We start from the raw sequence: 57671 nt of genomic DNA on the forward strand, positions 1-57671 counted from the left end.
CTGGAGCAGGATGTCGCCCATGTCGAGTTCGGCGTCCATGCGGTGCGCGGTGACGCCGACCTGCTTCTCGCCGTTGATGAGCGCCCAGATCAGCGGGGAGAAGCCGGCGTAGGAAGGCAGCAGCGAGTCATGGACGTTGAGCGTGCCGTGCGGTGGCAGGTCGAAGATCTCCGGGGGCAGCCAGGTACGCCAGTTGTTGGCCACGATGATGTCCGGCTCGGCCTCCTTGAGCGCGCGCAGCAGCTCGTCGTCGCCCGGCCGGTTGCGCAACAGCACGGGCACACCGTGCTGTTCGGCGAGGTCGGCGACCGAGTCGCTCCAGATCCTCTCGTACGCGTGGTCGCTCTTGGGGTGGGTGACGACGAGGACCACGTCGTGGTCGGAGGCGAGCAGAGCCCGCAGCGTCCGGTGCCCCCACGTCTGATAGCCGAACATGACGACCCGCATATAGGCCTCCTCAGGCATTGCTAGGTAAGGCTAACCTTATCTAGCATGTGCCTGCTTGGGGGAGGCAGTGTTCCAACTTTGGGAACGCCGCGTCCCCCCTTCATGGGAGGCGATGAAGCGGTGACGACACTGCAGAGCGAGCCGGATGACGTCCACGACCTTCTGGGCATCGGCTTCGGACCGTCCAACCTCGCACTGGCGATCGCGCTGCAGGAGCACGGCGCGACGTCGGACCGTGGGGGCGGGATCCGGGCGCTGTTCCTCGAGAAGCAACCTCGATTCGGCTGGCATCGCGGCATGCTCATCGACGACGCGACCATGCAGGTGTCCTTCCTCAAGGACCTGGTCACGATGCGCGACCCCACCAGCGACTTCAGCTTCCTGTGCTACCTGCGGGAGCGCGGCAGGCTGGTCGACTTCCTCAACCAGAAGACGCTCTTCCCGCTGCGCATCGAGTTCCACGACTACTTCGAGTGGGCGGCGAGCCGGGTCGCGCCGCTGGTCGAGTACCGCGCGGAGGTCGTCTCCGTACGGCCCGTCACCGAGGACGGCGAGGTCCGCTGGTTCGACGTCACCACCCGCGACCCGGCCGCCCCGGAGCGGCTGACGGTCCGCCGGGCCCGCAACGTCTGCGTGGCCACCGGCCTGGAGCCGCATCTGCCGCCCGGCGCCGAGCGGTCCGGACGGGTGTGGCACAACAGCGAGTTGCTGCCCCGGGTGGAGCGGCTCGTGGCCTCCGGGACGCCCGTACGCCGTGCCGTCGTGCTCGGGGCCGGGCAGAGCGCCGCCGAGGCCGTGGACTACCTCCACCGCACGTTCCCCGACGCCGAGATCTGCTCCGTGTTCGCCAAGTACGGCTACACCCCGGCCGACGACAGCCCGTTCGCCAACCGGATCTTCGACCCCGAGGCCGTCGACCTGTACTACGGCGCGCCGCGCGAGGTGAAGCAGTCGCTGTTCGAGTACCACCGCAGCACCAACTACTCCGTGGTGGACATGGAGTTGATCGAGGCCCTGTCCCGGACGATGTACCAGGAGAAGGTCCAGGGCAGGCAGCGGCTGCGGATGATGAACGTCTCCCGCATCCGCGAGGTGGAGGCCGGCGCGGACGACGTCAGGGTGACGGTGGAGTTCCTGCCGACCGGCGAACGGGAGGTCGTCTCCTCGGACGTGCTCGTGTACGCGACGGGCTACCAGCCGCAGGGCATCGGCGACAACCTCGGCGAACTGGCCAAGCTGTGTGTGCGCGACGAGGAGGACACCCTCGAGGTCGGCCGCGACCACCGCGTGGTGACCACTTCGAACGTCACCGCCGGCATCTACCTCCAGGGCGGCACCGAGCACACCCACGGCCTCACCTCCACCCTGCTGTCCACCACCGCCGTCCGGGCCGGGGAGATCCTCACCTCCCTGCTGGCCCGCCACGGCGCGGACACCTTGAGCGCGGACCGCGTGCCGGGCTAGGTCCGCACGCGCAGGGGCCGGGGTGTGCGGGACGGCTGCCGTCCCGCACACCCCGGCCCGTCGGCGCGGGGCGGCCGTGACGCTACCGGCGGCTGCGCACGAGGAGATGGAGGAAGTACGGCGTCCCGATCACCGCGGTCATCAGTCCGGCGCCGAGCTGGGCCGGTGCGATCACGGTCCTGCCGATCAGATCGGCGGTGCAGACCAGGACGGCGCCGAGGAGCATGGCGACCGGCACCACCCGCACGTGCTGCCGGCCCACCAGGGCACGGGCCGCGTGCGGCGCGACGAGGCCCACGAAGCCGATGGTGCCCGCGGCGGCCACCGCGGTGGCGCTCAGCAGGACGCTCACCACGAGGAAGCCCAGGCGCCCCCGTGCGACGTCGAGTCCGAGGAGCCGCGGCGTGTCCTCGTCGAGCGACACCAGGTCGAGTTCCGTACGCCGCGTCACCGCCACCGCCGTACCGACGGCGAGCACCAGGGCGAGCGGCACCACGTCGGGCAGTGTCCGGCCGTAGGTGGAGCCCGACAGCCAGGTCAGCGCCTTGGTCGCGTTGAACGGGTCGGTGAGGATGATGAGCATGCTGATCAGGGCACTTGCCCCGGTCGCGACGCCGAACCCGACGAGGACGAGCCGGTTCTGCTGGAACCCGCCCCGGGCCGCGAGCCCGAAGACGAGGACCGAGCTGACGGCCGCGCCCGCGAACGCGGCGCCCGCCACGCCCCACGACCCGGCCACGGGCACGGTCGTCACGAAGAGCACCGCACCGAGCGCCGCGCCGCCGGAGACTCCGAGGACCCCCGGCTCGGCCAGCGGGTTGCGGGTCACGGACTGCACCAGCGTCCCCGCCAGGGCCAGCGCCGCGCCCGCGAGGACCGCGGCGGCGACCCGGGGCACCCGGGTGTCGAGGACGAAGCTCACGGTCCGGCCGGCCCTGCCCTGGGCCCAGTTGACGACGTCGCCCAGCAGCAGCTTGCTGTCGCCGAGCAGCACGGCGGCGATCGCCACACCGACGAGCACGGCCACGAGCACGGCGGTGGTCGTGAGGAAGACGGCCCGGCTCCTGATGCGCAGCCGGTCGGGCGCGGCGGCGGCCGCGCCGTCGCGGACCCGGGTGGCCATCACGACCAGGAACACGGCGCCGACCAGGCTGGTCACGACGCCGGTCGGCACGGCGACCGCCAGGTCCGCCGGTACGACGGCGCGCAGCAGCACGTCCGAGCAGAGCACCAGCAGCGCGCCGACGAGCCCCGCGAGCGGCAGGGCCGCGCGGGTGCGGTGGAAGCCGCGGAACCTGCGGGCGAGGGGGCGGACGAGCGCGGGGGCGCACAGGCCCACGAAGCCGATCGGCCCGGCGAGCGTGACGGCGGCGGTGGAGAGCAGCGCCGTGAACACGACGACGGTGACCCGGGTGGTGCGGACCCGCACGCCCAGACCGCGCGCGGCGTCGTCGCCGAGCGCCATGGCGTCGACGCGCCGGGCGACGAGCAGCAACCCGACGAGACCGGCGACGCCGACGGGCGCCGTCTGGAGCACGCCGTCGAAGCCGTTCTGGGCGATGCTGCCCTGGTTCCACCGGTAGAGGCCCTCGGTCTGCTGCGGGAACAGCAGGAGCAGCCCCTCGGTGACGGCGGTGAGGCCGAGCATGAGGGCGCTGCCGGCCAGCACGAGCCGGACGGTCCCCGTGCCCGGACCGGACAGCCCGAGGACGACGGCCGCGGCGGCGAGGCCACCGGCGAACGCGACGCCGGTGGAGGCGAACAGCGGCAGCGAGACACCCGTGACGGCGGCCACCCCGAGCGCCAGGTAGGAGCCCGCGTTGACGGCGAGCGTGTCGGGGGACGCGAGGACGTTGCGGCTGACGGCCTGGAGGGCGGCGCCCGCCGTCCCGAGCAGCACCCCGACGACGAGTCCGGCGGTCATCCGGGGCAGCCGGGAGGCGATGACGACGGACGAGTCGCCCGGGTCGGCCCGGCCGGTGAGCGCCTTCCACACCTCGGGCGCGCCGACCGCGGCCGTGCCCTGCGTGATGTCCACCAGCGCGAGGACGACGACCAGCAGGACCAGCGTGGCCGTCACCGCGGCGGCGCCGCTCCGGGACGTGGCGGGCGTCGGGCGGGTGGTGGGAGCGGTTGCGGTGACGGCCACGGTGTTACTTCGCCAGGGCTTCGACGACCGCGTCGACGTACTGCCCCATCGACTCGGGGCCGCCGAACATCCAGATGCCGTCGGGCAGCCGGTGCACGTCGCCCTTCTTCACGAACGGCAGCGAGGTCCACACCTTGTCCTTGGCCAGCGCGCCGGCGAACGGGGTGCTGTTCTTGTCGCCCTCGCTGCCGATGTAGGCGAACTGCACGTCACCGAGTGCGGTGAGGCCCTCGACGTCGGTCGAGCCGAGCCCGTAGTCCTTGTCGCCCTCGACCTTCCAGGCGTTCTTCAGGCCGATCTTCTCGTTGACCGCGCCGATGAGCGAACCGCCGGTGTACGGGCGGATCGAGACCTGGTTGGAGACGACGTACCCGTCGGCGAAGGCGTAGTCGGCGCCCGCGAGTCCGGCGTCGGCGAGGGCCTTCCTGCCCTCGGCGAGCTTCGCGTCGAACTGCTCCTTGAGCTCGTCCGCCTTCGCGGTGGTGCCGGTGGCCCGGGCGATGAGGTCCAGGTTCTCCGTCATCTGCCCGATGGGGTCGGACCCGTCGGCGGAGCGGAGCTCCAGGACCGGGGCGACCTCGCGCAGCTGCTTCACGGCGGCCGGCGGCAGGTCGGTGGTGGCGACGATGAGGTCCGGGGAGAGCGAGGCGATGGTGTCCATGCTCGGCTCGCCGCGCGTGCCGATGTCCTTGGGCTCGTTCTTCAGCGCGACCGCGGTGTCCCAGGTCTTGTAGCCCTTGACGTCGGCCACGCCGACGGGGTCGACGCCCAGCGATATCAGGTTCTCGACCACGTTCCACTCGGTGCCGACGACCTTCTTGGCCGGACCGTCGAGTTCCACCTTCGCGCCGTTGGCGTCGGTGAGGGTGATGCGCTCGCCGGTCTTCTTCGCGGCGTCGTCGGCGGCGGGCTCGGTGGTTCCGCAGGCGGTCATGGTGAGCGCCGCGGCGGTGGTGACCGCCGCGGTCAGCAGGAGGCGTCTCATGAGGTGGTGCTGAGCCTTTCGCTTCGCGTGTGGTGTCGGCCGATGGCGCGGGTGCGCAGCCGGCCGGTGAGGGGGTCGGTCTCGACCTCGATACGGATGCCGTACGTGTCGGTGAGCCGCTGTGCCGTCAGGACGTCCTCGGGCAGGCCGTCGGCGATGATCCGGCCCTCGTGGAGCAGCACGATCCGGTTGGCCACGGCCGCGGCCTGGTCGAGGTCGTGCAGGACGGCGCCGACCGCGATCCCGTGGTCGTCCGCCAGGTCGCGGACGAGGTCGAGGAGTTCGATCTGGTACCGCAGGTCCAGATAGGTGGTGGGCTCGTCGAGGAGCAGGACACCGGTCTCCTGGGCCAGGCAGCCGGCGAGCCAGACGCGCTGGAGCTGGCCGCCGGAGAGGTGCTCCGCGCCCCGGTCGGCGAGTTCCGCGACGCCGGTGAGGGCGAGCGCGCGGTCCACCGCCGCCCGGCCGTCCGCGTCGCCCCGGCCCCAGCGGCCCCGGTAGGGGTAGCGGCCGAACTCGACGACGTCGCGGACGGTCAGACCGCTGGGCGTGGGCCGACCCTGTGTCAGCAGGGCGACACGGCGCGAGAACTCACGCGGGGCCAGCGCCAGCCCGTCGGTCTCGCCGTCGATGACGAGCGCGGCGGTCCTCGGGCGTTGCAGCCGCGCGAGGGTGCGCAGCAGCGTCGACTTGCCGCTGCCGTTGGGCCCGACCAGCACGGTCACCTCGCCCGGCCGCAGCCGCAGGGCGGCACCGTGGACGACGTCGACGCCGTCGTAGGCCACGGTGACATCCGTGGCCGACAGCTCATGACCGCGTGGACGCACGGTCCCGGAGGTCTCTTCAGCAGCTCGCACGTTGCGAAGGTTAGCCTAACCTAAGCTCGCTTTGAAGCGGGGGGTGGCCGTCGCGCAAGACGAAGATCCGCCGGATCAGACGACCGTGACCGGATGACGCACCACGGCGTCGAAGAGATAGCCCTGCGTGTTGGGCACGGCGACGTCGGGCTGGCGGCGGCCGTGGGTGTCGGTGGCGCGGGCCAGCAACTGGGTGGCGCCCGGCCGCTCGGGCGTCCAGGCCACGGACCAGCGCGTCCAGGTGCCGGCCCGGGGACGGTCGTGCAGCCGGGCCCGCCGCCAGCTCGCCCCGCCGTCGGTGCTGACGTCGACCCGCGCGACGGCGCCCGCGCCCGACCAGGACCTGCCGTGCAGCACCTGACCCTCCCCCACCGCGAAGGTGGCGCCGCCCGCCAGCTCGAAGGCGCTCTTGACCGTCTGCCGGGTCAGCGGCGCGCTGCCCTGCGCGGGGTGGGCGGGCCCGAACAGCCGGTAGAACGTGGTGTTCCAGGGCGAGAGGAGCGGCTGCGCGGACACCTCGATGTCGCCCACCCATTTGACCGACGAGATCCCCACCCACGAGGGCACCAGCACCCGCACCGGATACCCGTGGTCGTACGGCAACGGCTCGCCGTTCATCTCGTACGCCAGCAGGACGTCGTCGAGCGCCTTGGCCAGCGGCAGCGGACGGCGCACCCGGCCCAGGTTCTCGCCCCCGCTGACGTACTCGGCGTCCAGGCCACGGGGCTGGACGTCCACGGCGCGGGAGGAGAGCCCGGCCCTGCGCAGCACATGGCCCAGCGGCACCCCGCGCCAGCGGGCGACACCGACCGCGCCCAGCGTCCAGGCGGTACCGGTGACCGTCTCGCCCTGCTGGGTCGCGTAGTGGGAACGGCCGTTCCCGGCGCACTCGACGAACGCGGTACGGGTGACGGCGGGCAGGGCCCGCAGGTCGTCGTACCCGAACTCCACCGCTCCGTCCTCGCCGGGTGCGCCCCGCAGCCCGCTCCCCCACAGCCGCAGCCGCCAGTCGCGGGCCTCCAGGACGGGGGTGGCGGTGTGGTTGCGCACGAAGAACAGTTCGTTGGGGGTGTGGTGGCCGGTGCCGCGCAGGGCCTCCCAGCGGGTCTCGGCGTTGGTGCCGCGCTGGATGAACCACTCGGGCGGCAGCGGCTTGACGATCGGTGCGGCGGCGGCGGCGCGGGCCGGGCCGGGCGCCGGGAGCGCCGTCGCGGCGGCGGTGGCGGCGAGCAGGCTGAGCAGACGGCGTCTGCTGACCCCGTCCGCCCGGGCGTCACCGGCGAGCCACTGGCGCAGCCTGTGCCGGTCGTAGGCGGTTTCGCCGGTGCGGCCGGCGGGGCGGGGTGACGGCGTGACGGATGCGGTCATGGCGGCTCCTCGACGTCGTGCGGAACTCGGGGGTGGCGGGCGGGGACGGCGTCCGGGACGCCGCCGCCGTACCGCGAAGTGACGGAGTGTCAGTGCAGGTGAGGGAGAGAACCCGGCCCGGGACAGGGCCACCGCAGGGAAGGCCGGCCGGGGGCCCGAAGCCGGGTCAGGCGCGACACGCCGCGGACCACACGCGGCCGAAGTCGATGTGGGCGCGCGAGACCAGAAACGGCTCGTGATGCATGCGGCCCAATTGAGCAGCAGCTCCCGCTCCTCGTCAAGCCTGTGCCCGGCGGCCGCCCGGCGCGTCGGAACCCCCTTCCCCACTTTCCCTATCGAATTACTAGGAAAGTATTGACGGGGCACCGCGGGGGCGCGCAGGATGCGGTACATGTCCCGTACACAGCAGCGACTCGTTCGCCGTCGGCATGTCGACTTCGGTCACGTCGTCAGCGCCGCCTGCTGTCGCGCGTAAGGCACGCGGCCCCCACCTCCGCCCGCGCCTCTCCACCCCTTCCCCCAGCCGGCCGGACGGCCGGGGATCTGCCCCGCCGCACCCGACGGCGCCGCACACTTACCGAGGGACGACCGCCATGACCACGGCACTCCCGGCCCAGGCCGGCCCGCACGATCCCGCCCACCCCGACACGCGCAGACTGCGCCTGGTGGGCGACCGCATGGCGCGCGGCGGCGCCGGGGCACCCGCCTCCCCGCCGCTCGTCGGCTACCTGGTGCTCGTACCCGAAGGCACCGACCCCGCCGAGCTGTTCGTCAAGGACAGGCCGCGGCCCGCGATCCTGCCGGTCCCCACCACGGGCCCGGCGCCCGCCCGGGGCACCGGGGACGACGTCGTCCGGATCGACCCGGAGCGGCACCTCGCCGAGGTGGACGGCCGCGAACTCGACCTGACGTACCTGGAGTTCGCGCTGCTCGCGCATCTCGTCCGCCATCCCCACCAGGTGCACGCGCGCGACCGGCTGGTGGCCGCCGTGTGGGGCTACGACCACATCGGCGACGGCCGCACCGTGGACGTCCACATCGCCCGCCTGCGCCGCAAGCTGGGCGAGGCGCACCGCCACCGGATCGTCACCGTACGGCGCGTGGGCTACAAGTACGTGCCCGGCCGGCAGGACGGCCTCCACTCCCCCTCCTGCGACCGGTTCTGAGGAGTCGACCGCCATGGGCCTTGCCACCGCGCCGCCGGAACCCGAGGCACCCTCGGAACCCGCGTCCGCAGCCGAACGGAACGGACCCGGACGCGCGCACTGGCTGCGTGTGGCCCGCGAGGCGGCCGACGACCTGGCCACCGACGCGGTGGCCAGGGAGCAGGCGGGCAAGACGCCCTTCGACGAGGTGTCCCGGCTGCGCGAGGCCGGGCTGCTGACCCTCCTGGCACCCGCCGGGTCCGCGGGAGGCGGCGCGGACTGGACCACGGCCTACGCCGTCGTCCGGGAGATCGCCGCGGCGGACGGCGCGATCGCCCAACTGCTCGGCTGTCACTACTTCCTGTCGTGGAGCGCCCGGTTCTTCGCGGACCCGGCCGTCGCCGCGCGGATCGAGCGACGCTCCGCGGCGCGGCAGTGGTGCTGGGGCGGCGGGCTGGCCCCCCGGGATCCCTGTCCCACGCTGGCCAGGACGGCCCACGGATCGGTGCTCGACGGTCGGCAGAGCTTCGTCACGGGCGTCGCCGTGGCCGACCGGCTCGTGGTGCGGGCCGTGCGGGCCGGCTCCGGCGAGCCGGTCGCCGTCGTCGTGGATCCCGGCCGCCGGGGGGTGCGGATCGAAGCCGACGCGGACTCCTTCGGGCTGCGGCTCGCGGGCGGCGGCAGCGTGGAGTTCGACTCCGTACCGGTCGCGGCCGACGACGTGCTCGGCTCGCTCTCGGCGGACGAGGACGACCTGTCTCCCGCGGCCGCGCTGGCGTCCCCGGTGGGGCGTCTCGTCTCCGTCCAGTTGCTGCTGGGGACGGCGGAGGGAGTGCTCGCCGAGGTCCGCGAGTACAGCAGGACCGCTCCCCCCTGGCAGTACGCCCGGCCCGCCGGCACCCCCCACGACCCGCAGGCACTCACCACCTTCGGGGAACTCACGGTCCTCACCCGCTCCGCCGCCGCGCTCACCGATCAGGCCGTGGCGGCCCTGGACGGCGGGCTGGCGCGCGGCGAGGACCTCGCCTACGACGCGTACGCGGAGATCTCCGTCCTGGCGGCGATGGCCGAGGCGGCCGCCGCGACGGCCGCGCGGGAGTGCACCACCCGCGCCCTCGACGTCGTCGGCGCCCGCGCGGTCTCGGCACGGCTGGGCCTCGACCGGTTCTGGCGCAACGCCCGTACCCACACCCTGTACGAGCCCGGCGCCCACCGGCTGCGCGAGGTCGGGGACTACTTCCTCGACGGCGCCCACCCGCGCTTCGTCCTGCCGGCCTGATCTCGGATCACATCTCGAAATGCGAGATGACTACGTCCAGCATACGATCACACTCTTGGGGAGAGCGAGACTTTCTGCCACGATCCCTAGCAGTCAGGTAGGAAAACTAGGGATCCCGGGGGTGGCCATGCGCGCGTACGACCGATGCGACCGTGCCGGCCGGTTGCTCCCCCTGCTGACCTCGCGCCGGCACATCGACCTCGGCCGCACCTCCAGCGCCATCTGTCGGCCCGTCTGAGGCCGTCCGCACGGACGCCACCGGACCGGCAGCGCCCCTCGCGCCCGCCGGCGCCCGCCTCCGCCCGCCGGTGCCTTCGCCCCGAACGGCCGCCGTGCGCCGGGTCGTCGCGCGCTCCCGCGCCGGCCGCACCCACCCACACCCCCCGCACCTCCTTGATCAGCCCTTTCCTCGAAAGGACACCTCCGTGTCTGCCGCAAGACCGTTCACCACCCTGCGCACCCTCGCCGCCGTAGCGGCGCTCCCCCTCCTGCTGACCGCCTGCGGCTACGGTGCCGAGTCCACCGACGACGGCAAGCGGACGGAGGTGGCGGCGGACGCCGAGAAGCTGTCCGCCGACGAGGTACGGATCGGCTACTTCCCCAACCTCACGCACGCCACCGCCCTGGTGGGGGTCGAGGAAGGCCTGATCCAGAAGGAACTCGGCGGCACCCGGATCAAGGCGTCGACCTTCAACGCCGGCCCCTCCGAGATCGAGGCGCTGAACTCCGGCTCCATAGACATCGGCTGGATCGGCCCCTCCCCCTCCATCAACGGCTACACCAAGTCGGGCGGCAAGAACCTGCGCATCATCAGCGGTTCCGCCTCCGGGGGCGTGAAGCTCGTCGTCGACCCGGACAAGATCAAGTCCCTCGACGACCTCAAGGGCAAGAAGATCGCCACCCCGCAGCTCGGCAACACCCAGGACGTCGCGTTCCTCAACTGGATCGCGGAGCAGGGCTGGAAGGTCGACGCGCAGAGCGGCAGCGGCGACGTATCCGTGGTGCGCACGGACAACAAGATCACCCCGGACGCCTACAGGTCCGGCTCCGTGGACGGCGCCTGGGTGCCCGAGCCGACCGCGTCCAAGCTGGTCTCCGAGGGCGCGAAGGTGCTGCTCGACGAGTCCGACCTGTGGCCCGACAAGAAGTTCGTGATCACGAACATCATCGTGTCGCAGAAGTTCCTGAAGGAGCACCCCGACGTCGTCGAGGCCGTGCTGCGCGGTTCCGTGAGGACCAACGAGTGGATCAACGCCAACTCCCAGGAGGCGAAGGCCTCCGCCAACGCGGCGCTCAAGAGGCTGTCCGGCAAGGAACTGCCCGCCGAGGTCGTCGACCCGGCGTGGAAGTCCATCACCTTCCTCGACGACCCGCTCGCCGCCACCCTCGACGCCCAGGCCGAACACGCCGTCAAGGCAGGCCTGCTGGAGGAGCCCCGGCTGCAGGGCATCTACGACCTCACCCCGCTCAACGAGGTCCTCAGGGCCGAGGGCAAGGACGAGGTCGACGACGCCGGTCTCGGCGTGAAGTGACGTCCGACCGGACCCGATGAGTTCCCAGGAGGTGACGACCATGGCCACCACGCTCGCCAAGGCCGCAGAGGACGCCCCGCGCACGACGTACGCCGCGCGTGTCGAGCACGTCTCGAAGTCCTTTCCCGCGCCGGGCACGCCCGGCGGGCGGCAGCTCGTCCTCGACGACATCACCCTCGATGTCGCGCCGGGTGAGTTCGTCACCCTCCTGGGGGCCTCCGGCTGCGGCAAGTCGACGCTGCTCAACCTGGTCGCGGGGCTGGACCTGCCGTCCTCCGGCTCGATCGGCACGGACGGCCGGCCCGCCCTCATGTTCCAGGAACACGCGCTGTTCCCGTGGCTGACGGCCGGGAAGAACATCGAACTCGCGCTGAAACTGCGCGGGGTCGCGGCCCCGCGGCGCCGCGTCGAGGCCGAGCGGCTGCTGGAGGTCGTCCGGCTGCCGGGCGCGTTCCGCAAGCGGGTGCACGAACTGTCGGGCGGCATGCGCCAGCGCGTCGCTCTGGCGCGCGCGCTGGCCCAGGACTCCCGGCTGCTGCTGATGGACGAACCGTTCGCCGCGCTGGACGCGATCACCCGGGACGTGCTGCACGACGAGCTGACCCGCGTCTGGCACGAGACGGGGGTCTCCGTCCTGTTCGTGACGCACAACGTGCGCGAGGCGGTACGGCTGGCACAGCGCGTCGTGCTCCTGTCCTCCCGCCCGGGACGGATCGCGCGGGAATGGACGGTCGGCGTTCCGCAGCCCCGCCGCATCGAGGACGCCGCGGTCGCCGAACTGTCCGCCGAGATCACCGAGGAACTGCGTGAGGAGATCCGCCGCCATGGCCGGCACTGACCACGTCGTGGGCACCGAGCCCGACGTCCGCGAGGACGGCCCCCGGACCGCCGGGGCGCCGCGGGACCCGCACGACCTGGCCGGAGTGGAGGCCGGGCTCGACGCGCTGGACTCGGTGCAGGTCGGCCGCACCCCGTTGCGGGAGACCCTGACACGCAAGGTGCTGCCCCCGGTCACCGCCGTCGTACTGGTACTGGTGGTCTGGCAGTTGCTGGTGTGGGCCGAGGTCGCCCCCGACTACAAGCTGGCCTCGCCATCCGACGTGTGGGGCGAGGTGCGCGACGCCTGGCTCCAGGGCACCCTGCTCGACTACATCTGGACCAGCGTCTCGCGCGGTCTGCTCGGCTTCCTGCTGGCGCTCGCCATCGGCACCCCGCTCGGCCTGCTGGTCGCCCGCGTGCGGTTCGTGCGGGCGGCCGTCGGCCCGATCCTGTCCGGACTGCAGTCGCTGCCGTCGGTGGCCTGGGTGCCGCCCGCGGTGATCTGGCTCGGCCTGAACGACTCGATGATGTACGCCGTGATCCTGCTCGGCGCGGTCCCCTCGGTCGCCAACGGCCTGGTCGCGGGGATCGACCAGATCCCGCCGCTGTTCCTGCGCGCCGGGCGGACACTGGGCGCGACGGGACTGCGCGAGGCCCGGCACATCGTGATGCCGGCCGCGCTGCCCGGCTACCTCGCCGGCCTCAAGCAGGGCTGGGCGTTCGCCTGGCGGTCCCTGATGGCCGCCGAGATCATCGCCTCCTCCCCCGACCTGGGCGTGGGACTCGGCCAGTTGCTGGAGAACGGCCGCAACACCAGCTCCATGTCCATGGTCTTCCTCGCCATCCTGCTCATCCTGATCGTCGGTATCGCCATCGACCTGCTGATCTTCAGTCCGCTGGAGCGGCGGGTGCTGCGCGACCGCGGCCTCCTGGTCACCCGCTGAGGGGGCCCCGGCGGCCGCCCGGGCGCCCGGTCGGCGAGACTGTCCGCTGTGAACGACCACCGCCCGGTCCACCGGGACCCCGCTCCGGAGCAGTACGGGCGCCTGCGGGTGCGGACCGCCGACCTCACCCCGGCCGCCTGGCTCACCGGATGCTCGGCCGGCTTCGGTGAGCCCGGCGGCCTCGGCACCGTGACCGGCGTGACGGGGCCCGGGTTCCCCGCCTACGTCCGGGTGCTGCACCCGGCCGGCCTGGACGAGCGGCCGGTGCGCTGGGAGACGGTGGCCGCCGCGCACGGACGCACGGTCACGCCGACGGCCCGCTGGCACGAACTGGTCGGGATGGACGACCTGTACCAGAACGCCGCCGAGTACGGCCTGCCCGGCGTCTGGGACGAACATCCGGCGGAGGGCCCGACGCCGCTCCCCGTCGCCGACGCCCTGATCCCGGTGCTGGAACGGCACACCCGGACACCGGAGGAGTGCTGGTTCGGGCTCTGGCACGGCTACGGGCGCCTGGACTTCGACCGGTTCCCCGTCTTCGCGACCCCCGGCCGTGACGAGGTCCTGCTCACCGGCGCGCTCGCCGACGCCGTGTCCCCCGCCGAGGTGGACGAGTTCGCCGAGCTGCCCGACCTGTGGTGGCCGCGGGACCGCGCCTGGTGTGTCGGCGGTGACGTGGACCTGGTCAGCACCTACGTCGGCGGGTCCCCCGAACTGATCGCCGACCTGCTGGCGGCCCCTGACCTGGAGACACACCCCGTGGCGGCGGGCGACCCGGTCGGCTGACGAGCGGAACGGCCGGTGCCGAGGGAGTTGTTGGGGTTGGGGCCGCCGACCGAGGGGAATGGTCCGGCGTAACCGGTGATCGGGTCGCTCGTCCAGGGCCGGCCGCCGGCCGAGGACAAGGTTCATCTGCACGCGGAGCGCAGGACGGCGACCCGCGGAACCCCCGAGGAGGCGACGGTCATGAAGCGTATCCAGGAGGAGAAGCGTCCACGGCCGCCGCGCCGCCCCTCGGGTCTCGACCTGAGAACACCTTCGGGGCGCACGCTGCCCTACTGAAGTCCCCTCAACTGTCCCAGGACCAGTCCGCCACCTCCGGCAGGTCGGTGCCGTGCAGGCGGATCCAGTCGTGGTGCCGCAGCCGGGCGTCCTCCATGCGCTGGCGCACGGCGGCCGCGCGCACCCCGAGGCCGGGAACGCGGTCGACGACGTCCATCACCAGGCGGTACCGGTCGAGGTCGTTGCGGACGACCATGTCGAACGGCGTGGTGGTGGTGCCGATCTCCTTGTAGCCCCGCACGTGCAGGTTCGCGTGTCCGTTGCGCCGGTAGGCCAGGCGGTGGATCAGCCACGGGTAGCCGTGGTACGCGAAGACGACCGGCTTGTCCCGGGTGAACAGGCCGTCGTACTCGAAGTCGTTCATGCCGTGCGGGTGTTCCTCGCGGGGCAGCAGGCGCGCGATGTCGACGACGTTCACGACGCGGACGGCGAGCCGGGGCAGCTGGTGGCGCAGGAGCTGGGCGGCGGCCAGCACCTCCTGGGTGGGGACGTCGCCCGCGCAGGCCAGCACCACGTCGGGCTCCCGGTCGCCGTCCTCGGTGCCGGCCCAGTCCCAGATGCCCGCGCCGCGGGCGCAGTGCACCCGGGCCTCGTCCATGGACAGCCAGTCGTAACAGGGCTGCTTGCCCGCGACGATCACGTTCACGTAGTCACGGCTGCGCAGTGCGTGGTCCGCCACGGAGAGCAGGGTGTTGGCGTCCGGCGGCAGGTAGACCCGTACGGCCTCGGGGCTCTTGTTCAGGATGTGGTCGACGAAGCCGGGGTCCTGGTGGGAGAAGCCGTTGTGGTCCTGCCGCCACACATGGGAGGTGAGGAGGTAGTTGAGGGAGGCGATGGGCGCGCGCCAGGGCAGACGGCGGGTCACGCGCAGCCATTTGATGTGCTGGTTGACCATCGAGTCGACGATGTGCGCGAAGGCCTCGTAGCAGGAGAACAGCCCGTGACGGCCGGTGAGCAGGTAGCCCTCCAGCCAGCCCTGGCAGGTGTGTTCGGACAGGATCTCCATCACCCGGCCGTGGCGGTCGAGGTGTTCGTCCACGTCCAGGGTCGCCGCCTGCCACGCCTTCCCGCTCGCGGCGTAGACGGCGTCCAGGCGGTTCGAGGCGGTCTCGTCGGGTCCCACGAGGCGGAAGTCGCGTCGGTCCGCGCTCTCCCGCATCACGTGTTCGAGGAACCCGCCCAGCACGCGGGTGGGTTCGTGCACGGTCGCGCCTGGCTTGTCGACCGGGACGGCGTACCGCTCCAGTGGCGGCAGGGGCAGTTCGCGCAGCAGGAGGCCACCGTTGGCGTGCGGGGTGGCGCCGAGCCGGCGCGAGCCCGCCGGGACGCAGTCGAGGACCCGCGGCCGGGGAGCGCCCCGCTCGTCGAAGAGTTCCTCCGGGCGGTACGAGCGCAGCCACGCCTCCAGCGCGCCCAGGTGCGCGGGATTGGTGCGCACGCCTGCCAGCGGGACCTGGTGGGAGCGCCAGGTGCCCTCCACCGGCAGGCCGTCGACCTCCGCCGGTCCCGTCCACCCCTTCGGTGTGCGCAGCACGATCACGGGCCAGCGGGGGCGTTCGCGGGCCCCGTCGTCGCGGGCGGCGCGCTGGAGGGCGGCGATACGGTCCAGCGCGGTGTCCATGGCTTGCGCCATGGCCCGGTGCACGGCCTGCGGGTCGTCGCCGGTGACGTGGAGGGGGTCGTGGCCGTAGCCCTTCAGCAGCTCGTCCAGTTCGCCCTCCGGCAGCCGGGCCAGGACGGCCGGGTTGGCGATCTTGTATCCGTTGAGGTGGAGGATCGGCAGCACGGCACCGTCGTGGACGGGGTCGAGGAACTTGTTGGAGTGCCAGGACGCCGCGAGCGGTCCGGTCTCCGCCTCGCCGTCGCCGATGACGCAGGTTACGAGGAGACCGGGGTTGTCCAGTGCGGCGCCGTAGGCGTGCGACAGGGAGTAGCCCAGCTCACCGCCCTCGTGGATGGAGCCCGGGGTCTCCGGGGCGACATGGCTGGGCACGCCGCCCGGGAACGAGAACTGCCGGAACAGCCTCGCCATGCCCGCGCCGTCCCGGGTGATGTCCGGGTACGTCTCCGTGTACGAGCCCTCCAGCCAGCTGTTGGCGAGGACGGCGGGCCCGCCGTGCCCGGGCCCCCAGACGCACAGGGCGTCGAGCCCCCGCGCCTTGATCACCCGGTTGAGGTGGGTGTGCACCAGGTTCAGGCCCGGTGAGGTCCCCCAGTGGCCGAGGAGCCGGGGCTTGATGTGCTCCGGGCGCAGCGGCTCGGTGAGCAGGGGGTTGGCCATCAGGTAGATCTGGCCGACGGAGAGGTAGTTCGCGGCACGCCAGTGGGCGTCCAGTGCCTGGAGTTCCTCGTCGGTGAGGTCGGCGGTCGAGCGTCGCGTGTCGACGGACATGGACGGTCCTTCCCGTTCGGGCGGAGGCGGACGGTTCGGGCGGGTGCTCTCTCCCACTCCGCCCGGCGACGGGTACCCCGGCGGCGCCGGTCGCGCCACCCGTTGACGGGCCGCCGGGTCAGGGGCGGCTGAGGAGGATGCCGGCCGCGCCGCCCTCACCGGCGGAGACGGCGCCCTGCGGTTCGTTCGCGGAGAACGGCGGCCTGTCCTGCCGGCACGTCGTTCCCTCCGGCGGCAGGGTGCCGTCGACGAGGTAGCGGCTCTCGTGCGCCTGCACGCAACTGCTGGGGTTGACCAGTGCCGTGTGCCCGTATCCCTCGTGGGTGAGCAGGCGGGCGTCGGCCAGTTCCCTGGCCATGGCCCGCGCGCCCGAGAAGGGGGTCGCGGGGTCGTTCGTGGTGCCGACGACCAGGACGGGATGGGCCGTCCGTCTGTCCCACGGGCCGCGATAGCTGTCCTGCGCGACGCCCGGCCAGGTGGCACAGGCCACCGTGGCCCACGTCCAGTAGCGTCCGGCGTCACCCGCCCTGGCGGCACTGGCCTCCTCCATGGCCGGATAGGCCCCCGGATCGCGAGGGTTGGGGCTGTCGCCGCACATGACCGCGACGGCCTGCTCCTCGCCCAGGTACGGACTCGGGTCCGGGACGGCGAGCTCGGGCGGCAACGCGGGCTGCCGCGGGACACGGCCCTGCCACAGGTCCTGCAGCCGGCCGGCGAGTTCCGACCAGCCCGGCAGGACGGAGTAGAGGCCGCTCACCGCGTCGCCGACCGTGCGGCCGTAGCCGTACGCGCCGACGGGATCCGTCTTCAGCCGCGACAGCAGCGCGTCGAACTTCTCCCGTGTCTCCTGCGGGCTGCCGGCGGAGAAGGGGCAGCGGGCGCTCGTGGCGGCCCCGCACAGGCGGAGAAACTCGTCGAGGACCGCCGCGGCACCGCGGTCCGATCCCAGACGCAGCATGGTGGCGAGCCGCGCTGCGGCCTCGGAGGCGTCGTTCGTCCAGGCACGGGGGTCCCAGTTGCTGTCCAGGACCATGGCGCGGACCGTGTCGGGGAAGAGGTTGGCGTAGGTGGCGCCCAGATAGGTGCCGTAGGAGATGCCGAGGTAGGTGAGCCGCGCATCGCCCACCGCCTTGCGGAGCAGTTCGAGGTCGCGGGCGGTGTCGGTGGTCGACACATGGCGCAGCAGCTCCGGGTCACGTTGCCGGCAGCGTTCGCCGAGTTCCCGGTACGCGGTGATCCAGGCGGCGCGTTCCTTCTCGCCCACCGGGACACCGGTCGTCTTGGTCGTCGTCCACTTCTCGGCCTCCGCGGTGCTCGGGAAGCAGTTGACCGCGGTGCTGCTGCCGATGCCCCTCGGGTCCCAGCTGACGATGTCGAACCGCTCCCGCACCTCGCGCGGGAAGAACGCGTAGTTCTGGGGCATCTGCACGGTGCCGGGACCGCCGGGGCCTCCCGGGTTGAAGAACAGGGTGCCGATACGCCGCCCCGGGCCCGTCGCCTTCCGCTTGACGACCGCCAGGTCGATGGAGCGTCCCGTCGGGTCGCCGTGGTCCAGCGGCACCTGCGCGGTCGCGCAGTCGTACGGGCTGCCCTTGACGCAGGGGCTCCAGTCCAGCTTGGGGGCGGACGCCGAGGGTGCCCGGGTGCCGTCGGCGGTGGCGAGGCCCGGAACGGCCGGCGCCGTCGCGCAGATGACCACCGCGGCGACCGCGGCACAGGCCCGGCGGCGGCCCGTGGGTGCGGATATGTGCATGCGTTGTCCATTCACGGGTGGGCGCCCGACGCCGCCCATGCGCTGGGCGCCGGCACGCGTGCACGTCAACACCACCGTGGTGCGGCGAGGCGCGCGAGCCGGCCGCCGCCGAATGGCGGAGCCCCCGCCCCGTCCCGTGTCACGCGGCGGGGACCCGTGCCCCCGACCGGGCCGTGCGGGCGACCCGCGCGCGGCGGACCGGCGTCGCGGGGGCCGGCGCGCGCGGCACCTTCACCGTCTGGCGCCGAAGTTCTGCGTCCACCACGGTCCGCCGGAGCCCTCGTGGATGCCGACGCCGATGTCCTTGAAGGAGCAGTTGAGGATGTTGGCGCGGTGGCCGGGGCTGTTCATCCAGGAGTCCATGACGGCCTGGGGGGTCTGCTGGCCCCGGGCTATGTTCTCCCCGTACGTGGACCAGTCGTAGCCCGCGGCGGTGGTGCGCTGCCCGGGGTCGGCGCCGTCGGGGTTGGTGTGGTCGAAGAAGTCACGGGCGGCCATGTCCTGCGAGTGTCCCTGGGCCGCCTGGTTCAGCTGCCCGTCCTCCGAGAGCGGACCGCAACCGGCCGCCGACCTCTCCTCGTTGACGAGCGCGACCACCTGCGCGACGGCGCCCGTCGGGGCCGGCTGGGTCTGCGGCGGGGCGCTGGGCGCGCTGCGGGTCGGCGTGGCGGGCGGCCGGGGCGCGGGCACCGTCTTCCTGGTGGGCGACGGGGTGCTGGAGGGGGTCGCCTTCTTCGACGGCGAGGCGGACGGCGACGCGGACCTGGAGGCCGACGGCGAGGCGGTCGGGGTGCCGGGGGTCGAGAGGTCGACCGCGGGGAGCGCGGTGGTCCGGGCGGCGGAGGCCTCCTCGGTGGCGGTGTCGGGGTCCGGGTCGAAGTACCAGAGGCCGCCGCCCGTGACGCAGGCCGCGACGACGGCGACTCCCGCGGCCCGGCGCCGGACGCGCCGGCGCCGACGGGCCTCGCTGCGGGACGCCGCCCGGCCCTGCGGCGCCCGGCGCCCGGCCGCGGGGCCCGATCCGTCCCGGCCCGCGGACGGGCCCGGCCGGGACGCCGAGCCCACCATGGCCATGCCACCGGAGGCGCCGAGCACCCGGTCCAGCAGCGCGGGCGTCGCGGCGACAAGCGCCAGGCCGGCCAGCAGCCCCTCGGCGGGCATCAGCCCGCTCCACAGCCCCGAGCAGCGTGCGCAGCCGCGGGCGTGCCGGGCCGTACGCTTGCGCCACAGCGCCGAGGGGCGGCCGTCCCAGGAGGCCAGCAGCCCGCTCAGTTCCTCGCATCGCGGACGCGCGTCGAGCGCCCGCACGACCACCCGGGCCGCCTCCAGCTGCGCCTTCATCCGCTGCACCCGGACAGCCGTGTGCTCGGGCGAGAGTTCCAGTGCCTCGGCGACCTCGGACCGCGTCAGCTCACCGGCGCACTCCAGCCACCACAGCGACAGCAGTCCCCGGTCGTCTGGCTCCAGCCAGCGGGTCGCGCGGGCGGTCTCCTGGCGTTGCCCCGACAACTGGAGCCGGACCATGGTCAGGTCGACGAAGTCGGCGCCGGGGTCGGCGAGGTCCTGCGCCTCCTCTACGGTGGCGGGCGCCGACCGGCGGTCGTGCCAGTACGCGCGGACCTGATTCATCGCGATGGCCACGAGCCAGGAGCGGAAGTTCTCGGGAGCGCGCAGGGAGTCCAGCGAGTCGAGGGCACGGAGCATCGTGTCCTGCACGACGTCGTCGACGTCGACGGAACCGTTCAGCGCCCGGCCGACGACGTTGTAGACCAGCGGCAGGAACGCGCTGACCAGAGCGTCCTGGGCCTGGGGGTCGCCATCGGCGGCGGCGGTCACCAGTGCCGCCGTCTCCCTCGTGCGCTCTGTACTCATCAAAGTCTTCCTGTCCTCGACGCCGAACGGTCCTGTCCGATACATGGGAGATCGATCCCGGGCCCCGGGATAACAGTTCTTCGGACGCGTGTTCCCGAGAGCCTTCACGGGATCGTCTCCGCGGCGCAATGGGAGCCGTCACAGTCGCGGCCCGCGCGGCTTTTTCCTGCCGGCGCGGATGGGATCAAGTCCCGACTTGTCGCGCCATGCGCCCCCCGTGCCCGGACGACTGGCCGCCGACCGAGCCCGGCAAGGACGACGCGAGCAGCCCGTCGGTCCCCGCCGCGCCGGCTCCACAGGCGCCGCCGGCTCCGCCTTTTCCGAAGGACGACGTGGTCGTCGAGTGAGCGAACACCGCACACCGAATGCCTCGCCCGAGCCAAGTCGCGGGCGAGGCATTCGAGGAGTGCGGGGTCGGCTCAACCCTGGTTGCCCGATTCGGGGTTGGGGTTGGGGGCGGGCTGCTGCTCCTGCTCCGGCTGCTGTTCCTGGTCCTGGTCCTGGTCCTGCTCGGGCTGCTGCTCTTCTTGGGGCGGCTGCTGCTCTTCCTGAGGCGGCTGTTCCTCTTGGGGCTGTTGCTCTTCCTGGGGCTTTTGCTCCTCTTCCGGAGGCTTCTGTTCCTCCTCCGGAGGCTTCTGCTCCTCCTCCTGCGGCTTCTGCTCGTGCTGCTGATCCTGCGGGGGCTTATGTTCTTCCTTGGGTTTCTGCTCCTCCTGCGGCTTCTCCTCTTCCTGAGGCTTGTGCTCAGGCTTCTCCTCCTTGGGCTTCTCTTCCTTGGGCTTCTCCTCCTTGGGCTTCTCCTCCTTGGGCTTCTCCTCCTTGGGCTTCTCCTCCTTGGGCTTCTCCTCCTTGGGGTTCTCCTCCTTGGGCTTCTCCGGTTTCGGCTCCGGCTTCTCCTGCTCCGGCTTCTGCTGATCCGGTTTCTCTTCAGGCTTGTTGGGCTCGTCGGGCTTCGTTCCGGGATCGTCGGGCCTGTGTTCGGGCGAGTCGTAATCGGGCTTGGGCTCGGACTCCTCCTCCGGCTTCGGCTCGAACTCCCCGCCACCCGGCTCGTCCTGCGGCGACTGCTGGTCCGGCGACTCCTTGGCCGGAGGCTCCGGCGGCAGGGGCCAATGCCGGGCAGGCGCAGTGGTCCTCCGGTCGGTGTCGCCGTCGTCACCCGAGTCGCGGCGGATCCAACTCCGTTCCTGCGTATCGAGGATGACGAATTCCTTGACCTCCGCGGCCGAGCGGTTGACGACCACGACGTTCTGCGGCCGGTACCCGGCCCACGGGGTCCCCTTCTGCTGCGGCGCGGTCTTGTGCGGCACCGCGCGCGTCAGCGGATTGCCGCAGGCACAACGCACCTTCGGCTCGCCGCGGTTGTCGACGAGGACGGCCGTCCCGGCCTGCAGCACCGCCTGGAAGCGGGTTGCCTCGCCGTCCCGGTAGCCGTGATTGGTGACACGGGTGTCGGACCGCAGCACCACCGGCGTCAGCGCGCGCAGATAGCCGGCGACGCCGGGCTCCCTGAGGGCCAGAACCGACGCGAACGCCTTGTTCTTGCCGCGGTCGGAATGCAGATGACGGATCTGCTTCTCGACGTCGCAACTGGCGGTGTTGAGCGTCCCGCCGTAGAGCCCCGGTTCCGATCCGGCCACGCTGCGAAGGGAGTTGTCCTTGGCCGGGGCCGTGCCGGGCGCGGCGGACGGCAGTGAGGAAGTCGACTTCGCGGTCGACGGGGTGTAGGGGTCCGGACCGGTCGAACTCGTGGGCTGGAGGATGACCTCGCCGGCCTGCGCCGGTTCCGTGCCGGGGCGGATGAGGACGACGGCGACGCCCACGGCCGCCGCCACGACGGTGACCGCCATGATCCGTGGCACGGACCGCCGCCAGGGTCTCGCCCCTCCCCCACCGGATCGCCGCTCGGGCCGGTCCCCGTCCTCACCGGAGCCGCCCGGACCACTCGCTCCGCCGGGACCGCGTGGCGGACCACTCGGACCGGACGGCGGGCCACCCGGCCCTCGGCCGCCGGGCGGAGGCGGTGGCGGCGGTGGCGGATGTCCCGCCGACTGGCTGGAGGGACGGCCGGTGAGGGGCCCGGAGGGCGGGCCCGTGGGGCGTTCTGGCTGCGATCCGGTGCTCACGGCTTCACCTCCCGCCGGGCGTGGGAGTCGCGCAGGGAAGGGTCCCGTCGACGATCCGGTCGATGATCCGGGACGCTTCTTGTGAAAGTGTGCTGTGATCTCATTGTGCGCTCCGGCGCCACCAGGCCCAAGCTCAACAGCCCGGCTCGCCCGCCGGAAATCCTCCGGCACCGCCCACCAGGGCTCCCCCGGCACCGCCCGTCAGTTGTCCCCCGGCCAGTCCACGATCCGCGTCCGCTCGGGCGTCCCACCGGAGGGCCGCGACGGCGCCGGGGTCTCGTCCGCGGACGGGGCGGAGGAGACCGCCCAGGTGTCGGTCTGCCCACCGTCGCAGTACATCCACCGCTCCTCTTCGACGTCGTAGAGCCACGCCGCCTCCCCGGCGATGACCACTCCCGCCCGCAGCCCCTCGGTCCGCTCCCGGAAGGTCTCGCCGTCGGCCCTCCCTGCCGCAAGCTCGTCCGTGGCCTGTCCGTAGCGTTCGAGCGCGTCCATGACCCGGGCGAGCAGCCGACGCAGGTCCGCCGAGCGGGTCGGTGGCGCCGCGGACACCGGCGGGGCCTGGGGCACCGGTACCAGCAGCCGGCCGTCGACCCAGGCCGACCAGCCGTTGAAGCAGACGATGCGCCCCCAGTCGCCGCGTCGTTCGACGAGTTGGACGGGCAGCAGCGCGTCGAGCGGCACGGTCGGCCGCGAGACGTCGGGAGCCTCCCAGGCGGCCAGCCCCTCGCTGGGGATGACGTGGGTCGGAAGGAAGTCGGCGTCGGGCGTGGCCACGTCTTCCACCATGTCTGAATTTTAACTTTCGGCCCGTTTCCTCGCCTACCGGTCGTCCCGCCCCGCACGACCCACCGTCCCCCGCGCCGTCGCCCTCCCCCTCGCCCTCGCCCTCACGGCGGCACTGCGTTGGTGCTCGCGGCCCCGCTAAATCATGCTTGTCAGTGGAGTCCTCTGCCGTGAGGCGTCCCCGTGAGGGACCACGGAAGAGGAGCTGACGAGGGCGAGATGAGCGGCGATGGAACGATTTCCCGTCCCTCCCGGTGAGCGGCCGCAGGACCCGGACCGCTCCCGTGAGCCGGCCGGAACGGCGACGGCCACCATCAACGCGCAGGGCATCGTGATCGGCTGGAGCGACAGCGCTCGCCGGCTGCTCGGCTACGCGACCTCGGAGGTGATCGGGCAGCCCGCCACCCGCCTGCTCGCCGAGTCCGTCACCGGTGCGCCCACGACACGGCGTACCCCGTCGGGCCAGGAGCGCTGGAACGGCACCGTGGCGCTGCGGCACCGCGACGGGCACCGGCTGGACGTCGGACTGCTCGCCCACCGCTGGACCCCCACCGACGAGGATGCCGAGTGGCTCGTGGTGACGCCCGTGCCGGGCGGCCCCGGCGCGCCCTGGAGCGAACCGGTGGAGCAATGGGCGTTCACCCAGTCCGCCTGTCTCACGGCCATCTTCGGCACGGATCTGCGCCTGCTGCGGGCGAACGCCGGCATGGAGCGCGCGCTCCGTCTCCCGGAGGCCGCGATGCGCGGGCTGCGGCTCCCGGACATCGCGCCGGATCCCGCGAGTGACGAGACCGAGCGCGGGATGCGTCATGTCCTGGAGACGGGTGAGCCCCAGCACGTGGGCGCCTTCGCCCGCCGTGCGGGAAAGGACGGCGACGACGGCTGGGGGGCCTCGCTGACCCCGCTGCGGGATCCCGACGGCCGGGTGCGAGCCGTGTGCCTGGCGGCGCACGACCTGACCGGAGCGGAGCGCGCCCGGCAGCAGCCTTCGCCGCCCGCCGACCGGGACCTTCTCGTCGGGACCAGCCTGAACAGCGCCCGCACCGCGCAGGAGTTGTCCGAGGCCGCGGTCCCCCGGCTCGCCGACTTCGTGGCCGTCGACCTGCTCGATCCGCCCCCGAGCGGCGACGAGCCGTACTCCGTCCCCGTGGCGGAGCCGGTCACCCTGTGCCGTACCGCCGTGCGGTCGGTCCTCGAAGGCGGCCCGGAGTCGCCCGTCGGGATCGGCGGGACGATTGTCTGTCCGCCGTTGTCGCCGCCCGTCGAGTGCCTGGCCGCGGGCCGCGGGGCCGTGCATGCCGCGAACGCCCCTGCCGTCGCTGACTGGGTGGCCGAGGATCCCGGGGCCGCCTGGATCCGTGAGCACGGCGTCCACTCGCTCATGACGGTGCCGCTGCGTGCCGGGGGAACGACCGTCGGTCTGGCCGTCCTCGGCCGGCACCGGCGTCCGGAGCCCTTCGGCCCCGAGGACCTGCGCCTCACCGAACGGCTCGCTACGAGGGCCGCCGTGAGCATCCAGAACGCGCGCCGCCACAGCCGGGAACGCACCAACACCATGACGCTGCAGCGCAGTCTGCTGCCGCAGTCCCTCCCGGCCCAGTCGGCACTGGAGATCGCCTCCCGCTACCTGCCGGCCAGCACCGAGTCGGGCGTCGGCGGCGACTGGTTCGACGTGATCCCGCTCTCCGGCGCGCGCGTGGCCCTGGTCGTCGGCGACGTCGTCGGCCACGGCATGCGCGCCGCCGCCACCATGGGCCGGCTGCGCACGGCGGTGCGCACCCTGGCCGACGTCGATCTCCCGCCCGACGAGCTGCTCACCCATCTCGACGACCTGATCATCCATCTCTCCGCCGACGAGGCCGGCGCGGAGGGCACCGGGGACGCCGCCGGGGGCATCGGCACCACCTGCCTGTACGTGGTCTACGACCCCGTCTCCCGCCACTGCACCATCGCCCGGGCCGGCCATCCCCCGCCCGCCGCGGTCTCCCCGGACGGTGCCGTGTACCTGCTCGACGTCCCGGCGGGCCCGCCGTTGGGGCTGGGCGGCCTGCCCTTCGAGAGCGTGGAGACCGAGCTGGCCGAGGGGAGCGTCCTCGCCCTGTACACCGACGGCCTGCTGCAGATCCGCGACCACGACGTCGACGACGCCCTGGACCGGATGTTCGCGGCCCTCGCCCGTCCCGCCGCCACCCTGGAGACGGTCTGCGACCGGCTGCTGACGGGGCTGCTGACGCACCGGCCCGAGGACGACGTCGCCCTGCTCGTCGCCCGTACCCGGGTCCTCCACGGTGACCGGGTGGCCGTGTGGGAACTGCCGCCCGACCCGTCCCTCGTCGCCGAGGCCCGTCGGCGCACCACCGACCAGTTGGCGGCCTGGGGGCTGGAGGAGGCGAGCTTCGTCACCGAGCTCATGGTCAGCGAGCTGGTCACCAACGCCATACGCTACGGCCGGCCGCCCATCCAGCTGCGACTGATCCATGAGAACACCACGCTGATCTGCGAGGTCTCCGACTCGAGCAGCACCGCCCCGCATCTGCGGCGGGCCCGGACCTTCGACGAGGGAGGGCGTGGGCTGCTGCTGGTCGCCCAGCTCGCCGACCGCTGGGGCACCCGGCACGCGCCCGTGGGCAAGACCATCTGGGCCGAGCAGTCCCTCGCCGGTTCGTGAGGCGTGCCTCCGCGCCGAATTCCTGTCCCTGTGACGCGCCTGTGACAGTCCACGGACGCCGTCATGAAGTGGCGGGGTCAGGCTTTTCGGTACGAGGACAAAAACGACATACCGGCATATGTCACCCGCTTCCGAGGTCGCGAGCAGGGATGGCCGAGCCGACCCATCGGAGTGAATCCCATGAGCCTCACCATCGCCACGCCGCTCGTCGAAGCCCCCGCCCCCGCGCTGGCCCCGCGCGAGCAGGAGACGTTGCGGCACATCGCCGCCGGACGCACCTATCTGCAGACGGCTCGCCACATGGGACTCTCCAAGCACACGGTCGACGCCTATCTGCGCCGCATCCGGGCCAAGCTCGGCATCAACAGCACGGCGGAACTGACCCGTCTCGCCATCTCGCTCGGACTGTGACGACGCGGCGCCACCCGCACCTGGCAATCCGGTACCGCCTCGGCCTACGCCCACCCGGGCGGGCCCCGGAAGACCGGCCGGGCCCACTCCGGCGGCTCCGGGGGCGGCTCCAGGTCGCCCGCCGAGGCGGCCGAATCGGCACCCGTGAGGGACGGCGCGTGAGCGCCGAGGACGGCGCCGCCGCCGGCGGCGTCACGCAACGCGGCGACGAATTCCAGGCAGGAGCCGTAGCGGTCCTCCGGGACCTTCGACAGGGCCCTGGCCAGGACATCGGCGGCAGCGGGCGCGATTCCCGGCCGCCGCTCGGTCAGACGGGGCGGCCGGTCGTACTGGTGGGCCCAGAGCAGCGCCACGTCCTCCTCCCGCTCGAAGGGCGGACCACCGGCGAGGGTCTCGTACACGACGCAGGCGAGGCTGTAGAGGTCGCACCGCCCGTCGACCGGCCGGCCGGAGATCTGCTCCGGCGCCATGTAGTCGAGCGTGCCGACGAACTCGCCCGCGGCGGTGAACCCGCTCAGCGAGAGCGACTTCTTCGTCAGTCCGAAGTCCGTGAGGTAGATGTACTCGGGGTGGTCGCTGTCGGTGCCCGCGGCGACCAGGATGTTGCCGGGCTTGACGTCCCGGTGCACCAGGTCGTGCGCATGGGCCGCGTCGAGGGCGGACGCCACCTGGACCGCGATCCGCAGGGCGGTCGCGACGGGGAGCGCGCCCTCCCGGTCCAGCAGGGCCCGCAGATCCTGGCCGCAGACGTACCGCATCGCGATGTACAGGATCCCGTCCGTCTCACCGGCCTCGAAGATCGGCACGATGTGGGGGTGGTCGATCGCCGCGGCCACCCGGGACTCGTGGGCGAAGCGGCGCCGGAAGGTGTCGTCGCGGGCCCGCTCCGGGGCGATCAGCTTGAGCGCGACCGTGCGGTCCAGCCGCAGGTCCCTGGCCCGGTAGACCACGGCCATGCCGCCGCGGCCGATCACGTCCTCGATCCGGTATCCCGCGATCTGCTGCCCGACCAGGCCGGACGGCCGACCCGTGTACAGGCTCATGTCCCTCGCCGCCGGGTCCGTCGACGCCCGCTCACCGGGCCGGCTCCCTGAGGGATCCGCACCGCCGCGGCAGGCCGCTCGTCCATACCTGCGATTCTATCCGCCGGACCCTTCGGCGGGCCCGGCCGCGAGGTGCGGCCGCCTCGGGTCAATTCGCAACGGGCTATTCTCGTTTGACGATCAACCTTTCCCTTGCGTTTTTGGAGCCCGCCGTGCCCGCCTCCCTCGCCACATTGCTCGAAGACCACCCGATCGTCGCCAGCGTGCCCGACGAGGCCAAGTTGAAGGCGGTACTGGAATCCGACTGCCAGGTGGTCTTTCTTCTGTACGGGTCGATTCTCGACCTGACCGAGACGGTCGCCACACTCAAGGCGGCGGGGAAGATCGTGCTGGTCAATGTGGACCTGCTGGAGGGATTCGGCGGAAAGGACATCGTGGTGCGTTACGTGAAGGAACGCACCGAGGCGGACGGCGTGCTCAGCTCCAAGGCGTTCATGGTGCGGGCGGCCCGGGAACTGGGGCTCTACGCCGTACACCGCTTCTTCCTGATCGACTCGATCTCGTACCGGAACCTGGCGAAACAGGTCGCGATGTCCAAGGCCGACAGTGTGGAGATCCTGCCGGGCTGCATGCCGCGGGTCATCGGATGGGTGGTCGCGGACATCGACGTCCCGCTGATCGCCGGCGGCCTGGTCTGCGACCGTGACGACGTGATCGCCGCCCTGGGCGCGGGCGCGGCGGCCGTCGCGTCGTCGAACGAGGACGTCTGGCGGATGTGACCGCGGACACATCGTCAGCCATTGACCGGAGCGACGCCCGGAACGTAGCTTGGGCGGCGCTCGACACAAAACTTCATATCGGCCGCGGCCATGCGTCGCGGTAGTTACTAGAGACGAGAGAACAGTAACTCCCTTTCCACAGGGTGTTTGCTGTTCTCTTTTTTTTGTCCCCATCTTTCGTTGTGCTCGAAATCACCACAAGGGAGTGGTCATGGCGGAGGGAACCGGCCGGTCGCGGCGGTGGATCGCTTTTCTGATCCTGTCGACGACCGGCGGCATCATCTACCAGGTGGCGTACATCCGGTTCGTCTTCCTGGGGCCCACGGCCAAGGCACTGGAACTGTCGGCCCAGGACTACGGAAACATCGTCTCCGTGTTCGGTGTCGTGGCGATGGTGATGTACTTCTTCGGCGGCTGGTTCGCCGACAAATTCTCGCCGCGACTGCTGATCACCCTCGCCCTCGCGGGCACCGGAGTCGCCGATGTCTACCTGGCGACGGCGCCGGGTTATTCGGGCACCCTCCTCGTCCACATCGCCTTCGCGGTCCTCGGAATGGGCCTTTACTGGCCCGCTCTGGTGAAGGCGATCGGCATGCTGGGCGACGCCTCCGAACAGGGCCGGCTCTTCGGCTTCCTGGAGGGCGTGCGCGGCATCACCTCCACACTCGTCGGCCTGGTGGGCACCGCGATCGTCGCCATGGCCGTCGTCCCCGCCCACGGCGTCCTGTGGCTGATCCGCATCTACGGCATCCTCTGCTTCGCCCTCGCCGCGGCCGTCTGGTTCTGCGTGAAGGAGGACAGGGAGAAGCTGTCCGCCCTCGGTTCCTCCGCCGTCACCCTGCGCCAGCTGCTGCGCGCGGCGAAGAACAAGTACACGTGGCTGATCGGCTCCACGGTCATGCTGATGTACTGCTTCTACACCACGCTCGGCTACTTCTCGCCCCTGCTGGAGCACCAGTACGGACTGGCCGCCGGGGTCATCGGGGTGATCGGCGTCGTGCGCACCTACGTGTTCCAATTCGTCGCCGGGCCGACCGGCGGTGTCCTGGTCGACAAGGTCACCAGGTCCTCGCCGAAGTTCCTGCGCTGGATGTTCGCCGGCTGCGCGGTGATCGCCGCGGCCTTCCTGCTGATGCCGCGCACCAGCGCGCTGATGTGGGTCGCGCTCGCCCTGATGTTCACGCTCTGCCTGTTCGTGTTCGCCGCCCGCGGCGTCTACTGGGCGACGGTCGGCGAGGTGGAGATCCCCGAGAACGAACGCGGCGGTGTGATCGGTCTCGCCTCCGGGCTCGCCTACCTCCCCGACGCCTTCCTCCCGGCGCTGGTCGCCTGGTGGATCGGTGACCCGACCGCCGAGCCGGCCGTTCCCGAGCGCGGCGGCGGCTACACCACCCTCTTCGCCGTCCTGCTCGCCACCGCCGTACTGGGCCTGGTCGTCACGACGGTCACGCAGCGGGTCCGCGCGCGCGAACTGGCGGCCCGCGCCGCCGCCCCCCGGACCCGGCTCGCCACCGGCTGACCTCCCCCCTCCCGACACACCTCCCGGAGACGCACCCATGGACATCACCGAGTTCCACCGCGACTTCTTCTCCCTCGACGGCAAGAACGCCGTCGTCACCGGCGGCAACACCGGCCTCGGCCAGGCGTTCTCGCTGGCCCTTGCCAAGGCGGGCGCCAACGTGTTCGTGCCCAGCGTGATGCCGGACGACGGCACGACCGCCCGGCTGATCGAGGCCGAGGGCCGCCGGATGGAGTTCCTCCAGGCCGATCTCACCGAGCCCGGCGTGCCTGCCCGGATCGCCCAGGGCTGTGTCGACGCCTTCGGCTCCCTGGACATCGTCGTGAACTCCGCCGGCATCTCCAAGCTGGCCTCCGTCGAGGAGTTCGGGCGCGCGCAGTGGGACCCGATGATCGACGTCAACCTGACCGCGCCGTTCGAGCTGAGCCACGAGGCGATCAAGTTCATGATCCCGCAGCGCTCCGGCAAGATCATCAACATCGCCTCGATGTTCTCCTTCCTCGGTGGCCGTTGGTCCCCGGCCTACGCCGCCACCAAGCACGGCATCGCCGGTTTCACCAAGGCCTACTGCGACGAGCTCGCGCAGTACAACATCCAGGTCAACGCCATCGCCCCGGGCTACTTCGCCACGAAGATCACCGAGGAGACCCGCGCCGACCCGGAGACCAACCAGCGCGTGCTCGACCACATCCCGGCCGGCCGCTGGGGCGAGGTCGCCGACCTCATGGGAGCGACCGTGTTCCTCGCCTCACGCGCCTCCGACTACGTCAACGGGCACGTCCTGGCCGTCGACGGCGGCTACCTGGTCCGCTGACCGGGCCCCCCTTCACCACCACCCCCCACCGACCTCCCACCTCCCACAAAGAAGCAAGAGGAAGATTCACCATGGCACCGTCCGTCTCCAAGCTGGACCGCGGGAACATCGTCGCCGGGCTCGCCGACCTGGTCGGCCCCGAGCAGGTCGTCACCGACGAGCAGCAACTGCGCGAGGCGAGCGTGGACCGCTTCAAGAAGTTCACCTCCGTCCACGGCATCTACGACGGCCCCTTCCCGAGCGCGATCGTGAAGGCGCGGAGCACCGCCGACGTCGCCGCGGTGCTGCGGTTCGCCAACGAGAACCTGATCAACGTGGTGGCCAGGACCGGTCGCACCGGCACCGAGGGCGGCCTGGAGACGGCCGTCCAGGACACCATCGTCCTCGACGGCTCCGGCATCGACGAGATCATCAAGATCGACGCCGAGAACATGCAGGTGACGGTCGGCTGCGGCGTTCCGCTGCAGAAGCTGGAGGACGTCCTGCGCGCGCAGGGCCTGACCACCGGGCACTCCCCGCAGTCCAAGCCGCTGGCCCAGTACGGCGGTCTGGTCGCCACCCGCTCCATCGGGCAGCTCTCCACCCTGTACGGCGCCATCGAGGACATGGTCGTCGGCCTGGAGGCGGTCTTCCCCGACGGCACCGTCTCGCGGATCAAGAACGTCCCGCGCCGCGCCGCCGGCCCGGACATCCGGCACATCGTCATCGGCAACGAGGGCGCCCTGTGCTACATCACCGAGGTCACCCTCAAGGTTTTCCGGCACCACCCGGAGAACAACGAGTACCACGGCTTCCTCGTCGACGACATGGCGACCGGTGTCGCGATCATCCGCGAGGTGGTCACGGGCGGCTTCCGCCCCTCCGTCGTGCGCGTCTACTCGCCCGAGGACGCCCGCCAGCACTTCTCCCACTTCTACGAGGGCAAGTGCGTGGTCGTCTTCGTCGCGGAGGGACCCAAGGGCCTGGTCGAGGCGACGAGCGAGGAGATCCGGCGGGTCGCCGGTCTGCACCCGCACTCCGCGGTCGACCCCGCGCTGATCTCCACCTGGTTCGCCCAGCTCAACTGGGGCCAGGACAAGATCGACGCGGAGAAGGAGACCATGCTCCGCGACAACGAGCTGGGCTACACCACGGAGGTCTCCGTCGACTGGTCGCGCACGGTGGAGCTGTACGACAACGTCATCGGCCGGATCCGACGCGAGTACCCGGACGCGGGCGACCTGACCATGCTCGGCGCCCACTCCTCGCACTCCTACCAGACCGGCACGAACCTCTACTTCGTCTACGACTACAAGATCAACTGCGAGCCGCGGGAGGAGATCGAGAAGTACCACATCCCGCTCAACGCGATCATCGTCGAGGAGGCCCTGAAGGTGGGCGGCTCCATGGTGCACCACCACGGTGTCGGCAAGTACCGCACCCCGTGGACCAAGGAGGAGCACGGCTCCGCCTACCACATGCTCGCCAAGCTCAAGGCCGCCTTCGACCCGAACGGCATCATGAACAAGGGCACGATCTTCCCCGTCGAGGGCTGACTCCCGCCCCGGTGCCGGACCGCCCGCGCGGCGGTCCGGCGCCCGCCCGCACCTCCTCCTGAACCCCTCTCACTTCCCGCCTGGACGACGGCGCCCGGGCCCCGCACCCCCGGAGTGGGCATGACCCGGTACTTCATCGGCATCGACAACGGCTCGCAGTCCTCGAAGGTCGGCATCTTCGACGAACACGGCCACGTCGTCAGCGAGGGCCGCTGCGCCCTGCGCCCCTACGACACCCCGCGCCCGGGCGTCGTGGAACATCCCGGCGACGACCTGTGGAGCTCGATCGGCACGGCCGCCCGGGCGGCGATGGCCGCCTTCCCCGGCGACCCCGCCGACATCGCCGGCGTCGGCCTGTGCACCATCCGGTTCTGCCGCGCCGTCCTGAGGGCCGACGGCACCCTCGCCCAGCCCGTCATGAGCTGGATGGACGCCCGTGTCTCCCGCCCCTACGAGCGCGAGACGCCCGACGCCGCCTACGTCACCACCTCCTCCGGCTACCTCACCCATCGCATGACGGGCCGGTTCCGCGACACCGCCGCCAACTACGCCGGGATGTGGCCGCTCGACTCCGACACCTTCGACTGGACGGACGACGACGAGGTGATCGCCGGGCTCGGTCTCGACCGCTCGATGCTCTTCACCCTCGTCCAGCCCGGCGACGTGCTCGGCACCGTCACCGAGGCCGCCGCCGCGCACACCGGCATCCCGGCCGGCCTGCCCGTCGTCGCCACCGCCAACGACAAGGCCGTCGAGGCCCTCGGCTCCGGCCTGCGCTCCACCGACACCCTCCTCGTCTCCCTCGGCACCTACGTCGCCGGCATGACCGTCGGCAGCCGCAACGTCAAGGACGGCGCCGACTTCTGGACCAACTACGCCGCCACCCCGCGGGCCTACCTCTACGAGAGCAACGGCGTGCGCCGCGGTATGTGGACGGTCAGCTGGTACCGCGACCTGCTCGGCGAGGAGGCCGCCGGTCCGGCGCGCGAGGCGGGCATCAGCGCGGAGGAGTACATCAACCGGCAGGCCGCCCTCGTCCCGCCCGGCTCCGACGGCCTGATCACCGTCCTGGACTGGCTGGCCCCGACCGAGGCCCCGTTCCGCAAGGGGTCCATCCTCGGGTTCGACGGCCGCCAGGGCCGCTTCCACATCTACCGCTCCATCCTCGAAGCGCTCGCGCTGACGATCGGCGACACCGCAGGCCGGATGGAGGCAGAACTCGGCACGGAATTCCAGGAACTCGTCGTCTCCGGCGGCGGCTCCGCCTCCGACGTCCTGATGCAGATCTTCGCCGACGTCTTCGGCGTCCCCGCCCGCCGCTCCGCCGTCGTCGGCGCCGCCGGCCTCGGCGCGGCCGTCACCGCGGCCGTCGCCACCGGCGCCTACCCGGACTTCGACACCGCCACCGCCGCCATGGTCCGCCCCGGCGAGCTCTTCACGCCCGACCCCGCCGCCCACGCCCTCTACACCAGGCTCCAGAAGATCCACGCCGAGGCCCGCAGCCACACGGACGGCATCTATCGGCAGTCCTACGAGCTGTTCGGCTGAGATCACCGAAAAGCACCTTGTGAGGCTTTTCACCAGGAAATTCCTGGACGGTCGCGCATCGCGGATTTAGCTTCGCTGGAAAGAGCAGCTTTGCGTTCGAAAAAGCCGAGATCGGCCGGGAAGGTGGAAAAGTGAGCGAAGACGCCGTGTGGGTCAGGGGTGTGACCGGCATCCAGCTGCACCACGTCACCGACCTCCAGGACGCACGACGATTCCTGGGCAACGCCGTGATGGCGCTGAAGGCCGCCCATGTGCGGACCGGCGACACCAGGTTCTCCGGCCTCGCCGACCAGCTCAAGACGATGGTCGCCGAGACGCGGGACCTGGAGGGGCGGGCCCGGGACGGCATGGAGCGGCTGCACTCCACGGATCCGGAGCGGTTCGTGCGCTGCCGGGAGGGCGAGGAGCCCTGGCCGGACGAGCTTCAGGCGGGCTTCGTCCCGCGTCACACCTGCCGGGACGAGTGCCTCTACCACGACCGCGACGTGCTGGACGCGATCATGCAGTGCACCTGCGGCCGGCCCCCGTGCCGCGCGTGCGCCATCGCGGGCGCGCCCTGACGGACGGCGAGGACGGCGTGCGTGCCGGGGCGTTCCGTCCCGCCTTGACACGCCGTCGTCACGGGCGTTGCCTTGAAGGAGAGATGACTTCTCCGGCGGAGACGATTCATGGCGACGTACGAGTATTCCTGCAATCGCTGCGGTTCGTTCGACGTGAAGCGACCCATCGGCACGGCATCGGCCGAGGAGATCTGCCCGCGGTGCTCGGGTACGTCCCGCCGTGTGTTCTCCGCTCCCGCAACTGCCCTCACGCCGCCCGCTGTCACGGCGCTGCACGAGCGAGAGGAAAAGTCTCGGGAAAACCCCGTGGTGGTATCGCGGGGGCCTGCCAAGGAGGCAGCTCCGAGGCCCGTTCATCCGGCCCACGCCCGGCTTCCCCGGCCCTGACGGGGAAGCCGGGCGTGGGCCGGTCGGCCCTTTCCGCAAGGGTGTGACCCGGCTTCGGCACCACTGCCTCCCCAAGGATCGGGAGGTGCGTTCCCTTGGCCAATGTCGGACTTCTCTTCGTGGGCGCGGTGCTGTTCCTTAACGGCCTGATGCTGCTGGGAAAAGTGGACAGCCGGGCAGCCGCGGTCTTCAATCTGTTCGTGGGCGGACTTCAGGTTCTGACACCCACGTACCTCATCATCGCCGCGAACCAGGACCCCCGGCCGATCCTGCTGGCCTCCGGCATCTTCCTCTTCGGCTTCACCTACCTCTACGTGGGGATCGGGCTGCTGATGGGGCTCGACAGCACAGGTGTGGGGTACTACTCGCTGTTCGTGGCGATCGTGGCTCTGGGCTATTCCTTCGTCAGCTTCCGCCAGTTCGACGACCAGCCCTTCGGAGTCATCTGGCTCTACTGGGCGTTCCTCTGGTTCCTTTTCTTCCTGCTCCTCGGACTGAAGCGGGAGACGCTGACGCCCTACGTCGGCTGGGTGACCGCGATCGAAGGCTGGGTGACCGGCGTCATTCCGGCATTCCTGCTGCTGTCCGGTTACTGGGTCAAGGAGAACTACCACGACATCGCGATCGCGCTGGGCGCGTTCGGCGTGCTGACCTTCGGCGGGCTGTGGTTCGCACTGCGCCACAGGCGGCCCGCGCGCCCCACGGAGGAGTACGGCACCCCCGGCCATCCCGCCGGGAGCCACGGCTAGGCGCGGCGGGACGTCTCGCCGCTCACCTCACGGAAAAAGATGGGGAATTCACATGCCGGAAGTAATCTTCAGCGTCGACCAGTCCCGTTCGATGCGTGACCAGGAAGTTCCGGGACACAACAGATGGCATCCCGACGTTCCCAATGCGGCGATGGTCCGCCCGGGAGACGAGTTCCGCGTCGAATGCCGTGAATGGACGGACGCGCAGATCGGCAACAACGACTCCGCCAACGACGTCCGCGACGTCGACCTCAAGGCGTGCCACATGCTCAGCGGTCCGATAGGCGTGGAGGGCGCGGAGCCGGGAGACCTGCTCGTCGTGGACATCCTGGACCTCGGACCGGTCCCCCAGCAGGTCGGGAACGCGCCCGGTGAGGGCTGGGGATACACCGGCGTCTTCGCCAAGGCGAACGGCGGAGGGTTCCTGACGGACTACTTCCCCGACGCCTACAAGGCGATATGGGACTTCCACGGGCAGGTGGCGACGTCCAGGCACCTGCCCGGTGTCCACTTCACCGGCATCACCCACCCCGGCCTCTTCGGCACCGCGCCGTCCGCGGAACTGCTGGAACGGTGGAACAGGCGTGAGCAGGCGTTGATCGACACCGACCCCGACCGGGTACCGCCGCTGGGACTGGCACCCGACCCCGACGAGTCCCTCGCCGGCCAGGCGAGCGGATCGGACGCCGAGCGGATCGCCCGGGAAGGGGCGCGCACCGTGCCCGCGCGGGAGAACGGCGGCAACCACGACATCAAGAACTTCACTCGTGGATCGCGCGTCTTCTACCCCGTGCACGTCAAGGACGCGAAGCTGTCGGGCGGTGATCTGCACTTCAGCCAGGGAGACGGCGAGATCACCTTCTGCGGTGCCATCGAGATGGGCGGCTACATCGACTTCCACGTCGACCTGATCAAGGGCGGCATGGAGAAGTACGGTGTCACCACCAACCCCGTCTTCATGCCGGGCAACGTCGAGCCGCGTTACTCGGAGTTCCTCTCCTTCATCGGGATCTCCGTGGACCACGACACCGACACCAACTACTACCTGGACGCGACGGTCGCCTACCGCCGCGCCTGCCTCAACGCCGTCGAGTACCTGAAGAGGTTCGGCTACACCGGCGAGCAGGCCTATCTGCTCCTCGGCGCGGCCCCGATCGAGGGACGCATCAGCGGGATCGTCGACATCCCGAACGCCTGCTGCTCCCTGTACCTCCCGACCGGAATCTTCGACTTCGACGTCCGCCCCACCTCGGAGGGACCGAAGTCCGCCGACCGCGGCCAGTGCGCGGTGTCGACCTGAGGCCGGTCGCCTCGCTCCCGGCGAGCACGCATAGGGGCCGGACGCATAGTCCGGCCCCGAACTATGTTGTCCCACCACATGTGCGCTTGACCTGCGTCTTTCTACGGTGTGCCGACACGTACCGTCCCCACCGCACACGAGGAAGTGGCGCACATGGCCTCCGCAGCATCCGCTCCACCGACGCCGAACAACCTGAAGCGCATCGTCGCCGCGTCCCTCATCGGCACCACCATCGAGTGGTACGACTTCTTCCTCTACGGCTCCGCCGCCGCGCTGGTGTTCAACCAGCTGTTCTTCCCGGACTCCGACCCGCTCGTCGGCACCCTGCTGTCGTTCCTGACCTACGCCGTCGGCTTCGCGGCCCGGCCGCTCGGCGCGCTGGTCTTCGGGCACTACGGCGACCGGCTCGGGCGCAAGAAGCTGCTGGTGCTGAGCCTGCTGCTGATGGGCGGGGCGACCTTCGCGATCGGCCTGCTGCCCACGCACGCCACAATCGGCAGCGCGGCCCCGGTGCTGCTGACGGTGCTGCGCCTCGTACAGGGCTTCGCGCTCGGTGGTGAATGGGGCGGCGCGGTCCTGCTGGTCTCGGAGCACGGGGACGCGAAGCGCCGCGGCTTCTGGGCGTCCTGGCCGCAGACCGGCGCGCCCGCCGGGCAGTTGCTCGCGACCGGTGTGCTGTCCTTCCTCACCGCCGTCCTGTCCGAGAGCGCCTTCAACGGCTGGGGCTGGCGGATTCCCTTCCTGCTCTCCGGTGTTCTGGTGATGGTGGGACTGTGGATCCGGCTGTCCGTCGACGAGTCGCCGGTCTTCCAGCAGGCGCTCGCCCAGGCCGAGGCACGCAAGGCCGACCGCAGCGCGCCGACCGAGAAGATGCCGCTCGTCGCGGTGCTGCGGCACCACTGGCGCGACGTCCTGGTGGCGATGGGTGCCCGCATGGCCGAGAACATCAGCTACTACGTCATCACCGCCTTCATCCTCGTCTACGCCACCACCGCCGCCGGCATCTCCAAGCAGACCGCCCTCAACGCCGTGCTCATCGCGTCGGCCGTGCACTTCGCGGTCATCCCGCTGTGGGGCGCGCTCTCCGACCGGATAGGCCGCCGTCCCGTCTATCTGATCGGCGCGGTCGGCGTCGGTCTGTGGATGTTCCCGTTCTTCTCGCTCATCGACACCGGCGGTTTCGGCAACCTGATCCTCGCCGTGACCGTGGGCCTCGTACTGCACGGGGCGATGTACGCGCCCCAGGCCGCCTTCTTCTCCGAGATGTTCGCGACCCGGATGCGCTACTCCGGCGCCTCCATCGGCGCCCAGTTCGCCTCCGTCGCCGCGGGCGCCCCCGCCCCGCTGATCGCCACCGCCCTGCTGTCCGAGTACGACAGCTCGGCACCGATCGCCCTCTACGTGATCGCCGCAGCGCTCCTGACGATCGTCGCCGTCGGGGTGGCCAAGGAGACCCGCCACCGGGATCTGTCCGACGTCGAACCCGGCACCGGCACGGCCCCCTCGAAGGTCGAGGCGGCCGACGCGCACACCGTCTGACCCGCCCACCGACCCCCGTACGCCGTGCGCGTGCGGGGGTCAGCCGCGTGTCGTCGAGGCCGCCAGCCGGTGCAGCCGCAGGGCGAGTTGGATCTCCAGGGCCCGCGCGGGGCTCTGCCAGTCCTCGCCCAGGAGGCGGCCGACGCGCTCCAGTCGCTGGGCGACCGTGTTGACGTGGACGTGGAGTTCGTCCTTGGTGCGGGCCGGACTCATCCCGCAGGCGAAGTAGGCGTCGAGCGTGCGCAGCAGGTCCGTGCCGCGGCGTTCGTCGTAATCCACCACCTGGCCGATGGTGCGGTCGACGAACCCGGCGATGTCCCGGTCGCCGGCCAGCAGCAGGCCGAGGAATCCGAAGTCCTCGGCGGCCGCCCCGTCGCCGCCGCGTCCGAGCAGGCGCAGGGCATCCAGGCAGCGCCGCCCCTCCTGGTAGGCGGCGGCGACCACGTCCGGACGGGCGGTGAGGTCCTCGACCGGGGCGGACGCGCCGACCGTGACCGCCTCGTGGACGGCTGTGCCCAGTTGCCGGGCGGCGCGGCGGGCCAGGGCCGTCGCGGTGTCGCCGGCGTCCAGCGGCAGCAGCAGGACCGTGCCGCCGTCGCGGGCCGCGGCCAGGCCGTGCCGGGTGGCGGCGAGATGGGAAGCGGCGGACCACAGGCGCCGCCGGGCGTCCGCCTCCTGGTCGGCGTCGGCCGCGGGGCCGTCGAGACGGGCGGCGAGGACGACATGGGTGGCGTCGAGGTCGGCGTGCAGCCGGGTGGCGCGTTCGCGCAGCAGGCGCGGGTCGCGGTCACGGGCGTCGAGCAGGTCGTCGAGCAGTTCGCCCCGGACGCGCTGCTCGGCCTCGGCCGCGGAGCGCCGGGCGAGCAGCAGCAGGGAGGTGACCATCGCGGCGCGCTCCAGGGTGCGCTGGTCGACGGGGTCGAGGCCGGGATGGCCGCGCAGCACCAGCGCGCCGAACAGTTCGCCGCCGGCGGCGACGGCGGCGATCCAGTCGTCGGCGTGCCGCACCGCGTGCCCCTCGGTGCGGAAGGCCTCCAGGGCCTGCGCGGGTGCCGCGGTGGCGTCGCTGAACTCGACCGTGCCGTCGAGGACCTCGGAGACGGCGGCGGCCACGTCGTGCACCCCGCCGCCGCGCAGCACCAGTTCGGCGAGCCGGTCGTGCACGTCGGAGGCGCGTTCGATGACGGCGCTGCGGTCCCGGATGATCTCGTTGGCGCGCTCCAGGCCGGCGAGCGCCGAGCGCGTCTCGGTGAGCAGGTTGGCGGTGTCGATGGCGGCGGCCGCCAGGGCGGCGAAGGAGCCGAGGAGCGCGATCTGCTCCCGCTCGAAGACCCGGGCGCGGCGGTCCGCCGCGAAGAGCACGCCGATGACGTGGTGCCCGAGCATCAGCGGCACGCCGAGGATGGCGACAAGGCCTTCGTCGCGGACGCCCGTGTCGATGGTGTCGGTGTGCTGGAAGCGGTCGTCCTTGAAGTAGTCGTCGGTGACGTACGGCCGGGCCGTCTGCGCGACCAGGCCGCCCAGGCCCTCGCCCATGCCGAGCCGCAGTTGCTGGAAGCGGGCCGCGACGGAGCCCTCCGTGACCCGCATGTAGGTGTCGCCGCGGGCCGGGTCGTTCAGGCTGAGGTAGGCGACGTCGGTGCCGAGCAGCGACCGGGCGCGCTGCACGATCGCCTGGAGGACGGCGTCCAGGTCTCGCAGTCCCGCCAGGTCGTGGGCGGTCTCGAAGAGCGCCGACAGCTCGGCCTCCCGGCGCCGCCGCCCCTCCAGCTCGGACCGGACGCGCAGCGCGAGCAGCTTGGCGTGCTCGAGCGCCGCCATCCACTGCGCGGGCCGTCCCTGGGCGCGGGCCAGCAGCACCGGCTGCTCGTAGGCCTCGGCGGACGCGCCACGGGCCAGCAGCTCCAGGAACGGCGCCTCGGCGCCCGGACCGGATGCCTCGGGGGCGCCGGTGGGGCGCTCGGCGGACTGCACGTGATCGCGGGACATGGTCACAGGATTCCTCATCGCCGGGCCGCCCCGTCAGCCCTGTGGAAAACTCCGGGCGCCCCCGGACCGGGGACGGGTCAGTGCGCGGTCCAGCCGCCGTCGAGCACGAGCGACGCACCGGTCATGAAGGAGGCCTGGGGGCCGCACAGGTAGGCCACGGCCTCCGCGACCTCCTCGGGCTCGATGAGCCGCTTGATCGCGCTGTCCTGGAGCATGACCTCGGACAGCACGCGCTCGTCGGGGATGCCGTGTGCCCGGGCCTGGTCGGCGATCTGCTTCTCGACCAGGGGCGTGCGCACATAACCGGGGTTCACGCAGTTGGAGGTCACCCCGTGCGGTGCGCCTTCCAGGGCGGCCGTCTTGGACAGGCCCTCCAGCCCGTGCTTGGCGGCCACGTACGCCGACTTGAAGGCCGAGGCGCGCAGGCCGTGCACCGAGGAGATGTTCACGATGCGGCCCCACCCCTGGCCGTACATGTGCGGCAGCGCCCCCCGGATGAGCCGGAAGGGCGCCTCCAGCATCACGGTGAGGACGGTGTGGAAGACGTCGGGCGGGAACTCCTCGATGGGCCGGACCAGCTGCAGTCCGGCGTTGTTCACCAGCACGTCGGTGCCGGCCGCCGCTGCCTCGGCGGCCGCCAGGTCGGTCAGGTCGAGGACGCTCGGTTCGACGCTGCCCGGCAGGCCCGCCGCCTGCTCGGTGAGCGCCTCCAGGCCGGCCTCGTCCCGGTCGACCGCTCTGACCTTGGCACCGGCGGCCGCGAGCCGCAGGACACAGGCGCGGCCGATGCCACCGGCGGCGCCGGTGACGAGGGCCGTGCGGCCACCGAGGTCGAGCACAGGGGCGTGGGGGCCCGGGAGGGCGCGGGACGCGGTCATGAGATCGACCCTAGGCAGCCCTCGCCCTCCGACCCATGTGGTCGGCCCCCATACTTCGTTAGAAAGCGGTGGGGTCGAACCATGTGGGTGAGTCCGACAGGGCCTGCTTGATCCGCAGCCGCGCGAACTCGTGGAGATCCGGCAGGGCGTCCACGTCGAACCACCCGACGTCCAGCGATTCGTCGTCGTTGACGCGTGCCTCGCCGCCCACGGCCCGGCAGCGGAACGTGATGTCCATGAACTGGCAGACGTCGTCGTTGTCGTAGGTCACCGGCTTCAGCGCCTGGACCATCACCACCCGCTCCGGCCGGCAGTGCACCGCGGTCTCCTCGTGGACCTCCCGCACGGCGCAGGCGGCGGGCTGCTCCCCGGGGTCCGGGATACCGCCGATCAGCGCCCACCGTCCGGTGTCCGAGCGGCGGTTCAGCAGCACTCTGCCGTCGGCGTCGAAGACGACCGCGGTGACCCCGGGGAGCCACAGCAGCTGGTGCCCGGCGGACGCCCGCAGGGTGCGGATGAAGTCAGGAGTAGCCATGGGGCGACCCTAGCCGGGGGTTCGGGCGGTCCCGGAAGCGGTCCCGGACGCGTTCCAGGAGCGGACGGCGGGCGTACCGCTATCCGTCACCCGCTCGCCGCCCGCGCGCGGCCGCGGCGACCGCCCAGCCGAGACCGCCCGCCGCGACCAGCACCAGGACGATCTCCGGCAGGACGCCGAGGCGGGTCGCCGGCGTCCAGGAGGAACGCAGCGGCACCTCCTGGACCAGCGAGTCGGCGACGAACATGCCGGTCCGCTTGGTGATCGTCCCGTCCGGCATGATGATCGCGCTGACCCCGCTGGTGACCGGCACCGCGACGGTCCGGCTGTGCTCGACGGCACGGACGCGGGACATGGCGAGCTGCTGGTAGGTCATCTCGCTGCGGTCGAAGGTCGCGTTGTTGCTCGGCACCGAGATCAGCTGCGCGCCGTCGACGACCTCGGAGCGCACGGCCCAGTCGAACGCCGCCTCGTAGCAGGTGACGAGGCCGACCGTGGCGCCGTCCATGGCGAACACGCCCGGCTCGCTGCCGCGGCTGAAGTCCTGGCGGACCATCGACGTCCAGCTCTTGTTGATCATGTCGAGCATCGAGCGCAGCGGCAGGTACTCGCCGAAGGGCTGGATCTGCCGCTTGTCGTAGGTGTCGACGGGCCCCTTCTGCGGATCCCACAGGATCTGCTCGTTGAGGAGCCTGCCGTCCCGCTCGACGACGGCGCCGACCGAGATGGGCACCCCGATCGCCTTGGCCGCCCCGTCGATCACCGCGTAGGCGTCGGGGTTGGCGAAGGGGTCGATGTCGGAGGAGTTCTCCGGCCAGAGCACGAAGTCCGGCCGGGCGACCTTCCCCGCCTCGACCTCGGCGGCCAGGCGCTCGGTCTCGCGCGCGTGGTAGTCGAGCACGGCCCGCCGCTGGGAGTTGAAGTCGAGTCCCGCGCGCGGCACGTTGCCCTGGACGACGGCGACCGTCGCGGTGCCGTTCTCGGCCCGGTCGCTCACCAGGGGCCGCGCGGCGAAGGCACCGAGCAGCGGCACGGCCACGGCGAGCAGTGCGACGGCCGCCGCACCCCGCCGCGGCGCGCGCGTGCGGCGCGCCTCCAGACCCAGGCGTACGACGTCGTACAGGCCGAAGCCGCACAGGACCACGGCGAAGCCCAGCACCGGGGTACCGCCGATCGCGGCCAGCGGCAGGAAGAGACCGTCCGCCTGCCCGAAGGCGATCTTGCCCCAGGGGAAGCCTTCGAACGGCACGCGCGCGCGGAGCGCCTCACCGGCCGTCCACACGGCGGCGGCCCACAGGGGCCGGCCGGGGAGTCCGGAGACCGCCGCGACACCCACGCCCACCAGGCCGACGAAGACCGCCTCGATCACCACCAGCGCGAGCCAGGGGCCGGGGCCGACCTCCACGCCGGTCCACACCAGAAGGGGCAGCAGGAAGCCGAGACCGAAGAGATAGCCGAGACCGAAGGCCGCCTTCCAGCTCCGGCCGCGCAGCACCCAGCCGAGGACGGCGAAGGCGGGCAGGGCCAGCCACCACAGGGTGCGGGGCGGGAAGCTGACATAGAGGAGCACTCCGGAGAGCGCCGCTGCGGCGGCCGGGACAAGGGCGCGCAGCGATCGCGCGGCGCGCGACTGGGTCGCGGTGCGCGGGGTCGCGGCGTCCGACTCGTCCACGGAGGTTGCGGTGACGGTCACTCCGGGAGTCTACGGGGGCCCGCTGTGAAGCCGACAGCGTGGCCGGGACGCCCCCCGCCTCGTCGGCCACATCGTTTCTGCACAAGTCGGTGCGACACATCCACAAACCGCCCACAAGCCGTTACGGTGTGGCCGAGCCCAGGTCGCGCGGCGGGACGGCCCGGGCCCGTACAGGTCGGGAGAACGGCCGGTCGCGGGGGGACGGGTGGGGTCCACGGGAGTGACGTCTGTGGCCGATGCGCAGGCCGACGACGAGAGACGCAGCGCCTCCGACGCGGTGGGGGTCGTCGCGCTCGGTGCCTGCGCGCTGTGGTCGCTGATCACGGCGGCCGTGCACGGTGGGCGCCCCGAAGGCGTGCTGCTGGCGGTGCTGGCCGTCACGGCCGGCTATGCGGCGGGCCGCATGAGCGGGGCGATCGCGCCGGTTGCCGCACCCTTGACCGGCGCGCTGGCGGGAGGCGTGCTGACGATCGCCGTTCCGCACCTCTCCCCGGGGCCGCCCCCCGGTGTGCCGCTGGGGCACGCGGGTGCCACGGCCGCCCTGCTCACGCTGGCGACCGGCGCCGCGTGCTGCGCCGCCTGGTCCACGGCCGTCCCGGTGCTGCGCACGGCCCTGTGGGCGGTGGCGGCCGGGATCGTGGCGACCGCGGCCGTGCTCGGCACGATCACCGGGTTCGTCGCCTGTGCGGGGGTGCTGCTCTGCTCGCTGGCGGCCGGGCGGATGGGGCACCGGGGGGTCGGCCTCTCCGGCCTGGCCGTGGTGGCGGCGTCCGTGACCGGCCTGACCTGGGCGGTCGCCGCCGGCGTGCTGCCCGCGGGACCGGCCTCCGCCTTGGAGGGTCCGCTGACCCGGCACCGGGTGGAGCTGTGGCGCGACGCGCTGGCACTCGCCCGCCAGGACCCCGCCCTCGGGGCAGGACCGGGGCGTTTCGGTGAGCTCAGCGCGACCTCGGCGGCGTCCGCGCTGTCCGACGGCAAGCCGCACTCCGCGGTGCTTCAGCAGGCGGCCGAACAGGGGGCCATTGGAGTGACGCTGCTGGCCGCCGCCTTCTGCTGGGTGCTCTACGCGCTGTGGCGCACGGCACGGCCGACGCCGGTCGCGCTGAGCGCGGGCGCGGCGCTGACGGCGCTCGCGGCCATCGCCGCGGTGGGCAACGCGCTCAGCTTCACGGCGGTGTCGGTGGGCGCCGGCCTGCTGGCGGGGCTGGCCACGGCCCGTCCGCTGACGCCGGAACCGGCCGACCGGGAGGGCAGCGCCCCCACCGATCGCCTGGTGACGTGATCCTCGGCGCCCTGCCGGGCAGGTCGGTGCGCCGTAGCGGCGGCATGACCCGGGCGGCCGCCTCGGGCCGCCTCGGTCTCAGCGCACGGCTCCAGGCGTGGTCGGCCGCAGCCGCTCCTTGATGACCCGTACCGCCGCCTCCGCGTCGTCCACGGTGATCGTGAAGGTGTGGCCGTCCCACAGCCGCAGCTCCAGACCCTCACCGCGGCGCACGACGACCGCGGTGCCCTTCTCGGGCCGCCAGCGGTACCCCCAGCCGCCCCAGTGGCGCGGGGTGACGTGCGGCACGAACTTCGCGCCCGCGACCTGCGACAACGGGATGCGCCGACGCGGCACTCCGATGTGGCCGCAGCGCACTTCGAGGCACTCCTTGTCCACCCGCAGCGCGACGTGCACGAAGGCGAGGGTGCCGAACAGCACCAGCAGTCCGGCGGCGATGCAGCCGACCACGGACATCACCAGCGGGGCCAGGCCCTCGTCCGTCCACGCGGAGGCGACGGCCAGCTGGATGCCGAGCGCCAGGCAGGCGGCGCCGACGAGCGCCAGCAACCACTGGACCCGGTTGGTCGCGCGGCCGGTCCAGATGTCGGGATGCGAGGTGCGCTTGCCGTGGGGGTGGTGCCTCATGCCATTGAGACTACTCAGGTTTCGCTGCGCGGGTAGGGGGTCGCGCACAGTGACGAACCGGCACGGGACCCGGTGCGGACCGAAGGATTCCGGTCAGTGACCGGGGGTCACCGCACGGGGCTGGCGGCCGTGAGCAGGCGGCCTTCCTCGTAGGTCAGGGCGGCCGCGGGCAGCGCGCCCTCGCGCCCGCTCAACAGCACGGTCACCGTGCCGAGCAGCGTCGCGGAGGGGGCGGGACGCGCGCCGATGCGCCGCAGCGCCTGTGCCGCCACCGCTCCGGCGGAGCCGTGCAGGACGAGCGGGGGCAGGCCGGGGCGCTGCACCGCGGCGCGGATCCGCTCGGCGACCAGTTCGTAGTGGGTGCAGCCCAGCACGACGGTCGTGACGTCGTCCGGGGTCAGTGCGGCGGCTGCGGTGACCGCGGCGTCGACGGCACTCTCGTCGGCGCGTTCGACCGCCTCCGCCAGACCCCAGCAGGGCACCTCGGCGACGTCCACGCCGTCGGCGAAGTTCTCGATGAGCCCGCGCTGGTAGGGGCTGCCGGTGGTGGCGGGCGTCGCCCAGATCGCGACCGGTCCGCCGCCCGCTGCCGCCGGCTTGATCGCCGGTACCGTGCCGACGACCGGCAGCGCGGGCTCCAGGCGGGCGCGCAGGGCGGTCAGGGCGTGCACGGTGGCGGTGTTGCAGCCGACGATGAGCGCGTCGGGACGGTACGCGGCGGCCGCCTCGGCGACGGCCAGGGCGCGCCCGGTGAGGTCCTCCGGCGTGCGGGGGCCCCAGGGCATGCCGTCGGGGTCGAGGGAGAGCACGAGATCGGCGTCGGGCCGCAGGCGCCGTACCGCTGCGGTGGCCGCCAGCAGACCGATTCCGGAGTCCATGAGCGCGATCTTCACCCGGTCACGATAGACGATGGGCCTCTCGGGGCCGGTCCCGTGGGGCAGACTGCGCGGGTGAGCGCCCTCCTGTGGACCGTCGCCGGATCTCTCGCCGCCTGGCTGTGGCTGCTGCTCTGTCAGGGCTTCTTCTGGCGAACGGACGTTCGCCTTCCCCCTGGTACGCCACCCGCCGTCTGGCCGTCCGTGTGCGTCGTCGTGCCCGCGCGCGACGAGGCCGGTCTGCTCCCTGCCGCCCTGCCCTCGGTGCTCGCGCAGGACTATCCCGGGCGGGCCGAGGTCTTCCTGGTGGACGACGGCAGCACGGACGGCACCGGCGAACTGGCGCGAGAGCTGTCGCGCCGGCACGGAGGGCTGCCGCTCACCGTGTCCTCTCCGGGTGAGCCGCCCGCGGGCTGGACGGGCAAGCTCTGGGCGGTCCGCCACGGCATCGGCCTCGCCCGCGCGCGGGGGCCCGAGTACCTGCTCCTCACGGACGCCGACATCGCGCACGCGCCGGACAGTCTGCGCCGGCTGGTGGCGGCGGCGCACAGCGGCGGCTTCGACGTCGTCTCCCAGATGGCCCGGCTGCGCGTCGAGAGCCTGTGGGAGCGGCTCGTCGTACCGGCCTTCGTCTACTTCTTCGCGCAGTTGTATCCGTTCCGCCGGATCGGGCGGCCGGGCGCGCGGACCTCGGCCGCGGCGGGCGGCTGCGTACTGCTGCGCGCCGAGGCCGCCGCCCGCGCGAGGATCCCCGACGCCATCCGGCACGCCGTCATCGACGACGTGGCGCTCGCACGGGCGGTCCGCCGGAGCGGCGGGCGCATCTGGCTGGGGCTCGCCGACGGCGTGGACAGCGTGCGCCCCTACCCCCGGCTGCACGACCTGTGGCGCATGGTCGCGCGCAGCGCCTACGCCCAGTTGCGGCACAACCCCCTCCTGCTGGCCGGTACGGTCGCGGGGCTCGCCGTGGTGTACCTGGTGCCGCCCGTCGCGCTCGTCGCGGGCCTGGCCCTCGGGAGCATGGCGACCGCGGTGCTGGGCGCGCTGGCCTGGCTCGTGATGACGGGGACGTACCTGCCCATGCTCCGCTACTACGCGCAGCCCCCGTGGCTCGCTCCGCTGCTCCCCTTCACCGCGTTCCTGTACCTCCTCATGACGGTCGACTCGGCGGTGCGGCACTACCGGGGACGGGGCGCGGCCTGGAAGGGCCGCACCTACACGCGTCCGGACGCCGTCCCCGACGAGGGCTGAGCCGGACCGGACTCACTTGCGGCCGGGCGTCCAGTTCATGCCCCACCCGTAGGCGCGGTCGACGGCGCGCTGCATGCTGACGCCGCGGTCGGGGACCAGGTAGCGGGCCTCGCGCTGGACGACCAGGTCCTGGCCGGTGTTGGTGATGAGCGCGAGCGCGCACACCGGGGAGGGGACCGTGCACTCGTCGAGGGAGAACTCGATCGGCGCGCCGAACTGCGGGTGCAGGGTGACCGTGGCGTGCAGGTCGGCGAAGGAGCGGGCGCCCTCGTAGATGGTGACGAAGACGAGGATGCGCCGGAACGCGTTCTTGTGGTCGAGGTTGATGGTGAGGTTCTCGCCGCTCGCCACGGCACCGGTGCGGTCGTCGCCGTCGAGGTGGATGTAGGGCGGCTGGTGCAGCGATCCGAAGGTGTTGCCCAGGGCCTGGACGACGCCCTTGCTGCCGTCGTTGAGTTCGAACAGGGCACACAGGTCGAGGTCGAGGTCCGCGTGCAGGGCGACCGCCCGGCCGCGCTTGCTGCCCCATCCGGAGAACTGTTTGCGCACCTGCCAGTTGAGGTTCACGCGCATGGCACCCGACGTTCCGCCCTGCTTGGTGAGCGACACCGAAGGGGACGCCTTGGTGAGCGTGACCTTGGTGAGCTGGACGGGGGCGGGCGGGGCCGGAGGGGAGACCGGCGGCGGGGCCGGGAGGGGCGGGGTGACGTTCGCCGGCCGGGGCGGGGCGACCGGGGGCGCGACGGGCGCGGTGGGCTGCGGCTCGTCCACGGTGATGCCGTAGTCCGTGGCCAGACCCTCCAGGCCGCTGCTGTACCCCTGACCGACGGCGCGGAACTTCCAGGCGCCCTGGCGCCGGTAGAACTCACCCAGTACGTACGCCGTTTCGACGGTCGCGCCCACGCTGTCGAACCGGGCCGCCACGGTTCCCCGGCCGGCGTCCTTGACCTCGATGTAGAGCCCCGGTACCTGGGCGAACGTCCCGCCGTCGGCGGAGGCGACGAGCACCACCGTCTCGATGGCCGGCTCCACGCGCGTGAGGTCGACGACCAGGGTGTCGGTGACCCGGCCGCCGTCGTCCCGCTTGCCCTCGTGCCGGATCGCCCCGGAGGAGTGCTGCGGCTGGTTGTAGAAGACGAAGTCCGCGTCCGAGCGGACCTTGCCGCCCACCAGCAGCAGCGCCGAGGCGTCGGTGTCGGGCACACCCGGCCCGGAGCGCCACCCCAGTTCCACCCGCAGCGCCGTCGTCGGCACCGGGACGTTGGATCCCTTCGGCATTGACATGTCCGCCCCCATCAGCAGTCACCACGCCAGGTCTCAGGCCCCGGCATCGCGTCGCGTTCGTCGCGCCTCCCAACGTATTGCCCACGACGGCGGACGCCCATGAGGAGTGCGAAAAGACGGGTGGTCAACCGCCGGTAACCCCCTGGGAACTGAGCCTTTACACGATCCGAACACCGCGTGGTGCCCTTTTTTCCCAAGTTCGCTCGCATTGGGGATCCCACGTCACCGCCGACACGGAAAAGAACCCTCTTATCGGTCTCCCCAACCAGCACATCGTGGGCTTAACTTATGTGCCATGACCTCCCCCCGCTCCACCTATGGCGGCGGCTACTACTCCGCCTCCTTCCCGGACACCCCGATCTACGACTCGCTCGTGGCCGAACGGGGCACCCCGCAGATCGCCCCGATCCGGGTTCCCGCCGCGTACGACACCCCGGGCAGCCACCTGGCGCCGAACAGCCACCTGCCCGCCCTCCCGTCCGCGCTGCCCGCCCTCCCGGCGGCCCCCTCGCAGCCCTCGTACGGCTACCCCCAGGCGCAGCAGCCCGCACCGCTGCAGCAGGCGCCGACGGCGTACATCCCGCAGCAGGCGGGCCCGCCGCGCGGTTACCCCGGCCCGCAGCAGCCGCGCCCCGCGGCGCCCGGCGGCACGGGGTACGAGGCGATGCGCCCGGCGGCTCCCCGGCCCAACCCGGCGCCGTACCAGGACCCGTACAACAACCAGCAGTACCGGGGTTACTGATCCTTCGGTGAGGTCGTCGGCGCCGACTGGCACGATGGCCTCATGGGGAACGCGGAGCTGCTGTCGATTCACGTCCATCCGGTCAAGGCGTTCCGGGGCCAGGCACCCCGTGAGGCCGTCGTGGAGCCCTGGGGGCTGGCCGGGGACAGACGCTGGGTGCTGATCGACGACGGGGGAAAGGTCGTCACCCAACGCCAGCAGCCGCGCCTCGCGCTCGCCGCCGCCGAGCTCGTGCCCGGCGGCGTCCAGCTGTCCGGCCCCGGCCTGGAGCCGTTGACCGTGCCCGTCCCGGAGGCGGCGGGCACGGTCACGCTGGACATCTTCGGCACCAAGGTGGAGGGGGTCCTCGCCGGCGACTTCGCGCACGCCTGGTGCAGTGCCTATCTCGGGGTGCCCGCGCGTCTGGTCCACATGGACGACCCGGCCACGCGCCGGCCGGTGGACCCGGGCTACGCGCTGCCCGGCGAGACGGTCTCGTTCGCCGACGCCTGCCCGCTGCTGCTCACCTCGGCCGCCTCGCTCGACGCCCTCAACTCGCTGATCGCCGAGGACGGTCTGGCCGAGGAGGGCCCCCTGCCGATGAACCGGTTCCGGCCCAACGTCGTCGTCGGGGGCACCGCGCCCTGGGCCGAGGACGGCTGGCGGCGCATCGCCGTCGGCGAGGTCGAGTTCCGCGTCGCCAAAATGTGCGGCCGCTGCGTCGTGACCACGACCGACCAGGAAACCGCCGCACGCGGCCGGGAGCCCCTGCGCACGCTCGGACGGCACCGCCGGATCGGCGGCAGCCTGATCTTCGGGCAGCATCTCGTGCCCCGGTCCCTGGGCACGATCCGCGTCGGCGACCCGGTGCGCGTCCTCGACTGAGCGACGTCGCCGGCGGCGGGCCGGGCGGGAACCCGGCGGCGGGACCCGGGCGTTGGATTTCACGTGAGGCGTTCGTAAGAGGTAGGGGGACGCCCGTGACATCGCTCTCTCTTCGAGCGGTGACGCGGGCGAACGGCTCCGCCGGGGGTTGTCATGGAGCGGGAAGGGGGGCGGCAGGATGCGCGCTGTTCGCGGTCTGTGGCACTGGCGGCACAATCCGCTGTGCCGAGCTACCGATCTCATGGAGGCGTGGGTGGCACTGGCCGCCCTGCTGCTGATACTCCTCGTCGCGCCCGTGATCGGCGCTCTCGCGGGCTCCGCCGCCCAGGAGGACCTCCAGCGGGCGGTCCGGGAGCAGGAGGAGTCCCGGCGGCTGGTGACCGCCACGGTGGTGCGGAAGCTGGAGCGGTCCGCGCTCGCCGCCGATCCCGAGACGGCCGTGCGGGACAACAGGTCACGTGTGCAGGCCCGCTGGACCGCCCCGGACGGCACCGGGCGCAGCGGTCCGGTCACCGCCCGGCTCAGGGATCCGGAGCCGGGTGACCGGTTCGCGCTCTGGACCGACGCGCAGGGGCGCACGGCGGCGCGCCCGCTGGATTCCGCGACGGCGACGACGCACGCCGTGCTCGCCGGGTTCGGCGCCGCGCTGCTGACCGTGTGCCTGGTCGAGGGCGGCAGACGGCTCGTGGTGTGGCGCATGGTCCTTCGCCGGTACGCGCGTTGGGACCAGGCATGGGACCGGGCGGGCCCGGACTGGGGCAGGACCGGCACCGGCAGCTGACGGCCTTCCGGCTCCGGTCAATGCGGCGTCCGCGCGCACGCTACGGTGGACCGGCCGAAGTGCGTTTCGGCATCGACCTGCGCACGAGCTAGCTTCCGGGGCAGTGGTGTCCCGAGGGCGATCGAGCCATCAGTACGACCGAGGTGGGGGCACAGCAACGCCATGGCACAGGGCACGGTCCAGGTGACGCACGCCGGTACGTCGCGGTGGCGGCGCCGCACAGGTGAGTACGCCTCGCTCGCCGCCGCCCTGGAGGCCGCGGCGGACGGTGACGTCCTCACCGTCGCCCCGGGGACCTACCGGGAGAACCTCGTCGTGCAGCGGGCGGTGACCCTGCGCGGACCCGAGGGCTCCCCCGGCTCGGTGCGGATCGCGCCCGTCGACGGGGTGCCGCTCACCGTGCGCGCCTCCGCGGTGATCCAGGACCTGCTCGTGGAGGGCCAGGACGCGGCGGCGCCCGCGCTGCTCGTCGAGGAGGGCACACCGGAGCTGACCGACGTCCGGGTCGTCACACGGTCCGCCGCCGGGATCGAGGTCCGCGGCAGCGCCCGGCCGACGGTGCGGCGGTGCACCGTCGACAACCCGGCGGGCATCGGGATCGCCGTGGTCGACGGCGGCTCAGGGGTGTTCGAGGACTGCGAGGTCGTCGCCGCCGGACAGGCGGGCGTGGCGGTGCGCGGCGGCGGGCATCCGCGCCTGGAGCGCTGCCGGGTGCACCACGCCGCCGGTTCGGGCCTCACCGCGACCGGGGAGAACTCCGCGCTGGAGGCCGTGGGGTGCGAGGTGTACGAGGTCCGCGGCAGCGGTGTCCAGATCACCGGCCGGGCCACGGCCCACCTCACCGACTGCGACGTCCACCGCACCACGGCCGACGGGGTCACCCTCGACACGGACGCGGTGCTCACCCTCGCCGACTGCCGTATCCACGACATCCCGGAGAACGCGGTCGACCTGCGCTCCCGCTCCGTCCTCACACTGACCCGCACCAGCGTGCGCCAGTTCGGGCGCAACGGCCTGTCGGTCTGGGACCCGGGCACCCGCGTGGACGCCAACCAGTGCGAGATCTTCGACAGCACCGGCGACTACCCGGCGGTGTGGGTCAGCGACGGCGCCACGGCGGTGCTGGACTCCTGCCGGGTGCACGACGTGCCCGACGCGCTGTTCGTCCTCGACCGCGGCTCGCGCGCGGACGTCGTCGACAGCGACCTCTTCCAGGTACGCAACACGGCCGTGTCGGTGAGCGACGGCGCGACCGCGCAGCTCGACGACTGCCGGATCAGGGACGCCGCGACCGGCGCGTGGTTCCGCGACCACGGCAGCGGCGGCACGCTCGCCAACTGCACGCTGGACGGCACCCAGACCGGGGTGATCGTCACCAAGGGCGCCGACCCCACCATCGAGCGGTGCACCGTCGACTCCCCCGCCGAGGCCGGTTTCTACGTGTCGGCGGGCGGGCGCGGCAGCTTCCTGAACTGTCAGGTGCGCGGCAGCGGCGGGTACGGCTTCCATGTCCTCGACGGCTGCCGCTCGACGCTCCGCAAGTGCCGCACGGAGCGGTGCGCGCGCGGCGGTTACGAGTTCGCGGAGGGCGCTCCCGACGCCGAGTCGGGCACCGGACCCGTCGTGGAGGACTGCACCAGCGACGAGAGCGCGGGGCTGCGCACCCCGACGGCGCCCCCCGAGCCGGCCGTCCAGACCACCGGTCGCACGCCGGGGCTGCTGGGCGCGATCCCCGGGCAGCGCACGACCGAGCAGGAGCCGCCGGCCGGTGCCGCCGAGCCGCAGCCACCCGCCCGGACCTCCAAGGCCGTCCTCGGCGAACTGGACGCCCTGGTGGGCCTGGACAGCGTCAAGCGCGAGGTGCGGGCGCTCACCGACATGATCGAGGTGGGCCGGCGCCGCCAACAGGCGGGCCTCAAGGCCGCGTCGGTCAAGCGGCACCTGGTCTTCACGGGCTCCCCCGGCACCGGGAAGACCACGGTCGCCCGGCTGTACGGCGAGATCCTCGCCTCGCTCGGGGTGCTGGACAAGGGCCACCTGGTGGAGGTGTCCCGTGTCGATCTGGTCGGCGAGCACATCGGCTCGACGGCCATCCGCACCCAGGAGGCCTTCGAACGGGCGCGTGGCGGCGTGCTGTTCATCGACGAGGCGTACGCGCTGTCCCCCGAGGACGCGGGCCGGGACTTCGGCAAGGAGGCCATCGACACGCTCGTGAAGCTGATGGAGGACCAGCGGGACGCGGTGGTGGTGATCGTCGCGGGCTACACGGCGGAGATGGAGCGCTTCCTGTCCGTCAACCCCGGTGTGGCGTCCCGCTTCTCACGCACCATCACCTTCAGCGACTACGGCCCCGAGGAGCTGCTGCGGATCGTCGAGCAGCAGGCGGAGGAGCACGAGTACCGGCTGGCGCCGGGCGCCGCGGAGGCGCTGCTGAAGTACTTCACGGCCGTCCCGAAGGGCCCCGCGTTCGGCAACGGCCGCACCGCGCGGCAGACCTTCGAGGCGATGGTGGAACGCCACGCGAGCCGTGTCGCCCAGGTCGACGAGCCGAGCACGGACGAGCTGACCCTGCTGTACGCGCAGGATCTGCCCGACCTCACCTGAGCCCGGCCGGTCCGGGCGGGTCCCCGGGGCGCTGGGCCGGCAGCCCCGGGCCGAGCCGGTCGAGCAGGTGGCCGCGCTCGCGGTCGAAGGTCGGATCGGCCTGGTAGTCGGAGTGGCCGAGGATCGGGGCGGGCAGCGGGTGGAGGTCGCTGCGGGCGTGGGCCATGGGATCCCGCATCGGCTCGCAGTCGACCTGCGGACCGTCGCCGGCGGACACCCGCACGGGGCCACCGATCGGGTCGGTGAGCCGGTACAGGTTGCGCCAGCAGTCGACCTCCTCGTGCAGCGCGGCGAGCGAGGCCGGGCCGAAGTGGGCGGGGAACCAACGACCGTACAGCCGCTCCAGCGGTGAGCCGTACGTCAGCAGCGCGACCCGGCTGCGCACGGCCGGGGTCAACTGCCAGGCCGCAGCGGCGGCGAGGACGCTGCCCTGCGAGTGGCCGGAGATCACCAGCCGGCCGCCCGTGGTGCGGGTCCAGGTGGTGATGCGCCAGGTCAGGTCCGGCACCGCGCGCTCCGCGTAGCAGGGCGGGGAGAAGGGGTGGGCGGCGCGCGGCCAGAAGGTGCCGACGTCCCACAGGACACCGACGGTGCGCCGCGCGGACATGTCCTTGTAGGCGCGCCGGCCCAGGGTGACGAACAGGATGAAGCCGAAGCCGACCAGCCAGGAGCCGAGCGCCTGGGAGGTGTCGGCGGCGCCGTGGACGAACGGGTGGGTGTGCCGCGCGGCCGCGCCGGGGGTTTTGTCCGTCGCCATCGCGCCGACCAGCGCGCCGGTGCCGAGGATCAGGGAGACGGCGGAGACGGCCGCGATGAAGAGGGGGCCGCGGTCGGTGAGCGTGGCCATCGCGCGGGTGCGGGCGATACGGCGGGTGCGGTCCGGGTCCTTGGCCTCTCCCGCGTAGTCCCTCTCGACGACGGCGCGTTCGGCGCGGGCCAGCCGCAGGGTGCGCGAGGCCTGCCAGCCGGCCAGCAGCACCAGGACCACGAGCAGCGCGGGGATCACCGACGCCTGCCAGGTCAGCACGACCGGCGGTCCTGACAGGGAGGCCCGGGTGCCGTCCAGCCAGTCGGCGACCCGCTGGGACACGCCGCCGGACATCACGCCGCCCAGCGCGCAGGCCAGCATCGCGACGGCGGGTCCGGCCAGGCCGCGCATCGCGGTGCGCGGGTCGGGGTCGCTGCGGTACAGCAGGTGGGCGACGACCGCGAGGACGATCACCAGCAGGCCCTGGGCCAGTGCGAGGCCGCCGAAGGCCGCGTCGCCCGGCAGCCGGCCGGCCGATTCCCATGCCGGGCGGTCCCAGCAGGCGTACACCAGGGTCAGGGCGAGCAGGACGAGGGAGGCGAGCGGCAGGTGCCGTACGAAGGAGGCGTCGATCTCGCGGTCGAGGTGCTTCTCGCTGCGGCCGCGCCGGCAGACCACCACGACCACCGCGGCCGCGGCGAGGACCAGCGCCACCTCCAGCGCCCGGCCCAGCGTCTCCAGGACGGCCGGGCCGCCCGCCTCGCGGTCGTGGCGGGCGGCGGCCTGGACGACGGCGGCGGCCACCGTGAGCAGACCGGCGGCGGTGTGGGCGCCACGCAGCCGGGCGACCAGGCGCCTGCCGTACCAGAAGCCGGGGCGGCCGAGCGCGCTGCGGGCGTGCTCGTCGGATTCACGGACGAGCGGCTGCTCCGACTCGTACGCGCTCCAGGTGCGCCGGGAGAGGTACCAGAGCAGGCCGACCAGGGCGGCAGGCACCAGGGAGGCGAGGGCGAGGCGGCGGCCCGGCGGGCTCCACCAGCCGTCGCCGGACGCGGTGGGCGACAGGAAACCCAGCCAGGTGTGCCGTTCGGCGCACGCGCGCGTGCCGGCGCACTGCCAGGCCGTGAGGTCCAGGGCGACCTCGCAGGCGGCCGCGACCAGCAGCACGGTGAGGCTGAGACCGACGAGCCGCACCAGCAGTCCGTACAGGCGGATCGTCGCCGCCCGGTCGCGGGCCGAGGGGCGCATCCAGTGGGCGAGGTTGGCCACCATGAACGGGAGTAACAGCAGCCACAGGGCTCGCGCCCCGTTCCCGGAGGTCAGGTTGCACCAGACGTAGGCCTCCGGCACCGGGCGGCGGTCGCCGCTCTCGCGGCCGGCGGGGCGGTCCTCCGCGTCCACGTCGTCGGCGCGGCGGAAGACGGCCGCCGTGTCGTCGCCGGAGACCCGTACGGTGCGGGGGTCGTCCAGCATGTGCTCGGGCGTCGCGCCGCCCACGCCGTGGACCAGCAGTTCCAGGGTGGCCCCGGTCCCCGCCGCCCGTGTCGCGGGACCGGCCGCCCCGTCGTTCCGCCCGTCCAGCCCGTCCCGGCCGTCCAGGCCGCGTTCCTGCGCGCTCTCCACTGTCCGCACTTCCCCCGTGTCCTTCGCACTTCCCCCGGGACGCGCCGTCGGCATGTCCATGCGGCACCAGGATCTCCCGTCCGGAGGGCTTGCACACCCCTCGTCACGGAATCTCCCCGATCCGTGTGAGGGGCGAGCGCCGGATGGGACGCAGGTGACATGTGCGCGTCGCGCAACCGGTGGCGCGGCTCCGGCCAAGCCGTGCGAATATGGGACGCCCACGCGCCGGGCGCGCGAGAATGGCCTAGTGGGAGCAGGTGCGAGGGTGTGCAGGACGGCTTGAGGAAAGGACCGGAGCGTACGTGAGTGAGAATCAGAACCTCCTCGCGGAGCAGCGGCGCGCCCTGATCCTGGACGAGGTGCGGCGGCGCGGCGGCGTACGCGTCAACGAGCTGACCCGCAAGCTCGGCGTGTCCGACATGACCGTCCGCCGCGATCTGGACTCGCTGGCCCGCCAGGGCGTCCTGGAGAAGGTGCACGGCGGTGCCGTGCCGGTGCTGGAGGCGAGCACGCACGAGCCGGGCTTCGAGGCCAAGTCGGGCCTGGAGCTCAGCGCCAAGGAGGACATCGCGAAGGCCGCCGCCCAGCTGGTCGCGCCGGGCTCCGCGATCGCGCTGTCGGGCGGTACGACGACGTACGCGCTGGCGCATCATCTGCAGGAGGTCGCCGACCTCACCGTGGTCACGAACTCGGTGCGCGTGGCCGACGTCTTCCACTCGGCGCAGCGCTCCTCGGGACAGCGGCAGGGCGCCGCCACCGTCGTGCTGACCGGCGGGGTGCGCACGCCCTCCGACTCCCTGGTGGGGCCGGTCGCCGACCAGGCCGTCGCCACGCTCCACTTCGACGTGCTGTTCCTCGGCGTGCACGGGATATCGGCGGAGGCAGGTCTGTCGACGCCGAACCTCGCCGAGGCCGAGACCAACCGGCGGCTGGTGCAGTCGGCCCGGCGGGTCGTGGTGGTCGCCGACCACACCAAGTGGGGCACCGTGGGGCTCAGTTCGTTCGCGACGCTGGACCAGGTGGACACGCTGGTGACCGACTCCGGGCTGGCCGACGAGGCGCGCGAGGAGATCGCGGAGCATCTGCGGCAGCTGATCGTGGCGGGCGAGGACGAGGGCGCCGACGAGCTCTGAGCCCGTGCGCGGCGCCCACGCGGCGCAGACACGCGGCGCGGTGCCCACTAGGGTGAGCGGCCCGGTCACCGCCCGTCGCACAGGGGGTTTCGCATGGCGCGCCGACTGCGTCCGGTGGAGGTCGACTTCGCCCGGTCCGCTCCGGTACGGCTGGTCTTCGCACGGCGGATCACCGCTTCCCCCGAGTCCGTCTTCCGGGCGCTGGCCGAGGACGTGACCGACTGGCCGCGGTGGTTCTCGGCCGTGACGCTGGCCCGGCCGACCGAGGACGGCGCCGGGCGGGAGGTCAGGCTGCGGGGCGGTACGCGGTTCGCCGAGACCGTCCTCGTGGCCAAGGCGCCCGAGGTGTACGCGTATCGCGTCGACGAGACCAACGCGCCGGGCGTCCGCGCGCTCGTCGAGGAGTGGCGGCTCACGCCCGCGGGGACCGGTACGCGGGTGCAGTGGACGTTCGCGGCCGACGGGCCTGTGGCGTTCCGCGGGGTGCTGAGGCTGGCGCGGCCGGGCCTCGCGCGGGCGTTCCGCGACGCGGTGACGGCGCTGGACCGGCGGCTGGCCGGGTAGGGAGCCGGAAGTCCGCCCGGGGGCGGTGCGGCTCAGTCCGGCCAGACGCCCGTGGCGAGCAGCGAGTCGATGGCGGCACTGTACGGGGCGATGTCCAGGCCCTGTTCGGCGAGCCAGGCGTCCGAGTAGTACTTGTCGAGGTAGCGGTCGCCCGGGTCGCACAGCAGGGTGACCACGCTGCCCGTACGGCCCTCGGCGACCATCTCGGCGACGATCTTCAGGGCGCTCCACAGCCCGGTGCCCGTCGAGCCGCCCGCCTTGCGGCCGATGCCCTGCTCCAGGGCGCGCACGGCGGCGACGCTCGCCGCGTCCGGCACCTTCATCATCCGGTCGATCGCGCCGGGCACGAAGCTCGGTTCCATCCGG

The 57671-nt window shown here is 72.4% G+C and carries 48 protein-coding genes (2 of these 48 running past the window's edge); 28 read left to right on the forward strand and 20 right to left on the reverse strand.

Annotated features, from left to right (window positions below; genetic code table 11):
- Positions 1-447 carry the 5' end (the start) of a methionyl-tRNA formyltransferase gene (locus ACIP2X_RS13075; RefSeq protein ID WP_401671357.1) on the reverse strand. Its footprint begins 501 nt before the window's first position, so 447 of the gene's 948 nt are visible here — the first part of the coding sequence; it begins with the start codon at positions 445-447; the stop codon falls past the left edge of the window.
- 120 nt (positions 448-567) lie between these two features.
- Here ACIP2X_RS13075 and ACIP2X_RS13080 point away from each other — a divergent pair, with 120 nt between their 5' ends.
- A complete protein-coding gene (locus ACIP2X_RS13080; RefSeq protein WP_401671360.1) occupies positions 568-1911 on the forward strand; it encodes a lysine N(6)-hydroxylase/L-ornithine N(5)-oxygenase family protein in 1344 nt (447 codons plus the stop codon).
- 82 nt (positions 1912-1993) lie between these two features.
- On the opposite strand, the gene ACIP2X_RS13085 is transcribed toward ACIP2X_RS13080, so the two are convergent.
- From ACIP2X_RS13085 to ACIP2X_RS13100, 4 genes are all read right to left on the reverse strand, one after another.
- A complete protein-coding gene (locus ACIP2X_RS13085) occupies positions 1994-4060 on the reverse strand; it encodes an iron ABC transporter permease (protein ID WP_401671362.1) in 2067 nt (688 codons plus the stop codon).
- Between the two features lie 4 nt (positions 4061-4064).
- A complete protein-coding gene (locus ACIP2X_RS13090; RefSeq protein ID WP_401671364.1) occupies positions 4065-5045 on the reverse strand; it encodes an iron-siderophore ABC transporter substrate-binding protein in 981 nt (326 codons plus the stop codon).
- Entirely contained in the window at positions 5042-5902 is an 861-nt protein-coding gene (locus tag ACIP2X_RS13095) for an ABC transporter ATP-binding protein (protein ID WP_401671367.1), read from the reverse strand. The genes ACIP2X_RS13090 and ACIP2X_RS13095 overlap by 4 nt, the downstream gene beginning before the upstream one ends.
- A gap of 75 nt (positions 5903-5977) precedes the next feature.
- The gene (locus ACIP2X_RS13100) at positions 5978-7270 is read right to left on the reverse strand and encodes a sulfite oxidase (RefSeq protein WP_401671369.1); all 1293 of its coding nucleotides are present in this window, start codon (positions 7268-7270) and stop codon (positions 5978-5980) included.
- Between the two features lie 593 nt (positions 7271-7863).
- Between ACIP2X_RS13100 and ACIP2X_RS13105 the strand changes: the two genes are divergently transcribed.
- From ACIP2X_RS13105 to ACIP2X_RS13135, 7 genes are all read left to right on the forward strand, one after another.
- Positions 7864-8436 (forward strand): winged helix-turn-helix domain-containing protein, encoded by a 573-nt coding sequence (locus ACIP2X_RS13105; RefSeq protein ID WP_401671372.1) that lies wholly within the window; start codon positions 7864-7866, stop codon positions 8434-8436.
- A gap of 13 nt (positions 8437-8449) precedes the next feature.
- The gene (locus ACIP2X_RS13110) at positions 8450-9694 is read left to right on the forward strand and encodes an acyl-CoA dehydrogenase family protein (RefSeq protein WP_401671374.1); all 1245 of its coding nucleotides are present in this window, start codon (positions 8450-8452) and stop codon (positions 9692-9694) included.
- Between the two features lie 127 nt (positions 9695-9821).
- Positions 9822-9932 carry a putative leader peptide gene (locus ACIP2X_RS13115; protein ID WP_401672348.1) on the forward strand — a complete coding sequence of 37 codons (111 nt, stop codon included), beginning with the start codon at positions 9822-9824 and terminating at the stop codon, positions 9930-9932.
- 187 nt (positions 9933-10119) lie between these two features.
- Positions 10120-11226: an ABC transporter substrate-binding protein gene (locus ACIP2X_RS13120; protein WP_401671376.1), complete on the forward strand. Its 1107-nt coding sequence runs from the start codon at positions 10120-10122 to the stop codon at positions 11224-11226.
- Positions 11227-11242: 16 nt separating this feature from the next.
- Positions 11243-12064 (forward strand): ABC transporter ATP-binding protein, encoded by an 822-nt coding sequence (locus ACIP2X_RS13125; protein ID WP_401671379.1) that lies wholly within the window; start codon positions 11243-11245, stop codon positions 12062-12064.
- Positions 12051-12989 (forward strand): ABC transporter permease, encoded by a 939-nt coding sequence (locus ACIP2X_RS13130; RefSeq protein WP_401671381.1) that lies wholly within the window; start codon positions 12051-12053, stop codon positions 12987-12989. The genes ACIP2X_RS13125 and ACIP2X_RS13130 overlap by 14 nt, the downstream gene beginning before the upstream one ends.
- A gap of 48 nt (positions 12990-13037) precedes the next feature.
- Positions 13038-13775, forward strand: a complete 738-nt coding sequence (locus ACIP2X_RS13135) for a hypothetical protein (RefSeq protein WP_401671383.1) — start codon at positions 13038-13040, stop codon at positions 13773-13775.
- Positions 13776-14058: 283 nt separating this feature from the next.
- Here ACIP2X_RS13135 and ACIP2X_RS13140 read toward each other — a convergent pair whose 3' ends face one another.
- The 5 genes from ACIP2X_RS13140 to ACIP2X_RS13160 all read right to left on the reverse strand — a co-directional run bounded on the left by ACIP2X_RS13140 (position 14059) and on the right by ACIP2X_RS13160 (position 22983).
- A complete protein-coding gene (locus ACIP2X_RS13140; protein ID WP_401671385.1) occupies positions 14059-16443 on the reverse strand; it encodes a phosphoketolase in 2385 nt (794 codons plus the stop codon).
- A gap of 118 nt (positions 16444-16561) precedes the next feature.
- Positions 16562-18196, reverse strand: a complete 1635-nt coding sequence (locus ACIP2X_RS13145) for an alpha/beta hydrolase (RefSeq protein ID WP_401671388.1) — start codon at positions 18194-18196, stop codon at positions 16562-16564.
- A gap of 231 nt (positions 18197-18427) precedes the next feature.
- Positions 18428-20068 (reverse strand): sigma-70 family RNA polymerase sigma factor, encoded by a 1641-nt coding sequence (locus ACIP2X_RS13150; protein ID WP_401671391.1) that lies wholly within the window; start codon positions 20066-20068, stop codon positions 18428-18430.
- Positions 20069-20487: 419 nt separating this feature from the next.
- Positions 20488-21918: a DUF6777 domain-containing protein gene (locus tag ACIP2X_RS13155; RefSeq protein WP_401671395.1), complete on the reverse strand. Its 1431-nt coding sequence runs from the start codon at positions 21916-21918 to the stop codon at positions 20488-20490.
- A 477-nt stretch (positions 21919-22395) separates the two neighbouring features.
- On the reverse strand, positions 22396-22983 hold the full coding sequence (locus ACIP2X_RS13160; RefSeq protein ID WP_401671397.1) for a hypothetical protein: 588 nt from the start codon (positions 22981-22983) through the stop codon (positions 22396-22398).
- Between the two features lie 226 nt (positions 22984-23209).
- Here ACIP2X_RS13160 and ACIP2X_RS13165 point away from each other — a divergent pair, with 226 nt between their 5' ends.
- The gene (locus ACIP2X_RS13165) at positions 23210-25648 is read left to right on the forward strand and encodes a SpoIIE family protein phosphatase (protein ID WP_401671399.1); all 2439 of its coding nucleotides are present in this window, start codon (positions 23210-23212) and stop codon (positions 25646-25648) included.
- A gap of 180 nt (positions 25649-25828) precedes the next feature.
- Positions 25829-26059, forward strand: coding sequence for a response regulator transcription factor (locus ACIP2X_RS13170; RefSeq protein WP_401671401.1), 231 nt, complete (start codon positions 25829-25831; stop codon positions 26057-26059).
- A gap of 44 nt (positions 26060-26103) precedes the next feature.
- Here ACIP2X_RS13170 and ACIP2X_RS13175 read toward each other — a convergent pair whose 3' ends face one another.
- Entirely contained in the window at positions 26104-27102 is a 999-nt protein-coding gene (locus ACIP2X_RS13175) for a serine/threonine-protein kinase (RefSeq protein ID WP_401671403.1), read from the reverse strand.
- A gap of 212 nt (positions 27103-27314) precedes the next feature.
- On the opposite strand from ACIP2X_RS13175, the gene ACIP2X_RS13180 reads away from it, so the two are divergent.
- The 10 genes from ACIP2X_RS13180 (at position 27315) to ACIP2X_RS13225 (ending at position 37832) form a co-directional block, all read left to right on the forward strand.
- The gene (locus ACIP2X_RS13180; protein ID WP_401671406.1) at positions 27315-27881 is read left to right on the forward strand and encodes a glycerol-3-phosphate responsive antiterminator; all 567 of its coding nucleotides are present in this window, start codon (positions 27315-27317) and stop codon (positions 27879-27881) included.
- A gap of 211 nt (positions 27882-28092) precedes the next feature.
- Complete coding sequence (locus ACIP2X_RS13185) at positions 28093-29400, forward strand: nitrate/nitrite transporter (protein WP_401671408.1); 1308 nt, start codon at positions 28093-28095, stop codon at positions 29398-29400.
- A 37-nt stretch (positions 29401-29437) separates the two neighbouring features.
- A complete protein-coding gene (locus tag ACIP2X_RS13190) occupies positions 29438-30214 on the forward strand; it encodes an SDR family NAD(P)-dependent oxidoreductase (RefSeq protein ID WP_401671410.1) in 777 nt (258 codons plus the stop codon).
- Positions 30215-30285: 71 nt separating this feature from the next.
- Entirely contained in the window at positions 30286-31749 is a 1464-nt protein-coding gene (locus ACIP2X_RS13195) for an FAD-binding oxidoreductase (protein WP_401671412.1), read from the forward strand.
- A 120-nt stretch (positions 31750-31869) separates the two neighbouring features.
- Complete coding sequence (locus ACIP2X_RS13200) at positions 31870-33297, forward strand: FGGY-family carbohydrate kinase (RefSeq protein WP_401671414.1); 1428 nt, start codon at positions 31870-31872, stop codon at positions 33295-33297.
- A gap of 131 nt (positions 33298-33428) precedes the next feature.
- The gene (locus ACIP2X_RS13205) at positions 33429-33857 is read left to right on the forward strand and encodes a hypothetical protein (RefSeq protein WP_401671417.1); all 429 of its coding nucleotides are present in this window, start codon (positions 33429-33431) and stop codon (positions 33855-33857) included.
- 108 nt (positions 33858-33965) lie between these two features.
- Complete coding sequence (locus tag ACIP2X_RS13210) at positions 33966-34244, forward strand: zinc ribbon domain-containing protein (RefSeq protein WP_401671419.1); 279 nt, start codon at positions 33966-33968, stop codon at positions 34242-34244.
- Positions 34245-34339: 95 nt separating this feature from the next.
- Entirely contained in the window at positions 34340-34993 is a 654-nt protein-coding gene (locus ACIP2X_RS13215; protein WP_401671421.1) for an AmiS/UreI family transporter, read from the forward strand.
- Between the two features lie 52 nt (positions 34994-35045).
- Positions 35046-36293: a formamidase gene (fmdA, locus tag ACIP2X_RS13220; RefSeq protein WP_401671424.1), complete on the forward strand. Its 1248-nt coding sequence runs from the start codon at positions 35046-35048 to the stop codon at positions 36291-36293.
- A 153-nt stretch (positions 36294-36446) separates the two neighbouring features.
- Entirely contained in the window at positions 36447-37832 is a 1386-nt protein-coding gene (locus ACIP2X_RS13225) for an MFS transporter (RefSeq protein WP_401671427.1), read from the forward strand.
- A gap of 39 nt (positions 37833-37871) precedes the next feature.
- Here the strand turns inward: ACIP2X_RS13225 and ACIP2X_RS13230 are convergent, their stop codons facing one another.
- The 4 genes from ACIP2X_RS13230 to lnt all read right to left on the reverse strand — a co-directional run bounded on the left by ACIP2X_RS13230 (position 37872) and on the right by lnt (position 42927).
- The gene (locus ACIP2X_RS13230) at positions 37872-39821 is read right to left on the reverse strand and encodes a helix-turn-helix domain-containing protein (protein WP_401671430.1); all 1950 of its coding nucleotides are present in this window, start codon (positions 39819-39821) and stop codon (positions 37872-37874) included.
- A 77-nt stretch (positions 39822-39898) separates the two neighbouring features.
- Positions 39899-40699 (reverse strand): 3-hydroxybutyrate dehydrogenase, encoded by an 801-nt coding sequence (locus tag ACIP2X_RS13235; RefSeq protein ID WP_401671433.1) that lies wholly within the window; start codon positions 40697-40699, stop codon positions 39899-39901.
- A 58-nt stretch (positions 40700-40757) separates the two neighbouring features.
- Positions 40758-41234 carry an NUDIX hydrolase gene (locus tag ACIP2X_RS13240; protein ID WP_401671435.1) on the reverse strand — a complete coding sequence of 159 codons (477 nt, stop codon included), beginning with the start codon at positions 41232-41234 and terminating at the stop codon, positions 40758-40760.
- Between the two features lie 79 nt (positions 41235-41313).
- A complete protein-coding gene (lnt, locus tag ACIP2X_RS13245) occupies positions 41314-42927 on the reverse strand; it encodes an apolipoprotein N-acyltransferase (RefSeq protein ID WP_401671438.1) in 1614 nt (537 codons plus the stop codon).
- Between the two features lie 229 nt (positions 42928-43156).
- Between lnt and ACIP2X_RS13250 the strand changes: the two genes are divergently transcribed.
- Entirely contained in the window at positions 43157-44209 is a 1053-nt protein-coding gene (locus ACIP2X_RS13250) for an O-antigen ligase family protein (RefSeq protein WP_401671441.1), read from the forward strand.
- A gap of 78 nt (positions 44210-44287) precedes the next feature.
- Here ACIP2X_RS13250 and ACIP2X_RS13255 read toward each other — a convergent pair whose 3' ends face one another.
- Positions 44288-44836 carry a hypothetical protein gene (locus tag ACIP2X_RS13255; protein WP_401671444.1) on the reverse strand — a complete coding sequence of 183 codons (549 nt, stop codon included), beginning with the start codon at positions 44834-44836 and terminating at the stop codon, positions 44288-44290.
- Between the two features lie 107 nt (positions 44837-44943).
- Positions 44944-45729 carry a glutamate racemase gene (locus ACIP2X_RS13260; protein WP_401671446.1) on the reverse strand — a complete coding sequence of 262 codons (786 nt, stop codon included), beginning with the start codon at positions 45727-45729 and terminating at the stop codon, positions 44944-44946.
- A gap of 39 nt (positions 45730-45768) precedes the next feature.
- On the opposite strand from ACIP2X_RS13260, the gene ACIP2X_RS13265 reads away from it, so the two are divergent.
- Positions 45769-46962 (forward strand): glycosyltransferase, encoded by a 1194-nt coding sequence (locus ACIP2X_RS13265; RefSeq protein ID WP_401671449.1) that lies wholly within the window; start codon positions 45769-45771, stop codon positions 46960-46962.
- Between the two features lie 12 nt (positions 46963-46974).
- On the opposite strand, the gene ACIP2X_RS13270 is transcribed toward ACIP2X_RS13265, so the two are convergent.
- A complete protein-coding gene (locus tag ACIP2X_RS13270; protein ID WP_401672350.1) occupies positions 46975-48240 on the reverse strand; it encodes a TerD family protein in 1266 nt (421 codons plus the stop codon).
- A 301-nt stretch (positions 48241-48541) separates the two neighbouring features.
- Between ACIP2X_RS13270 and ACIP2X_RS13275 the strand changes: the two genes are divergently transcribed.
- The 4 genes from ACIP2X_RS13275 (at position 48542) to ACIP2X_RS13290 (ending at position 53237) form a co-directional block, all read left to right on the forward strand.
- Entirely contained in the window at positions 48542-48988 is a 447-nt protein-coding gene (locus ACIP2X_RS13275) for a DUF6643 family protein (RefSeq protein ID WP_401671451.1), read from the forward strand.
- A gap of 42 nt (positions 48989-49030) precedes the next feature.
- A complete protein-coding gene (locus tag ACIP2X_RS13280) occupies positions 49031-49852 on the forward strand; it encodes an MOSC domain-containing protein (protein WP_401671453.1) in 822 nt (273 codons plus the stop codon).
- 178 nt (positions 49853-50030) lie between these two features.
- Entirely contained in the window at positions 50031-50633 is a 603-nt protein-coding gene (locus tag ACIP2X_RS13285; protein ID WP_401671456.1) for a hypothetical protein, read from the forward strand.
- Positions 50634-50795: 162 nt separating this feature from the next.
- Positions 50796-53237 carry a right-handed parallel beta-helix repeat-containing protein gene (locus ACIP2X_RS13290; protein ID WP_401671458.1) on the forward strand — a complete coding sequence of 814 codons (2442 nt, stop codon included), beginning with the start codon at positions 50796-50798 and terminating at the stop codon, positions 53235-53237.
- On the opposite strand, the gene ACIP2X_RS13295 is transcribed toward ACIP2X_RS13290, so the two are convergent.
- Positions 53230-55608, reverse strand: a complete 2379-nt coding sequence (locus tag ACIP2X_RS13295; RefSeq protein WP_401672353.1) for a hypothetical protein — start codon at positions 55606-55608, stop codon at positions 53230-53232. The two genes, ACIP2X_RS13290 and ACIP2X_RS13295, sit on opposite strands and share 8 nt — an antisense overlap.
- A 302-nt stretch (positions 55609-55910) precedes the next feature.
- Between ACIP2X_RS13295 and ACIP2X_RS13300 the strand changes: the two genes are divergently transcribed.
- Both ACIP2X_RS13300 and ACIP2X_RS13305 read left to right on the forward strand, forming a co-directional pair.
- Positions 55911-56741, forward strand: a complete 831-nt coding sequence (locus tag ACIP2X_RS13300) for a DeoR/GlpR family DNA-binding transcription regulator (RefSeq protein WP_401671461.1) — start codon at positions 55911-55913, stop codon at positions 56739-56741.
- 93 nt (positions 56742-56834) lie between these two features.
- Positions 56835-57305, forward strand: coding sequence for an SRPBCC family protein (locus ACIP2X_RS13305; protein ID WP_401671463.1), 471 nt, complete (start codon positions 56835-56837; stop codon positions 57303-57305).
- Between the two features lie 32 nt (positions 57306-57337).
- Here ACIP2X_RS13305 and ACIP2X_RS13310 read toward each other — a convergent pair whose 3' ends face one another.
- Positions 57338-57671: the final stretch of a PLP-dependent cysteine synthase family protein gene (locus ACIP2X_RS13310; RefSeq protein WP_401671466.1), read on the reverse strand. 791 nt of this gene lie beyond the right edge of the window; only the last 334 of its 1125 coding nucleotides appear in the window; its start codon lies beyond the right edge, outside the window; the stop codon is at positions 57338-57340.

This window comes from Streptomyces sp. NPDC089424, assembly GCF_044749345.1.
GTDB lineage: Bacteria > Actinomycetota > Actinomycetes > Streptomycetales > Streptomycetaceae > Streptomyces.

Bases quoted from the DNA above. Each gene is read 5' to 3' on its own strand.
- ACIP2X_RS13210 (WP_401671419.1), top strand. From the start codon at position 33,966: ATGGCGACGTACGAGTATTCCTGCAATCGCTGCGGTTCGTTCGACGTG.
- ACIP2X_RS13185 (WP_401671408.1), top strand. From the start codon at position 28,093: ATGGCGGAGGGAACCGGCCGGTCGCGGCGGTGGATCGCTTTTCTGATC.
- ACIP2X_RS13225 (WP_401671427.1), top strand. From the start codon at position 36,447: ATGGCCTCCGCAGCATCCGCTCCACCGACGCCGAACAACCTGAAGCGC.
- ACIP2X_RS13200 (WP_401671414.1), top strand. From the start codon at position 31,870: ATGACCCGGTACTTCATCGGCATCGACAACGGCTCGCAGTCCTCGAAG.
- ACIP2X_RS13150 (WP_401671391.1), bottom strand. From the start codon at position 20,068: ATGAGTACAGAGCGCACGAGGGAGACGGCGGCACTGGTGACCGCCGCC.
- ACIP2X_RS13145 (WP_401671388.1), bottom strand. From the start codon at position 18,196: ATGCACATATCCGCACCCACGGGCCGCCGCCGGGCCTGTGCCGCGGTC.
- ACIP2X_RS13125 (WP_401671379.1), top strand. From the start codon at position 11,243: ATGAGTTCCCAGGAGGTGACGACCATGGCCACCACGCTCGCCAAGGCC.
- ACIP2X_RS13165 (WP_401671399.1), top strand. From the start codon at position 23,210: ATGGAACGATTTCCCGTCCCTCCCGGTGAGCGGCCGCAGGACCCGGAC.
- ACIP2X_RS13175 (WP_401671403.1), bottom strand. From the start codon at position 27,102: ATGAGCCTGTACACGGGTCGGCCGTCCGGCCTGGTCGGGCAGCAGATC.
- ACIP2X_RS13110 (WP_401671374.1), top strand. From the start codon at position 8,450: ATGGGCCTTGCCACCGCGCCGCCGGAACCCGAGGCACCCTCGGAACCC.
- ACIP2X_RS13230 (WP_401671430.1), bottom strand. From the start codon at position 39,821: ATGTCCCGCGATCACGTGCAGTCCGCCGAGCGCCCCACCGGCGCCCCC.
- ACIP2X_RS13255 (WP_401671444.1), bottom strand. From the start codon at position 44,836: ATGAGGCACCACCCCCACGGCAAGCGCACCTCGCATCCCGACATCTGG.
- ACIP2X_RS13270 (WP_401672350.1), bottom strand. From the start codon at position 48,240: ATGCCGAAGGGATCCAACGTCCCGGTGCCGACGACGGCGCTGCGGGTG.
- ACIP2X_RS13290 (WP_401671458.1), top strand. From the start codon at position 50,796: ATGGCACAGGGCACGGTCCAGGTGACGCACGCCGGTACGTCGCGGTGG.
- ACIP2X_RS13280 (WP_401671453.1), top strand. From the start codon at position 49,031: ATGGGGAACGCGGAGCTGCTGTCGATTCACGTCCATCCGGTCAAGGCG.
- ACIP2X_RS13240 (WP_401671435.1), bottom strand. From the start codon at position 41,234: ATGGCTACTCCTGACTTCATCCGCACCCTGCGGGCGTCCGCCGGGCAC.
- ACIP2X_RS13090 (WP_401671364.1), bottom strand. From the start codon at position 5,045: ATGAGACGCCTCCTGCTGACCGCGGCGGTCACCACCGCCGCGGCGCTC.
- ACIP2X_RS13140 (WP_401671385.1), bottom strand. From the start codon at position 16,443: ATGTCCGTCGACACGCGACGCTCGACCGCCGACCTCACCGACGAGGAA.
- ACIP2X_RS13155 (WP_401671395.1), bottom strand. From the start codon at position 21,918: ATGGCGGTCACCGTCGTGGCGGCGGCCGTGGGCGTCGCCGTCGTCCTC.
- ACIP2X_RS13235 (WP_401671433.1), bottom strand. From the start codon at position 40,699: ATGACCGCGTCCCGCGCCCTCCCGGGCCCCCACGCCCCTGTGCTCGAC.
- fmdA (WP_401671424.1), top strand. From the start codon at position 35,046: ATGCCGGAAGTAATCTTCAGCGTCGACCAGTCCCGTTCGATGCGTGAC.
- ACIP2X_RS13170 (WP_401671401.1), top strand. From the start codon at position 25,829: ATGAGCCTCACCATCGCCACGCCGCTCGTCGAAGCCCCCGCCCCCGCG.
- ACIP2X_RS13190 (WP_401671410.1), top strand. From the start codon at position 29,438: ATGGACATCACCGAGTTCCACCGCGACTTCTTCTCCCTCGACGGCAAG.
- ACIP2X_RS13130 (WP_401671381.1), top strand. From the start codon at position 12,051: ATGGCCGGCACTGACCACGTCGTGGGCACCGAGCCCGACGTCCGCGAG.
- ACIP2X_RS13100 (WP_401671369.1), bottom strand. From the start codon at position 7,270: ATGACCGCATCCGTCACGCCGTCACCCCGCCCCGCCGGCCGCACCGGC.
- ACIP2X_RS13115 (WP_401672348.1), top strand. From the start codon at position 9,822: ATGCGCGCGTACGACCGATGCGACCGTGCCGGCCGGTTGCTCCCCCTG.
- ACIP2X_RS13105 (WP_401671372.1), top strand. From the start codon at position 7,864: ATGACCACGGCACTCCCGGCCCAGGCCGGCCCGCACGATCCCGCCCAC.
- ACIP2X_RS13275 (WP_401671451.1), top strand. From the start codon at position 48,542: ATGACCTCCCCCCGCTCCACCTATGGCGGCGGCTACTACTCCGCCTCC.
- ACIP2X_RS13285 (WP_401671456.1), top strand. From the start codon at position 50,031: ATGCGCGCTGTTCGCGGTCTGTGGCACTGGCGGCACAATCCGCTGTGC.
- ACIP2X_RS13160 (WP_401671397.1), bottom strand. From the start codon at position 22,983: ATGGTGGAAGACGTGGCCACGCCCGACGCCGACTTCCTTCCGACCCAC.
- ACIP2X_RS13305 (WP_401671463.1), top strand. From the start codon at position 56,835: ATGGCGCGCCGACTGCGTCCGGTGGAGGTCGACTTCGCCCGGTCCGCT.
- ACIP2X_RS13195 (WP_401671412.1), top strand. From the start codon at position 30,286: ATGGCACCGTCCGTCTCCAAGCTGGACCGCGGGAACATCGTCGCCGGG.